Source organism: uncultured Allobosea sp., from assembly GCF_945956895.1.
In the GTDB taxonomy this organism is placed as follows: domain Bacteria; phylum Pseudomonadota; class Alphaproteobacteria; order Rhizobiales; family Beijerinckiaceae; genus Allobosea.
Genome location: NZ_CAMFJF010000011.1, coordinates 1 through 56693 on the forward strand (window position 1 = coordinate 1; position 56693 = coordinate 56693).

The 56693-nt window shown below is 65.9% G+C and carries 48 protein-coding genes and 1 pseudogene (1 of these 49 running past the window's edge); 17 read left to right on the plus strand and 32 right to left on the minus strand.

All coding sequences use genetic code 11. From position 1 onward, the window contains the following. Nucleotides 1–420 precede the first annotated feature (420 nt). Nucleotides 421–1056, plus strand: a complete 636-nt coding sequence (locus Q0Q02_RS08955; protein WP_293808791.1) for a TetR/AcrR family transcriptional regulator — start codon at nucleotides 421–423, stop codon at nucleotides 1054–1056. A gap of 235 nt (nucleotides 1057–1291) precedes the next feature. On the opposite strand, the pseudogene Q0Q02_RS08960 reads toward Q0Q02_RS08955, so the two are convergent. Continuing rightward, nucleotides 1292–2182 (minus strand): annotated as a pseudogene (locus tag Q0Q02_RS08960) (poly-beta-hydroxybutyrate polymerase N-terminal domain-containing protein); the annotation flags it as partial. Between the two features lie 148 nt (nucleotides 2183–2330). Between Q0Q02_RS08960 and Q0Q02_RS08965 the strand changes: the two are divergent. Beyond that, nucleotides 2331–3314, plus strand: a complete 984-nt coding sequence (locus Q0Q02_RS08965; protein WP_293808624.1) for a zinc-dependent alcohol dehydrogenase family protein — start codon at nucleotides 2331–2333, stop codon at nucleotides 3312–3314. A gap of 56 nt (nucleotides 3315–3370) precedes the next feature. Next, nucleotides 3371–4315: an ABC transporter ATP-binding protein gene (locus tag Q0Q02_RS08970; RefSeq protein WP_293808626.1), complete on the plus strand. Its 945-nt coding sequence runs from the start codon at nucleotides 3371–3373 to the stop codon at nucleotides 4313–4315. Between the two features lie 11 nt (nucleotides 4316–4326). Here the strand turns inward: Q0Q02_RS08970 and mgtA are convergent, their stop codons facing one another. Both mgtA and Q0Q02_RS08980 read right to left on the minus strand, forming a co-directional pair. Beyond that, nucleotides 4327–6924 carry a magnesium-translocating P-type ATPase gene (mgtA, locus tag Q0Q02_RS08975; RefSeq protein ID WP_293808628.1) on the minus strand — a complete coding sequence of 866 codons (2598 nt, stop codon included), beginning with the start codon at nucleotides 6922–6924 and terminating at the stop codon, nucleotides 4327–4329. Between the two features lie 91 nt (nucleotides 6925–7015). Continuing rightward, the gene (locus tag Q0Q02_RS08980; RefSeq protein WP_293808793.1) at nucleotides 7016–8080 is read right to left on the minus strand and encodes an NAD(P)-dependent alcohol dehydrogenase; all 1065 of its coding nucleotides are present in this window, start codon (nucleotides 8078–8080) and stop codon (nucleotides 7016–7018) included. Between the two features lie 244 nt (nucleotides 8081–8324). Here Q0Q02_RS08980 and Q0Q02_RS08985 point away from each other — a divergent pair, with 244 nt between their 5' ends. Then, nucleotides 8325–9215 carry a universal stress protein gene (locus tag Q0Q02_RS08985; protein WP_293808630.1) on the plus strand — a complete coding sequence of 297 codons (891 nt, stop codon included), beginning with the start codon at nucleotides 8325–8327 and terminating at the stop codon, nucleotides 9213–9215. 85 nt (nucleotides 9216–9300) lie between these two features. Next, a complete protein-coding gene (locus tag Q0Q02_RS08990; protein ID WP_293808631.1) occupies nucleotides 9301–10107 on the plus strand; it encodes an ABC transporter ATP-binding protein in 807 nt (268 codons plus the stop codon). Between the two features lie 159 nt (nucleotides 10108–10266). Here Q0Q02_RS08990 and Q0Q02_RS08995 read toward each other — a convergent pair whose 3' ends face one another. Beyond that, on the minus strand, nucleotides 10267–10782 hold the full coding sequence (locus Q0Q02_RS08995; RefSeq protein ID WP_293808633.1) for a GNAT family N-acetyltransferase: 516 nt from the start codon (nucleotides 10780–10782) through the stop codon (nucleotides 10267–10269). Between the two features lie 213 nt (nucleotides 10783–10995). Between Q0Q02_RS08995 and Q0Q02_RS09000 the strand changes: the two genes are divergently transcribed. The 4 genes from Q0Q02_RS09000 to Q0Q02_RS09015 all read left to right on the plus strand — a co-directional run bounded on the left by Q0Q02_RS09000 (nucleotide 10996) and on the right by Q0Q02_RS09015 (nucleotide 15214). Then, entirely contained in the window at nucleotides 10996–13386 is a 2391-nt protein-coding gene (locus tag Q0Q02_RS09000) for a phosphoketolase family protein (RefSeq protein WP_293808635.1), read from the plus strand. 104 nt (nucleotides 13387–13490) lie between these two features. Continuing rightward, complete coding sequence (gene mbfA, locus Q0Q02_RS09005) at nucleotides 13491–14480, plus strand: iron exporter MbfA (RefSeq protein WP_293808637.1); 990 nt, start codon at nucleotides 13491–13493, stop codon at nucleotides 14478–14480. A 15-nt stretch (nucleotides 14481–14495) separates the two neighbouring features. Next, complete coding sequence (locus Q0Q02_RS09010) at nucleotides 14496–15032, plus strand: cytochrome b/b6 domain-containing protein (RefSeq protein WP_293808639.1); 537 nt, start codon at nucleotides 14496–14498, stop codon at nucleotides 15030–15032. A 5-nt stretch (nucleotides 15033–15037) separates the two neighbouring features. Beyond that, on the plus strand, nucleotides 15038–15214 hold the full coding sequence (locus Q0Q02_RS09015; protein ID WP_293808640.1) for a hypothetical protein: 177 nt from the start codon (nucleotides 15038–15040) through the stop codon (nucleotides 15212–15214). A 39-nt stretch (nucleotides 15215–15253) separates the two neighbouring features. Here Q0Q02_RS09015 and Q0Q02_RS09020 read toward each other — a convergent pair whose 3' ends face one another. Beyond that, a complete protein-coding gene (locus Q0Q02_RS09020) occupies nucleotides 15254–16861 on the minus strand; it encodes an MBL fold metallo-hydrolase (RefSeq protein ID WP_293808642.1) in 1608 nt (535 codons plus the stop codon). A gap of 185 nt (nucleotides 16862–17046) precedes the next feature. On the opposite strand from Q0Q02_RS09020, the gene Q0Q02_RS09025 reads away from it, so the two are divergent. Further along, entirely contained in the window at nucleotides 17047–17493 is a 447-nt protein-coding gene (locus Q0Q02_RS09025) for a host attachment family protein (RefSeq protein ID WP_293808643.1), read from the plus strand. Between the two features lie 258 nt (nucleotides 17494–17751). Here Q0Q02_RS09025 and Q0Q02_RS09030 read toward each other — a convergent pair whose 3' ends face one another. From Q0Q02_RS09030 to Q0Q02_RS09070, 9 genes are all read right to left on the minus strand, one after another. Then, nucleotides 17752–19332 (minus strand): sulfite reductase subunit alpha, encoded by a 1581-nt coding sequence (locus Q0Q02_RS09030; RefSeq protein WP_293808644.1) that lies wholly within the window; start codon nucleotides 19330–19332, stop codon nucleotides 17752–17754. Between the two features lie 124 nt (nucleotides 19333–19456). Then, on the minus strand, nucleotides 19457–21253 hold the full coding sequence (locus Q0Q02_RS09035) for a NirA family protein (protein ID WP_293808645.1): 1797 nt from the start codon (nucleotides 21251–21253) through the stop codon (nucleotides 19457–19459). Between the two features lie 163 nt (nucleotides 21254–21416). Continuing rightward, nucleotides 21417–22208: an ABC transporter ATP-binding protein gene (locus Q0Q02_RS09040; protein WP_293808647.1), complete on the minus strand. Its 792-nt coding sequence runs from the start codon at nucleotides 22206–22208 to the stop codon at nucleotides 21417–21419. An 11-nt stretch (nucleotides 22209–22219) separates the two neighbouring features. Beyond that, a complete protein-coding gene (ntrB, locus tag Q0Q02_RS09045; protein ID WP_293808648.1) occupies nucleotides 22220–23128 on the minus strand; it encodes a nitrate ABC transporter permease in 909 nt (302 codons plus the stop codon). 40 nt (nucleotides 23129–23168) lie between these two features. Beyond that, entirely contained in the window at nucleotides 23169–25958 is a 2790-nt protein-coding gene (locus Q0Q02_RS09050) for a nitrate reductase (RefSeq protein WP_293808649.1), read from the minus strand. Further along, entirely contained in the window at nucleotides 25958–27172 is a 1215-nt protein-coding gene (locus tag Q0Q02_RS09055) for an FAD-dependent oxidoreductase (protein ID WP_293808650.1), read from the minus strand. The genes Q0Q02_RS09050 and Q0Q02_RS09055 overlap by 1 nt, the downstream gene beginning before the upstream one ends. 4 nt (nucleotides 27173–27176) lie before the next feature. Next, entirely contained in the window at nucleotides 27177–28505 is a 1329-nt protein-coding gene (locus Q0Q02_RS09060) for a CmpA/NrtA family ABC transporter substrate-binding protein (protein ID WP_293808651.1), read from the minus strand. A gap of 287 nt (nucleotides 28506–28792) precedes the next feature. Continuing rightward, a complete protein-coding gene (locus Q0Q02_RS09065; protein ID WP_293808652.1) occupies nucleotides 28793–29866 on the minus strand; it encodes a CmpA/NrtA family ABC transporter substrate-binding protein in 1074 nt (357 codons plus the stop codon). Continuing rightward, nucleotides 29863–30447, minus strand: coding sequence for an ANTAR domain-containing protein (locus Q0Q02_RS09070; protein WP_293808653.1), 585 nt, complete (start codon nucleotides 30445–30447; stop codon nucleotides 29863–29865). The genes Q0Q02_RS09065 and Q0Q02_RS09070 overlap by 4 nt, the downstream gene beginning before the upstream one ends. A gap of 575 nt (nucleotides 30448–31022) precedes the next feature. Between Q0Q02_RS09070 and Q0Q02_RS09075 the strand changes: the two genes are divergently transcribed. Next, the gene (locus Q0Q02_RS09075; RefSeq protein ID WP_293808654.1) at nucleotides 31023–33389 is read left to right on the plus strand and encodes a GNAT family N-acetyltransferase; all 2367 of its coding nucleotides are present in this window, start codon (nucleotides 31023–31025) and stop codon (nucleotides 33387–33389) included. 48 nt (nucleotides 33390–33437) lie between these two features. On the opposite strand, the gene Q0Q02_RS09080 is transcribed toward Q0Q02_RS09075, so the two are convergent. The 5 genes from Q0Q02_RS09080 to Q0Q02_RS09100 all read right to left on the minus strand — a co-directional run bounded on the left by Q0Q02_RS09080 (nucleotide 33438) and on the right by Q0Q02_RS09100 (nucleotide 39411). Further along, nucleotides 33438–35081 carry an MFS transporter gene (locus tag Q0Q02_RS09080; protein ID WP_293808655.1) on the minus strand — a complete coding sequence of 548 codons (1644 nt, stop codon included), beginning with the start codon at nucleotides 35079–35081 and terminating at the stop codon, nucleotides 33438–33440. 182 nt (nucleotides 35082–35263) lie between these two features. Further along, nucleotides 35264–36016, minus strand: coding sequence for an SDR family oxidoreductase (locus Q0Q02_RS09085; protein WP_293808656.1), 753 nt, complete (start codon nucleotides 36014–36016; stop codon nucleotides 35264–35266). Continuing rightward, nucleotides 36016–37305: an extracellular solute-binding protein gene (locus Q0Q02_RS09090; protein ID WP_293808657.1), complete on the minus strand. Its 1290-nt coding sequence runs from the start codon at nucleotides 37303–37305 to the stop codon at nucleotides 36016–36018. The genes Q0Q02_RS09085 and Q0Q02_RS09090 overlap by 1 nt, the downstream gene beginning before the upstream one ends. Before the next feature lie 47 nt (nucleotides 37306–37352). Beyond that, nucleotides 37353–38648, minus strand: coding sequence for an extracellular solute-binding protein (locus Q0Q02_RS09095; protein WP_293808658.1), 1296 nt, complete (start codon nucleotides 38646–38648; stop codon nucleotides 37353–37355). Continuing rightward, on the minus strand, nucleotides 38620–39411 hold the full coding sequence (locus tag Q0Q02_RS09100; protein ID WP_293808659.1) for a FadR/GntR family transcriptional regulator: 792 nt from the start codon (nucleotides 39409–39411) through the stop codon (nucleotides 38620–38622). The genes Q0Q02_RS09095 and Q0Q02_RS09100 overlap by 29 nt, the downstream gene beginning before the upstream one ends. Nucleotides 39412–39521: 110 nt before the next feature. Here Q0Q02_RS09100 and Q0Q02_RS09105 point away from each other — a divergent pair, with 110 nt between their 5' ends. The 5 genes from Q0Q02_RS09105 to Q0Q02_RS09125 all read left to right on the plus strand — a co-directional run bounded on the left by Q0Q02_RS09105 (nucleotide 39522) and on the right by Q0Q02_RS09125 (nucleotide 43765). After that, a complete protein-coding gene (locus tag Q0Q02_RS09105; RefSeq protein ID WP_293808660.1) occupies nucleotides 39522–40646 on the plus strand; it encodes a mandelate racemase/muconate lactonizing enzyme family protein in 1125 nt (374 codons plus the stop codon). Nucleotides 40647–40844: 198 nt separating this feature from the next. Continuing rightward, on the plus strand, nucleotides 40845–41720 hold the full coding sequence (locus Q0Q02_RS09110; protein ID WP_293808661.1) for a sugar ABC transporter permease: 876 nt from the start codon (nucleotides 40845–40847) through the stop codon (nucleotides 41718–41720). Next, on the plus strand, nucleotides 41713–42540 hold the full coding sequence (locus tag Q0Q02_RS09115) for a carbohydrate ABC transporter permease (RefSeq protein ID WP_293808662.1): 828 nt from the start codon (nucleotides 41713–41715) through the stop codon (nucleotides 42538–42540). The genes Q0Q02_RS09110 and Q0Q02_RS09115 overlap by 8 nt, the downstream gene beginning before the upstream one ends. A 5-nt stretch (nucleotides 42541–42545) precedes the next feature. After that, on the plus strand, nucleotides 42546–43430 hold the full coding sequence (locus Q0Q02_RS09120; RefSeq protein ID WP_293808663.1) for a DUF6772 family protein: 885 nt from the start codon (nucleotides 42546–42548) through the stop codon (nucleotides 43428–43430). Beyond that, complete coding sequence (locus Q0Q02_RS09125; RefSeq protein WP_293808664.1) at nucleotides 43430–43765, plus strand: hypothetical protein; 336 nt, start codon at nucleotides 43430–43432, stop codon at nucleotides 43763–43765. The genes Q0Q02_RS09120 and Q0Q02_RS09125 overlap by 1 nt, the downstream gene beginning before the upstream one ends. 35 nt (nucleotides 43766–43800) lie before the next feature. Here Q0Q02_RS09125 and Q0Q02_RS09130 read toward each other — a convergent pair whose 3' ends face one another. From Q0Q02_RS09130 to Q0Q02_RS09170, 9 genes are read right to left on the minus strand one after another with little or no spacing between them, the layout of a single operon-like run. Beyond that, the gene (locus Q0Q02_RS09130) at nucleotides 43801–44217 is read right to left on the minus strand and encodes a Rieske (2Fe-2S) protein (RefSeq protein WP_293808665.1); all 417 of its coding nucleotides are present in this window, start codon (nucleotides 44215–44217) and stop codon (nucleotides 43801–43803) included. Between the two features lies 1 nt (nucleotide 44218). Continuing rightward, on the minus strand, nucleotides 44219–45325 hold the full coding sequence (locus Q0Q02_RS09135; RefSeq protein WP_293808666.1) for an amidohydrolase family protein: 1107 nt from the start codon (nucleotides 45323–45325) through the stop codon (nucleotides 44219–44221). After that, nucleotides 45322–46392, minus strand: a complete 1071-nt coding sequence (locus Q0Q02_RS09140) for an amidohydrolase family protein (protein WP_293808667.1) — start codon at nucleotides 46390–46392, stop codon at nucleotides 45322–45324. Before Q0Q02_RS09140 ends, Q0Q02_RS09135 begins: the two co-directional genes overlap by 4 nt. Next, a complete protein-coding gene (locus Q0Q02_RS09145; protein WP_293808668.1) occupies nucleotides 46389–47645 on the minus strand; it encodes a trehalase family glycosidase in 1257 nt (418 codons plus the stop codon). The genes Q0Q02_RS09140 and Q0Q02_RS09145 overlap by 4 nt, the downstream gene beginning before the upstream one ends. After that, nucleotides 47642–48709 carry an ABC transporter ATP-binding protein gene (locus Q0Q02_RS09150; protein ID WP_293808670.1) on the minus strand — a complete coding sequence of 356 codons (1068 nt, stop codon included), beginning with the start codon at nucleotides 48707–48709 and terminating at the stop codon, nucleotides 47642–47644. The genes Q0Q02_RS09145 and Q0Q02_RS09150 overlap by 4 nt, the downstream gene beginning before the upstream one ends. Before the next feature lie 6 nt (nucleotides 48710–48715). Then, entirely contained in the window at nucleotides 48716–49531 is an 816-nt protein-coding gene (locus tag Q0Q02_RS09155) for a carbohydrate ABC transporter permease (RefSeq protein WP_293808671.1), read from the minus strand. Then, nucleotides 49528–50376 (minus strand): sugar ABC transporter permease, encoded by an 849-nt coding sequence (locus tag Q0Q02_RS09160; protein WP_293808672.1) that lies wholly within the window; start codon nucleotides 50374–50376, stop codon nucleotides 49528–49530. Before Q0Q02_RS09160 ends, Q0Q02_RS09155 begins: the two co-directional genes overlap by 4 nt. Before the next feature lie 13 nt (nucleotides 50377–50389). After that, on the minus strand, nucleotides 50390–51682 hold the full coding sequence (locus Q0Q02_RS09165; protein WP_293808673.1) for an ABC transporter substrate-binding protein: 1293 nt from the start codon (nucleotides 51680–51682) through the stop codon (nucleotides 50390–50392). Continuing rightward, the gene (locus tag Q0Q02_RS09170; RefSeq protein ID WP_293808674.1) at nucleotides 51654–52733 is read right to left on the minus strand and encodes a substrate-binding domain-containing protein; all 1080 of its coding nucleotides are present in this window, start codon (nucleotides 52731–52733) and stop codon (nucleotides 51654–51656) included. Before Q0Q02_RS09170 ends, Q0Q02_RS09165 begins: the two co-directional genes overlap by 29 nt. A gap of 103 nt (nucleotides 52734–52836) precedes the next feature. On the opposite strand from Q0Q02_RS09170, the gene Q0Q02_RS09175 reads away from it, so the two are divergent. After that, nucleotides 52837–53178 (plus strand): hypothetical protein, encoded by a 342-nt coding sequence (locus tag Q0Q02_RS09175; RefSeq protein WP_293808676.1) that lies wholly within the window; start codon nucleotides 52837–52839, stop codon nucleotides 53176–53178. Between the two features lie 104 nt (nucleotides 53179–53282). On the opposite strand, the gene Q0Q02_RS09180 is transcribed toward Q0Q02_RS09175, so the two are convergent. From Q0Q02_RS09180 to Q0Q02_RS09195, 4 genes are all read right to left on the minus strand, one after another. Then, a complete protein-coding gene (locus Q0Q02_RS09180; protein ID WP_293808677.1) occupies nucleotides 53283–53834 on the minus strand; it encodes a peptidylprolyl isomerase in 552 nt (183 codons plus the stop codon). A 133-nt stretch (nucleotides 53835–53967) separates the two neighbouring features. Beyond that, on the minus strand, nucleotides 53968–55137 hold the full coding sequence (locus Q0Q02_RS09185) for an acyl-CoA dehydrogenase family protein (protein WP_293808679.1): 1170 nt from the start codon (nucleotides 55135–55137) through the stop codon (nucleotides 53968–53970). Between the two features lie 194 nt (nucleotides 55138–55331). Then, nucleotides 55332–56123, minus strand: a complete 792-nt coding sequence (locus tag Q0Q02_RS09190; RefSeq protein WP_293808681.1) for an amino acid ABC transporter ATP-binding protein — start codon at nucleotides 56121–56123, stop codon at nucleotides 55332–55334. Continuing rightward, nucleotides 56120–56693: the 3' portion of an amino acid ABC transporter permease gene (locus Q0Q02_RS09195; RefSeq protein WP_293808683.1), read on the minus strand. It continues 344 nt past the right edge of the window; 574 of the gene's 918 nt are visible here — the last part of the coding sequence; its start codon lies beyond the right edge, outside the window; it ends in the stop codon at nucleotides 56120–56122. Before Q0Q02_RS09195 ends, Q0Q02_RS09190 begins: the two co-directional genes overlap by 4 nt.

The following is a 56693-nucleotide window of genomic DNA, read 5'->3' on the forward strand; positions in this document are numbered from 1 at the left end:
AGGCTCGGGCTTTCAAGGCTCCGAACTCCGTTGTGCGTTTCCAGGCCAGATTTGTGACCATCTGGTCTCAAAATGAATGCACGCACCCCGGAATACGTCAAGAAGAAATGACCAATTGGTCACAAATTTCCCTTGCGCGGCCAATACGTTATATTCTATTGGATATAACGACGGAGGCTTCCCCAGGAGGCCCGGCGCGGATCGGGCAGAGCTAAGCTTCGGGCAAGACTAGCAAAGTACCCAGCCCGGCAGAGACGGGCTTCAACGAACCTCCGTTGCGGGGATATCTGGAATCGCGCTGGCCAAAATGACCAGATGGTCGCAAATTCGGGCGACCGAGTCGGCACGGTCTGAAACTGGAGCGCGGTAGCACGCATGACCACACCCGGAGCTGGCGAGACCCGGCCGCGGCGGCGCAACATGCGTGCGACGGACAGGGAGCAGGCGATCCTGAGCGAGGCGATCCGCTTCTTCGCCGAGCATGGTTTCGAGGGCCAGACGCGCGAGCTCGCCAAGCGCATGGGCATTACCCATTCGGCGATCTATCGGCATTTCCCAAGCAAGGAGGCGCTGATCGAGCGCGTCTACGAGCAGGTCTATCTCAGCCGCTGGCAGCCCGGCTGGGCGTCGCTGATCAAGGACCGCTCACAGTTGCTCGAAGCGCGGCTCGACCAGTTCTACCGCGAGTATGTCGCAAAGGTCTTCGACCATGACTGGGTCCGGATCTTCGTCTTCTCGGGCCTGCGCTCCTTCGACATCACCGGCCGCTATCTCGACATCGTCAGGCGCGAAGTGATCGAGCCCGCCTGCGCCGAACTGCGTCACGAACTCGGCCTGCCGGATGTGGCCCAGCTGCCCCTGGCCGAGCGCGAGACAGAGATGTTCTGGGGCCTGCACGGGCGCATCTTCTACATTGCGATCCGACGCTTCGTGTACCAGACCGCGACCCCGCCCGATCTCGGCGACATCGTCGGCGACGCGGTACGGGGCTTCTTCATCGGGGCCCGCCAGATTTCGAAAGAGCTCGTCATTCAGGGCAACAACCCGCCTGCCTGAAAAGGCGTTTCGAGCCTCCAGATCGACGCGGTTTGGTTCCAGGAGCATTCGCACCGTCTGCAAATGGCGCCCCCGGCACGGACAAGAGTTCAGCGATATCGCGAGAACCAATCGCACCGCTCCAGCCAATTTGGTCGAGAAGAGCGCGCATGGCACCTCCGATCGTCGGCCGCCTTTCAGCTTTCAATCGTAGGACCGAAGAGCCGGGTCGCAACCGGGGCAGCCTCAGAATCTCGCCGTCACGCGCCATCGCCGCCGCTGCGATGGCCAGAAGCGTCCCGCCCAAGCAGTATCCGGCCGCATGAACCTTGCGATCGGGCAGGATCGCAGCGATGGCATCGAGCGCTGCCATCACACTGGTCGAGGATGTAATATTTCATGATCCAGGCAGGCACGATCAGGATCGGCTCGGCATGGACGGTCGGCGTCGACGGCGCATGCTGGATCAGCTCGATCAGGTGATTGCGAAAGATGACCTTGCCGGGCGTCACCGCCACGTCCCGACCGACGACGAAGCCCTCGGCACCGACCGGGGGCCGTTCGGCAAGCTGCCTTTGCATGTCCTCGGTCCAGTTCTTCCAAACCTCGATGAAGTTGGCGCCTCCCGTCTCGCGAGCGCGCTGGATCACCTCCGGATTGGTCAACGGATTGTTCGAGGGAGACAAGACGTCCAGAAGCTGGCGCGTGATGAAGGAGACGCCCCCCTCGTGATGGCGCTCGACGCCCGGCACCTCGTGCGTGACGTTGTGCCACCATTGCTGATTGAGCAGGAAGGCTTGCGCCATGAAGCTGAAGGGCTGCGTGCGCCATTCCGGGGCCGAGAAGCGGTAATCGCCAGGCAATGGCCGGATGCTGGGATCGGCATCCGTCTCGAGAAGCCCCGAACGGCCTGCCCTCCCAGGCGAGCGGCCTTGCGCACCGCCTTGCTCGCCAGTTCGAACTGCTTGCCTGGCGCGGCGGCCAGATGGATGGCCCAGTCGAAATAGGCCAGCGCCAAGGCCATGGGCGAGAGCCCGCCGGTGAATTTCGCCGTGGCGGCTTTGCGCCTGCGATCGATCGCTGAGAACGCCTCCTCGCCGAGCGTCTCCTCCCTGCAAGGCTGCTGCCGCCGGGGCTCCCGGGCCAAGCCGGTTCGGGACGAGGACTACATGGCTTTCTTCCTTCGAAACTCTCGCCAGGATGCGCGCCGAAAGCCGCGCGTTCCTTGAGCTTGGTCAAAGCCGATGCCACCTCACCCGGGGTAGGTTCTTCAGCGTGCAGAGCGGGAGAATCCCATGAAGGCGATGGTTCTGAACGCCCCGGGCCGTCCGCTCGTCAAGGAGGCACGCCCCGATCCCGCACCTGCCCCGGGAGAATTACGGATCAGGGTTGAGGCTTGTGCGATCTGCCGCACGGATCTGCATGTCGTCGATGGCGAACTGCCCGATCTGCAATGCCCGCGCGTTCCAGGCCACGAAGTCGTCGGCCGGGTTGATCTGGTCGGAGCGGATGTCGCGCCCGAACTGATCGGCCGGCGCGTCGGCCTCGGCTGGCTGGGCCATACATGCGGGCATTGCCCCTATTGTCGCGCCTTGCGGGAGAACCTGTGCGATACCCCGGAATTCACCGGCTACACCCGCGACGGCGGCTTCGCCAGCCATGTCGTTGCCGACGCGGCCTATGTCTTCCCTCTGGATGAATTCCCCGACCCGGTCACTGCCGCACCTTTGATGTGCGCAGGGTTGATCGGATGGCGAAGCCTGCGCAGCGCCGGCGCAGCCCGACGGATCGGCCTCTACGGCTTCGGCGCGGCCGCTCACATTCTCACGCAAATCTGTCGCTGGCAGGGGCGCGAAGTCTATGCCTTCACCCGTCCGGGCGACGAAGCCGCGCAGGCCCATGCCCTTTCGCTCGGTGCTTGCTGGGCGGGTCGTTCCGAGGAAAAGCCGCCGGTGCCGCTCGACGCCGCGCTGATCTTCGCGCCCGTCGGGGCGCTGGTCCCGCTGGCGTTGAGCGCCGTCGTGAAGGGCGGACGCGTCGTCTGCGGCGGCATCCATATGAGCGACATTCCCAGCTTCGGCTACGATCTGCTCTGGCACGAACGCGAGCTTGTTTCGGTCGCCAATCTCACCCGAGCAGACGGCCGGGAATTCCTGTCAGTTGCCCGGCAGGCCGACATCAAGACGAAAACCACGGTCTATCCCTTGGAGCGGGCGAACGAGGCTCTCTCGGATCTGCGCGCCGGCCGATTGCAGGGCGCGGCGGTGCTGGTGCCATGAGGCTCTCAGGGCTTGTCAACGCGATCTCCAAGCCTCGTCGCCCATATGAGCAGGCCTTGCCCCTGCCGCCCTCGCTTCTCCGCTTCGTGATCCTCTCCGGCGGCTGGCACCAGGCGGCAGTCTGCGCCCTGTCCATCGCCGTCTTCCTGCTCAATACCGCTCCGATCGAAACACAGCGGCGCATCATCGACACTGCCGTCCATGTCGGCAGCGTCCGTGCCATCCTGACCTTGGTCGCCCTGCAAATCGGGCTCGTCCTGGCTTATGGCCTGGCGAAGCTGGCAATGAACGTCTACCGCGCCTGGATCGGCGAATGCGCGACCCGCGACCTGCGGCTCGTGGTGACGCAGCGGCTTGAACGCGCGGACGAGCAGGGTTCAGATCTGGCCAACGGCACCGGCCTCGCCATGATCCTCGCGGAAGCGGACGAAATCGGCGGGTTCGTCGGCTCGAGCCTCAGCCTGCCGATCGTCGAGGTCGGCTTTCTGGCGAGCATCTTCATCTATCTCGCCTTCCTCGACCTCGGAATGATGGCCGCCAGCCTTCTGATCCTCGCGCCGCAATTCGTGTTCGTGCCGCTGATGCAGCGGGCGATCAATCGGCGGGTGGCGGAACGAACGCGTCTCCTCCGACGCTTCGGCGACGAGATCCTGTCGCCCGTGAAGACGGGATCGAGCGCTCCCCGACTGGACGAGGTCTTCGCGGTCGATATCGGCGTCTTCGAAATCAAGTTCTCCCTTAATTTTCTGATGAACCTGACCTATTCCCTGGGCAGTCTGCTCGTGCTCGGCATCGGCTGCGTGCTGGCGGTTAGCGGACAGACCGAGATCGCCACCGTCGTCACCTTCCTGTCCGCCACAACCAAGATCGTCGATCCCTGGAACGATGTCGTCGACTGGGCGCGCGGCTTTGCGATGACGACCGTGAAATACGATCTCGTCATCCGGGCGCTTGAGACGGCGCCTGACGGCACGGCCTCCGCGACCGCGACGGCTCGCTGAGGTCGTGACGCTCAGAAGGCGCGGAAACGGCGCACCACCGGATTGCGGGTGCGACCTCTTCTTCGTTTCCCATCCGCGCGCATCGCCAGCGGCTTCAATATCTCGGCAAGCCCGAGGTAGAAGGCGGCGATGACCAGGGTGGCGAGCAGGACCGGAACCGGCAGTGCGACGAAGCCGAACGGATGGCCGAGCGGCGTCAAGGCCAGGATCAGTGCGGCGGCGAGAGCCCCGAGCGAGGTCATGACGAGAAAGCGATGCGGCCGGCTGCGCCAGCAGGGCGCCGCCGTGCGGATGACGAAGATCACCAGGATCTGCGTCAGGATCGACTCGACGAACCAGGCCGTCCTGAACGTCTCGATCCCTGCGCCGAAAACACCGAGCAGAACGGTGAAAGTCGCCGCATCGAATACGGATGAGAGCGGCCCCATGACGAGCGTGAAGCGGAGCACGGCGTGCATGTCCCAGTGCTGCGGTTTCGCAAGGTCGGCAGGGTCCGCCTCATCGAAAGGAATGCCGACCTCGGACAGGTCGTAGAGCATGTTGTTGATCAGGATCTGCAACGGATTGAGTGGCAGGAACGGCAGCACAATCGACGCCAGCGCCATCGAAAGCATGTTGCCGAAATTCGAGCTCGTGCCCATGCGGACATATTTCATGATGTTGGCATAGGTGCGCCGCCCCTCGGCGATACCCTGCGCAAGCACGCCGAGATCGGGCGCGAGCAGGACGATCGCGGCCGCCTCGCGCGCGACCTCGGTTCCGCCCTCGACGGACAAGCCGACATCCGCGGCATGGATTGCCGGCGCATCGTTGATGCCGTCGCCGATAAAGCCCACCGTATGTCCTGCCCTGCGCAGAGCCAGGACGAGGCGCGCCTTCTGTTCGGGCGCGATCCGGGCGAACAGGTCGACGTTTCGAACGCGAGCGGCCAGAGCGGCATCTCCCAATGCCGCGATCTCCTCGCCCGTCATCAGCCCTCGCGCCGGAAGCGCCAGGGTTTCGGCGAGGTGACGAACGACGGGAGCGGCATCTCCCGAAATCACCTTGACGCGCACGCCCGCGGCCGCGAGCTGACAGGCCGCCACACCCGCCGAAGCCTTGGGCGGATCGACGAAGGCAGCGCAGCCCGCGAAGACGAGACCGGCTTCGTCATCGCGAGACAGGTCATCGGTTCCCGGCGACATCGGACGGTGAGCGATGCCGAGCAGCCGCAAGCCCTGCGCTCCTTTGCCTTCGAAGAAGGCCAGGAGCTTGCGTCGCTCGGCATCGTCGAGCTTTTCAATCCTGCCCCCCGCCCGCTCGAACCTATCGCACAAGTCGAGCAACGCTTCGGGAGCACCTTTGACGATCATGTCCCGCTCGTCGCCCTTCGCCACGAGGACGGAGGAACGCCGACGCTGAAAATCGAAAGGTAGATCCGCGAGAGGCCGCCAGGAGCCATCGTCCTTTGCCGAGGAGGCGAGCAGGGCGGTGTCGAGACTGTTGCGCAACCCGCTGCAAAAGCGGCTGTTGAGGCAAGCGAGTTCGGTGACGCGTGAGCTTTCGAAGCCGTCGCAGTCGAAGCTCCCGACATGAGCGATCCGTGCTTCCGTCAGCGTCCCGGTCTTGTCGGTGCAGAGGACGTCCATCGCCCCGAGATCGTGGATCGCGGACAGCCGCTTCACCACCACCTGGCGCTGTGCCATGCGCATCGCGCCGCGTGCGAGCGTCACCGTCATCACCACCGGCAGCAGCTCCGGCGTCAGGCCCACGGCCAGCGCGGCGGCGAACAGGAAGCTCTCGATCGACAGCCCGTGGCGCACGAGCTGTGTCAGCAGCACGAACAGGACCAGGAAGCCGGTGAGGCGCAGGATCAGCATGCCGAGGCCGTGAACGCCGCGCTCGAAGGCGGTGGGCGGCTCGCTCGCCTGCATGGAGCGGGAGATCGCGCCCAGCCGTGTCTCGGCGCCCGTCGCCGTGACGAGCATCCGGACCTCTCCGGCGACGAGGCTTGTTCCCCCGAAAAGGGCGCTATCGGTTCCGTCAGCGGCGGAATCCTCGGGAGCGGCCAGCTTCTCCACCGGAAAGGGTTCGCCGGTGAGCGCCGCTTCATCAGCCATTGCATCGTGGCTCTCGATGATCAGGCCATCCGCCGGGATGAGATCACCGGCGTGAAGCGCGACGACGTCGCCAGGAACCGCCTCCCGGACCGGGACTTCAACGAGCCGTCCGCTGCGAAGAACCGTAACCTGCACCGCCACGGTGCGCCGCAGCGCATCGACCGCATTCTCGGCCTGGGTCTCCTGGAACACGTCGAGGGCGATCGAAGCCAGCACGATGAGCACGATGATGATCAGGCTTTGCCAATCGCCCGTCGCCCCGGAGATCAGCGCGGCGATCAGCAAGATCGCGATGAGAGGCTCCACGAGCCGCTTGACGATCTTGAAGAACAGCCCGCGCCGCAGGCTGGTCACGGCGAGATTGGGCCCGAAGCGATGCAGCCGTTGAGCCGCCTCGACGTCGCTCAAGCCATCAGGCGTCGCCCCGAGACGCTGCAACAATGCGTTCCGGCCTTCCCGCCAGAACTCCCCCTCGCCTGTCGCAGCTGCGTTCGCGGTTTCCGTCGTCATGCCGGCTTCCCGCGATGCACCCGTCGACCACAATGATGATCCGGTCGCAGCGACGGGCGCGAGGTGACACGCTGATCCATGGTTCTACCGATCAAGGCGTAATTGCAACCTTGAGGACGCCATCGCGCTGGTGCGAGAACAGCTCGTAGGCATCCTTGATGCGTTCCAGCGAAAAACGATGCGTAACCAGCGGCCCCAGATCGACCCGGCCGGAGGCGACGACGTCGATCAGGCGCCGCATTCGCTCCTTTCCGCCAGGGCAGAGCGTGGTGACGATGCGGTGGTCGCCAAGCCCTGCGGCAAAGGCACCGAGCGGGATCGTCAGGTCGCTCGAATAGACACCGAGCGACGATAGCGTTCCACCGGGACGCAGCACCCGCAATGCGGCGGAGAAGGTCTCCTGGCGGCCAAGGGCCTCGATCGCCACGTCGACGCCCCTGCCATCGGTCAGCCGCATGATTTCGTCGACCGGATCACCCTTGGAGAAGTCGACGACCTCGTCGGCGCCAAGCCTGCGTGCCATGTCCTGTCGTTCGGGAACGCTCTCCACGGCAATGATGCGCGTCGCGCCCATCAGCCGGGCGCCGGCAGTGGCGCATAGTCCGATAGGGCCTTGCGCGAAGATGGCGACGCAGTCGCCGATCCTGACCCCACCGCTCTCGGCGCCGGAAAACCCGGTCGACATGATGTCCGGGCACATCAGAACCTGCTCGTCCGTCAGTCCGGAAGGAACGTGTGCGAGATTGACCATGGCGTCCGGCACCAGCAGATACTCCGCCTGGGCACCATCGATCGTGTTGCCGAAGCGCCAGCCGCCCATGGCCTTGAAGCCGTGGCGCGTGTCGGCGCCATCCTGCGAGGCGCAGCCGCAAAGGCAGGCAGCGCTGTGCCCCGAAGGCGTGATGGCGCCTGCGATCACGCGCTGACCTTCCCGGAATCCCCTCACCTCGGAACCGAGCTTCTCGATCACGCCCACCGGTTCATGGCCGATGGTGAGGCCGCGCGCGACCGGGTATTCGCCCTTGAGGATATGGATATCCGTGCCGCAGATCGTCGTGGTGGTGATGCGCAGCAGCGCGTCGAGCGGCCCGATCTTCGGGATCGGCTTGTCCTCGAGCTCGATGCGGCCCGGCTCCACGAACACGGCCGCGCACATCATCTTGGAGCGGGCCGTTCGCGTGTTTCCCGACGAAGGCCGCGCAACGGATTGAGGGACAGGCGCCATGATCACTCTCCGAAACCGATGAGATGAAATCAGCCTGCCGCGAACTGGTCCCGTTGGATTTGACTCAACGCAAAACCGCGAGAGAACATGCTCGCGTTTGACGAAAATCAATGTGATCGACCTGCTTTCGTCGCTCGATAGCGCACCAGGATCAGCTATCGACGCGGAGGTTGCCATGAACGACATCACACCCTCTTCGAGCAACGTGGCGAAGGCACAGGCCGTTCGCGGCACAGCCTATCGCGACATCGCGGTTCATCTCGATGGTTCTCCGGAGGACGAAACGCGCCTTGCGCACGCCGAAGCCCTGGCCACGAGCTTTGCGGCTCGGATCACCGGCATCTTCACGAACCTCCTGCCCGATCCCGCTCTCTTCGCCGGAGACTTCGGCGTCACCGCGATCGGTCAATTGGTCGATGCAGTGACGGAGGAAGGAGACGTCAGCGAGAAGAGACTTCGGCAACGCCTGGCGCGCCTCGGCCCCACGCATGAGCTGCGCCGGCTGGACGCATTCCCTGGAATTCTCGAACAGGCCGTCGCCAGCGAAGCTCGCTGGAACGACCTCTTCATCGCGACCTGTCCGTGCGATGACGGCCACAGCCGCTGGCGCCCCATGATCGAGAGCGTCATGTTCGACGGAGGCAGGGGGCTTTTGCTGCTGCCGCCGGCAGCCGCGTTGCGCTCTCCCATCAAAACCGTCCTGATCGGATGGACCGACACGCGACAGAGCGCCCGAGCGGTGGCGGAGGCCCTGCCCCTGATCGCTCACGCGACGCAGGTCCATATCGTCACGGTCAGGGAAGAGGCCCATGGCAGGATGGGAGGCGCCGAAGTCCTCGCGGACATCAGCGCCCATCTTGCCAGGCACGGCGTCGAGGCGACGGCAACCGTCCTCAACCCGGAGGCGTCTCCGACCGACACCCTCCTCGCCGAAGTGCGGAGAATTTCGGCAGACCTGATCGTCGTCGGAGCCTACGGCCATTCGCGCTTCCGCGAATGGGTGCTGGGCGGCGTGACTGCGGATCTGATCGACCGCGCTCCCGTGCCGCTCTTGCTCGCGCACTAGGATAACCGGGGCGGTTGGCCCTTGCGGTCTTACCGACGGGCCAACCGCCTCGCTCAGCGAGCGACGTGCAGCCGGAGAGCCGTTCATGGCAACGACCGAGCGAGAACCCGGGCCGGAAATGAATGAGGTCGCCGTTCGTGTCCGGGGCCTCGAAGTCGTCTTCGGCGACAAGGCGGTGCTGGATCACCTCGACCTCGACGTCATGCGGGGTGAAATTCTCGGCGTTATCGGAGCGTCCGGCTCGGGCAAGTCCGTCCTGGCGCGAACCATCCTTGGGCTTTTGCCCAAGCGGAGCGGCGTCATCGAGATCTTCGGCAGAAATCTCGATGACCTCCGACAGGATGAGCGCCGAGCTCTCGAACAGCGCTGCGGCGTCATGTTCCAGCAAGGTGCCTTGTTCTCGTCATTGACGATCGCCGAGAATATCCAGCTCCCGATGCGCGAGCTTCTGCATCTGTCGCCGAATCTGTTGACCGAGCTGGCGATGCTGAAGATCGAGATGGTCGGATTGCCGCTCGATGCGGCGGGAAAGTATCCTGCGGAGCTCTCGGGCGGCATGACCAAGCGAGCCGCCCTTGCCCGGGCATTGGCTCTCGACCCGGAGATCCTGTTTCTCGACGAGCCAACCTCGGGACTGGACCCCATCGCAGCCGATGCCTTCGACCAGCTTCTGTTGTCTCTCAAGGCGAGCCTGAACCTGACGGTGATGATGATCACCCACGACCTGAGCAGTCTTCACACGACCTGCGACAGGATCGCGGCCATCGCGCGGGGCCAGGTCATCGCTCTCGGAACTTTACAGGACCTGCTGACGCACAAGGATCCTTGGCTGAGACAGTATTTCACCGGCGAGCGGGGGCGGACCATCTTCGCGGATCAAATCACCGCTTGAATCTCTTTCGACCACAGCGGTGGTGACTCGCGGATCCAAGCTTTACGTGGCAGACGCCTCGCTTGGATCGAACGGCTGAAACCGCGACCACGCTTGACGTCCTGGCACGAACGCGCCGTCTGTCCGCGGGCCTGATGGCCGCTGTGGGGCGTTCGAAATTTACCTGAATGTCTTTCTGAGCACGACGAGACGAACGTCGTCGGGGCATTCCGCAACCTCGAAGCCCTGTTCGATCTCGATCTCGATTGCTTCGTGATTTTGTCGGTCCTCAAGAGATTCAACGGCTTTCACGCCCTTGCTCTCGGCGAACTTGCAAATATGCCTTAGGAGCTCCCAGCCTACGCCTCTGTGCTTGTACTCGCGTCGTATCGAGATCGCGATTTCCCCTTTCTCCAAAGCGGCGTCGCAAGCGAGCATGCCCGCGGCGATGATCGTCTTCCCGTCATCGGTGAAGGCGATGAAATTTTCGGTCTGCCGATCCTCGATCTTCGTCATGGCGACCAGTCGATCATGCCCGACCTCCCTCACCGTGGTCAGAAAGCGGAAGCGCAGATCCTCCGGCGTAACGTGCGTGAAGAATTCGGCCAATCCCACTTCGTCGTCGGGCCGGGCGGGCCTCACCAGGAACCTGAAGCCGGCTCGTGTATTGAGATAGCGGCTCAAATCGTCGGTCATGATGAGATTTCCCTCCAATGGCTGCGCATCGGGCACCGCGCGACACTGCCGGCGGACCACGGCAGATCGACGCCCCGATGACGGTCGATCATCCTTGCGCGGACCGGCTCGGTCGTACTCTCTGCGCCACGGATGCGCTTTGCTCAAAATCAAAGCGCATAGCGATGGCGCGGTCGTATGGATTTCTCCTCTGAAGCCCCTTGGAGCACGGACATGAGCGCTCGGGACATCGATACCGTGACACCGACGGCTCTGAATTCGCAGGAGGTCGCGTTGATGCAGGCCTGGTGGCGGGCCGCCAACTACCTCTCGGTGGCGCAGATCTATCTGCTCGACAATCCGCTGCTACGCGAGCCTTTGCGGATCGAGCACGTAAAGCCGCGACTGCTCGGTCATTGGGGCACGACACCTGGCCTGAATTTCATTTATCTGCACCTCAATCGCATCATCGGCGACCAGGACCTGAACATCCTGTTCATCGCCGGGCCAGGCCATGGCGCGCCTGGTGTGGTGGCAAGCACCTATCTTGAAGGGACCTATAGCGAGCTCTATCCAGACGTCTCGCAGGACGAGGAAGGTCTGCGGCGTTTCGTCAGGCAGTTCTCGTTCCCGGGCGGCATTCCCAGTCACGCCGCGCCCGATACGCCCGGCTCCATCCACGAAGGCGGCGAGCTCGGGTATAGTCTCGTGCACGCCTTCGGCGCCGTGCTCGACAATCCCGGCCTGATCGCCGCCTGCGTCATCGGCGACGGCGAGGCCGAGACTGGTCCACTGGCCGCCTCCTGGCACTCGAACAAATTCCTCAATCCGGCGGCGGATGGTGCCGTCCTGCCGATCCTGCACCTGAACGGCTACAAGATCGCCAATCCCACCGTGCTGGCGCGCATCCCGCATGCTGAACTGGAGGCATTGCTGCGCGGCTACGGCTACGATCCGCTCTTCGTCGAGGGCGAGGAGCCCGAGGCGATGCACCAAGCGATGGCGGCCGCGCTCGATAGCGCATTTTCCGGAATTGCAGCAATTCAGAACGAGGCCCGTGAGGGGACTGCAAGCAATCGTCCGCGCTGGCCGATGATCGTGCTGCGCAGCCCCAAGGGCTGGACCGGTCCCAAGATCGTCGACGGCCTGAAGACCGAGGGCTTCTGGCGCTCCCATCAGGTGCCGTTCAGCGACATGTCGAAGCCCGGCCATCTGCAACTGCTCGAAGACTGGCTGCGCAGCTATCACCCGGAGGAGCTGTTCGATGCGGCCGGTCGGCTGAAGGTCGAGATCGCGGCGCTGGCGCCTTCAGGTGAAAAGCGAATGAGCGCCAACCCGCATGCCAATGGCGGAGCGCTGCGCCGGCCCCTCAGGATGCCGGACTATACCCGGCATGCCGTGAAGGTAGAGCGCCCGGGCGGCGGCAAGGCCGAGGCGACCCGGATCATGGGCGCTTTCCTGCGCGATGTGATGAAGGCCAATGAACCCAGTCGGAATTTCCGGGTTTTCGGCCCCGACGAGACCGCCTCGAACCGCTTGCAGGCCCTCTTCGAGGTGACGGACCGGGCCTGGCAGGAAGAAATCCTCCCCGAAGACGAGAATCTCACGCGCGACGGTCGTGTCACTGAAATCCTGAGCGAGCATCTCTGCCAGGGTTGGCTGGAAGGCTATCTTCTGACCGGTCGCCATGGCCTGTTTTCCTGCTACGAGGCTTTCATCCACATCGTCGACTCGATGTTCAACCAGCATGCGAAGTGGCTGAAGACGGCCAAGGAAGTGCCCTGGCGTCGGCCGATCGCCTCGCTGAACTACCTCCTCACCTCCCATGTCTGGCAGCAGGACCACAACGGCTTCAGCCACCAGGACCCCGGCTTCATCGACCATGTCGTGAACAAGAAGGCCGACATCGTGCGGGTCTATCTTCCGCCGGACGCCAACACGCTGCTTCATGTCACCGACCATTGCCTGCGAAGCTGGAACCGGATCAACGTCATCGTCGCTGGCAAGGCGCCCTCCCCGCAATGGCTCGACATGGACGCCGCGATCAAGCATTGCGCGCAGGGCATCGGCATCTGGGATTGGGCCAGCAACGATCGCGGCGGAGAGCCCGACGTCGTGATGGCTTGCGCCGGCGACGTGCCGACGCTCGAAACGCTCGCGGCGGTCATGCTACTGCGCCAACATCTGCCCGAGCTGAAGGTTCGCGTCGTCAATGTCGTCGATCTGATGACCTTGCAGCCGAAGTCTCAGCATCCGCATGGCCTGACCGATGCCGATTTCGATGCCCTGTTCACGGCCGACAAACCGGTGATCTTCGCCTATCACGGCTATCCTTGGCTCATTCATCGGCTCGCCTACAAGCGGACGAACCACCCCAACTTGCATGTGCGCGGTTACGAGGAGGAAGGCTCGACGACGACGACCTTCGACATGGTCGTGCGCAACCGGCTCGACCGCTTCCATCTCATCGGCGATGTCATCGATCGGGTGCCGAAACTCGGTGCGCGAGCCGCCTACGCCAAGCAGACGATCCGCGACAAGCTGACGGAGCACCGGCGCTTCATTCGCGACCACGGCATCGACATGCCGGAGGTGCGCAACTGGCAGTGGTCCGCAACGACGTAAGTGCAGCACCAGGCCTGGACCGCCCCAGAGGAGCGTCATCGAGTCGCTCGACTCTTGATTAGAACATTTCTAAACTAAGCCTCCTCTCGCAATTGGACGACGTCATGCCCGCTCTGTTCTCCATTTTTCGGCCGGCCCGACGGCGGTTCGACGACTTGAGTGCGCAGGAGGTGCTGTCGCTTGCGATCCTCGCGGAGGAAGAGGACGGACGAATCTACGCGGCCTATGCAGCCAACCTGGCCAAGGATTACCCTGCATCCGCCGCGATGTTCGATGCCATGGCCGCCGAGGAAAACGAACATCGCAGTGCCTTGCTGGATCTTTATGTTCGGCGGTTCGGCCCCACGATCATCCCCATTCGCCGGGAGCACGTCGAGGGCTTCTATGCGCGCAAGCCGCTGTGGTTGGTGAAGTCACTCCCCCTGGAGCGCGCGCGGGCGGATGCTGCCGACATGGAACGGCAGGCCGAAACCTTCTACCGGTTGGCCGCCTCGCGCAGTACCGATGCGGAAACGCGCAAGCTGCTCGGAGATCTCGCCGCCGCGGAAGCGAAGCACGAGCGCACGGCTCTATCTCTCGAGGGTGAACTGACGAGCGGCGACGAAGGCAAGGCCGAACAGGATCAAGCCAGGCGCCAGTTCGTGCTGACCTGGGTCCAGCCCGGCCTGGCAGGGCTGATGGACGGCTCGGTCTCGACCCTGGCGCCGATCTTCGCGACGGCATTCGCCACGCAGAACCCATGGACGACCTTTCTGATCGGGTTGTCCGCCTCGGTCGGTGCCGGCATCTCGATGGGTTTCACCGAAGCGGCCCATGACGACGGCAAGCTGTCGGGACGCGGCGCGCCCTGGAAACGCGGGCTGGCCTCCGGTGTCATGACGACGATCGGCGGTTTGGGACACGCACTCCCGTACCTGATCCCGCATTTCTGGACTGCGACCGCCATCGCGCTCTGCGTGGTCTTCGTCGAGCTCTGGGTGATCGTCTGGATCCAAAACCGCTTCATGGAGACCCCCATCGGTCGGGCGATGTTCCAGATCATCCTGGGGGGCCTGCTCGTCCTGGCCACAGGCATCCTCATCGGCGGCGCGTGAACGAGCGAGGCTCTTATGCAGCGCAATCCTGGCAGAATCCGATATGACGGGGCCAGCATCGCCTTCCATTGGCTGACTGCAGCGCTCGTCCTGCTGCTCTGGCTCATGGCTCAAAGCGAATTCCTGCTGCCCCGCGAGTGGCGCCATGGCATGTGGTCGTTCCACATCACGACCGGAGCGGTCCTGATCCTCATCTATGGCGCGCGCCTGCTCTGGCTGACGTCGTCCGCGACACGCCCTGCCTCGGTCAACACCGGCATGCTTCGATTGGCAGAACACGTCACGCACGGGCTACTATATGCCCTCCTCGCGACCGCGCTCGTTCTCGGCATCGTCAATGTGGCTGCGCGAGGGTGGGACCTGTTCGGGATTGTGCAGATACCGGGATTTGCACCCGAAGATCGGCCCCTGCGACGTTCCATCAACGGCTGGCATGAGCTTGCCGCCAACGCGCTGCTCTGTCTCGCCGCAATTCATGCCGCTGCCGCGCTGTATCATCAGCTCGTGCGGGGCGATGGTCTGCTCAAGCGCATGTGGTTTGCGCGGCGGTAGATGTCTTGAGTGATGAAAGCCAGGCCATCGCGCTCCCGAAAATGGTCTCGGATCAGGCATTGACTTGGCGCAACGGCCAACCTCCGGAGATCGTCGCCGAACTCGATCAGAAGCCCGCCTTGGCGTTCCTGCTACATCTGCGGGCTTTCATCAGCCTCATTCGCGAAATCCTGTCCCGCTGAGGCAATCCGCCTTCGGCTCCCGTTGGCCCGGCAAAAGTCTCACTCGGACGATAGAGCCCTCCGCAGGCGCCTGATAATCTGTTTGCGGCCTCGCTCGTCCGCGGCGAGCGACATCTGCTCGTCGATATCGAGGATCAGGCTGGACAGTTCATTATGCCAGTCGAGCCGACCCGTGTTTTCTGCCGCGCTGCGGACCGGACCGCTGATCTGACGAGGCGCTCCGCCCGGGAGCGCGAACATGCTGTCGAGCGACGGCTCGATGACGAGCAGCGCGGGATCCAGCTTCCTCAACCTCTCCGCCAAGCCCTGCATGGCTTGCTCCTCGCCATGTGTCAGAAAGACGGAGCCGGAGATCGGTCGCCGCTCCGCGATCCAGGCCGTGAGCTGAGGCCCGTCGGCATGGCCGGAGTAGACATCCATCGAGCGAATGCGGGCCTTCACCTGGACGTCTTCGCCCATCAACCGCACATGGCGGGCGCCATCGAGCAGGATTCGCCCGAGCGTCCCCTGCGCCTGAAAGCCGACAAAGAGGATCGTCGCCGCACCGCGCCACAGCCATTCCTTCAGATGATGCCGAATGCGCCCCGCATCGCACATGCCGCTGGCCGCGATCACGATATGAAAGCCGCGGATGCGGTCGATGGCCTTGCTTTGCTCGACGGATTCCGTGAACCGGACGTGCGGATCCCGCAAGGCCTCCAGCAAGGCCTCGCCATTGGCCATCTCGCCCGCATGTTCCTCGAAGATTGCGCTGGCCTTGGTCGCAAGCGGTGAATCGACAAAGATCGGCGCCGCCGGGATGCCACCTGTCTTCATCAGCCGTATGAGATCGACGAGCAGTTCCTGGGTTCGTTCGACGGCGAAGGAGGGAATGAGGAGCGGCCCGGAGAGCTGGGCCGCAGCCCTCACTTCCGCTTGCAGCATTTGTAGACGCTGCTCCAGGGTGACATCTTCCCGATCAGTGTCGCCATAAGTCGTTTCGCAGACGACATAATCGATCCCCTGTGGGCCGGTCGGATCTGCGTGGAACGGTTGGAGGCTCGAGCCGATATCACCCGAGAAAAGTATCCGAAGAGGAGCCCCGCCAGGCCTGTCGATCTCCACCTCGATGGAGGCCGAGCCCAGCAGATGCCCTGCGTCCCAGTATCGTGCCCGGATCCCTTTGGCGATCGCGATCAGCTTGCCAAAAGGGACGGCACGGAACTGCGTCAGCGTCGTGATGGCCTGCTCGGCGCCGTAGATCGCCTCTACCGCCGAACGGCCTCGACGCGCGTTTCGTCGGTTGAGCTGCTCGACCTCCATTTCCTGGATATGCCCGGAATCGGGGAGCATCACGGAGCAGAGATCGACCGTCGCGGCAGTTGCGAATATAGGCCCTTGGAATCCGTCCTTCGCCAGCTTCGGCAACAATCCGCTGTGATCGATATGGGCATGCGTCAGGAGCACGGCGTCAATTGAAGCCGGGTCGAACGGAAACGCCCGGTAGTTCAATTCCTTTTCGGACTTTGACCCCTGGAACATGCCACAATCGATGAGGATGTGGGCATCGTCCGTCCGAAGCGCGAAGCAGGAGCCGGTGACGGCGTGGGCCGCTCCGTGAAAGCAAAGACGGATTCCGGTGTCCTGCCGAACACTCGCCTCTGACATTGTCGATCTCCGAAAAGAGCCGCAGGCCTGAAATCCACCAAGGCCTTTGGAACACGGTCCGTCGAGCCACGCCTTGAGAACGATCAAATTCGCGGGTGCGGCGTTCCTTTTGCGCTGGATCAAGGCGGACGCGAGTTCAGTCGCGATCCTCGTCAAGGGCCAGACCCGACTGAGGGAACAATGCCATGAACCTAAGGATTCCACACGCTGCCTGGGTGGTCGTCTGCGACGCCCGCAAGGCGATGTTCCTCCGAAACGAAGGAACTCCGATACAGCCCAGGTTCGAAGTCGAGGAGGTGAAGGAAGCTTCCGCGAATCCGCCGAACGCTCGACAAGGAAGGGATCGGCCCGGCCGTATTCAAAACGCGGTCGCGCCGACGAGCGCGACCGAAGAAACGGATTGGCACGAGCTGGCCGAGGCGAAATTTGCGCGCGACACCGCTGCGGCCCTCAAGCGCCCCAATCGATCCGGTCTCCCCCGGGACATCGTGCTGGTGGCGCCGCCACGTATCCTCGCGGCGCTGCGCCAACACCTCGATAGCGAAGCGCGCTCTCGTATCCTCGCGGAAGTCGACAAGGACCTGACCAAGCATCCCATCCACGAAATAGAGCGGCTGCTGTCGAGCGCTTAGAAAGAACGCCTCGCTTGGCCTCTCCCATACCGGGCAGCTCGCCCAGGATGCTCAGGACCCCGCCTTCAAGGGCGTCCCTGCCGTCAAATTCTGAGTGGCTTGCCCATCACCTGAGGCGGCCTTTGCCACACCATCGATGGTTCAGGGACGTGGCCTCTAGCGTATCGGATTGAATATCGTCTTCAGTCCGATACGCTAGCTCTTTGATTTTGCATCGGCTTTGACCGAAAGCCGCGCCCCACTTTTCGGGCCGGTGCTTCAATAGACATCCGCCTGATAGCGCCCCGCCTTTCGCAGAGCCGCGACATAGGCGACGGCCTCGTCGACAGAGCGCCCCCCATGCTCCGCGACCACATCGACCAGCGCGCGCTCGACATCCCTGGCCATCCGCTTGGCGTCGCCGCAGACGTAGAAATGCGCGCCCTTCTCCAGCCATGACCAGAGTTCGCCGCCGCGCTCCCGCATGCGGTCCTGGACATAGACCTTCTCGCCGTCGCGCGACCAGGCCAGCGTCAGGTTGGTCAGGAAGCCTTGATCCTTCATCGCCTGCAGCTCTTCTTCATAGAAGAAATCGCAGGTCCGGCGCTGATGGCCGAAGAACAGCCAGTTGCGGCCCGACGCCTTCGTCGCCTGCCGGTCATGCAGGAAGGCGCGGAAGGGCGCGACACCGGTGCCCGGACCGCACATGATGATCGGCGTCGCCGGATCGGCAGGCAGGCCGAAACCATGGGCACGCTGGACATAGACCGGCACCGTGTCGCCGGGCTGGACGCGCTCGGCCAGGAAGGTCGAAGCGACACCCCAGCGCGGGCGCGAACCGATCCTGTAGCGCACCGCATCGACCGTCAGCGTGATCCGGCCGGGCGTGGCGTGGTACGACGAAGAGATCGAATAGAGCCGCGGCTGGAGCGGATCGAGCGCCTCGACGAAAGCCTCCGCCGAGAGGCGGGCCTGCGAGAACTTGTGCAGCGTGCCGAGCACGTCGAGGCGATCGAGATCGCCGTCCGGATCCTCGCCGGCGGCAAGACGCCTCGCCCTGGCGCGGGCCTCGCCCCCGGTAACGTAGGAGATGAGCTGGAACAAGGCGTCGGGTGCCGGGCCGAGCGCGCAATCGGCCATAAGCTTGTCACGCAAAGACTTGCCGTTGATGTCGGCATCCGGCTGCGCGCCCAGGAGGGCGATCACCGCGTCGACAAGGCGGGTATCGTTCTGCGCGACGACGCCGAAGGCGTCGCCGACGACATAGTCGAGACCGCATTCGGAAAGGTCGAACTCGACATGCCAGGTCTCCTTCTCGGAGCCTTCGCCATTGAGCTTGCGGCGCGAGAGGAAGGTCGCGAGCGCCGGGTTCTCGCGGCAGCGTCCGTGCGCTCCCAGCTCTGATGCAGGAGCGGCCTCGGCGGGAGCGGCCGGGGCGGAAGAGCCGGTCTCCTCCACCAGCGCCTTGACTTGACGAAGCGTTTCCTTGCCGCCGGGCGCGCAGAGATTGAGCCGCCCCTCGGTTCCTGAGGCGATGGCAGCGGAATAGGTCTCGCAGACATAGCCGCATTGCCCGCAATCCTGCTGGGCCATGGCGGCGTAGAGCCTGCGCGGCAGAGGCTTGCCCTCGGCCAGCTTCATGCGCTCGGCGATCTCCAGCGACGGATCGTGCCAGGGTGCCCCGTCCTCGGCCTCGGCCATGACGGCGGCGTTCTCGACCGGCGAGAGCGCGGTCACGCCGGCATTGTCGAGCGAGAGCAAACCGGCGAAGAAGCCGTTCAGCCAGAAGCGCTGCTCCTCGCTGAAGGGCGCGGTTTCGGGCAGAACCTGGACGATGGGGGACGGGGTTTGGACCGTCATGCACGGATGCTCCCCGTCATGCTCGCCCTTGTGGCGAACATCCACGTCTTGAACACGCCTTTCAACCAGCGAAGACGTGGATGGTCGGGACAAGCCCGACCATGATGGCGGTGCATGTCGTTGCTCATGCCGCGTCTCCGATCTGCTCGACCATGATCTGCAATGCTGCGATCTCGTGGCGGCGGGCGAAGGCGACGAAACTCTCGTCCGGCGCGGCGCGATGCGTCTGCCAGCTGCGCAGGATCGCCTCGACGAGAGCCGGCGCGTCCTCTGCCTTCACATTGGACTGGAATTCGCGGCCCATCCCGCCCTCGACGCCGAAGCCGCCGCCGACGAAGACATGGTAGCCGGGCACGGTGTCGCCCTCGTCATTGACCGAGACCTTGGCGCCGATCAGGCCAAGATCGCCGATATAGTGCTGGGCGCAGGAATTGTGGCAGCCCGTCAGGTGGATGTTGACCGGCGTGTCTAGCGTGATCCGCGGCTCGCAATGGGCGGCGATGGCGAGCGCATCTTCCTTGGTATGGGCACCGGCGAACTTGCAGCCGGTCGCGCCGGTGCAGGCGATCAACCCGGCGCGCAGCACCGAGGTTTCGGCGGAGAGGCCGACAGCCTGCAGATGGGCGAGCACGTCCTCGACCTTCGCGTCAGGCACGCCGGAGATCAGCAGGTTCTGCCAGACGGTGAGGCGGATATCGCCGTCGCCGCATTGATTGGCGATCGAAGCGATGACTCGCATCTGCTGCACCGTAAGCTTGCCGACAGGCAGCGCCACGCCGATCCAGCTGAGGCCGGCCTGGGCCTGCGGGTGGACGCCGATATGGGCGAGCCGGTCATAGACCGGGCGCGGTTTGACGAAGGCGCTATCGAGCCGGATCAGCCGGCGGCCGAGCTTCTCCTCGACGGCGGCGAGGAACGTGTCGAAGCCCCAGGCATCGAGAACGTATTTGAGGCGCGACTTGTTGCGGTCGGTGCGATTTCCGTTGGCGGTGAAGACGCGCACGATCGCATCCGCGACGGCGATCGCATCGGAAGGAGCGACGATCACGCCGGTGTCGCGCGCGAGGTCCTTGTGGCCGGTGATGCCGCCGAGCGCAAGGCGATACCAGATGCCGGGCGCGACCGATTGCCCGTCGAAAGAGGCGCCCTCCCCGACCTCGATGGCCTGAAAGCCGATATCGTTCGTGTCTTCCAGCGTCGCGATCGAGCCGGCGCCGTCGAAAGCGACGTTGAACTTGCGCGGCAGGCCATAGAGCGAGCGGTCGTTCAGGATGTGATGGTGCCAGGCGCGGGCATGCGGGCGCGTGTCGAGCAGCTCCAGCGGGTCGATGCCGGCCGTCGCCGAGCCCGTGACATTGCGGATGTTGTCGGCGCCGGAGCCCTTGGCGGTGAGGCCGAGATCGGCGAGCCCCTCCAGCAGCAGCGGCGCGCTCTCGGCGGCGATCTCGCGAATCTGGAGATTGGCGCGAGTCGTGACGTGGCTGTAGCCGCCGCCATAGCTCTCCGCGAGATCGGCGACGCCGGCGAACTGCCAGCTCTTCAAGATGCCGTTGGGAATCCGCAGCCGGCACATATAGCTGTTCTGCGCCGGAGCCACGTAGAACAGCCCGTGATAACGCCAGCGGAAATTGTCCTCCGGCTTGGGGTAGATGCCGGCGCCCGCCTGCTCCTTGAAGCGGGCATAGGCGTCGAAGGGGTGTTCGGCGGCCTTCCATTTCTCCTGATCGACGAGCTTGCCGCCGGCCGCGATCGTTTTCGCCTGGGCCTCGGCATGCTCCTTGTCGGGGCCATCAGGCTTCACCGGGGCGCTGCCCGGTGCTCCGCCAAGCGGACCCAGGCCGCGGGCCGTGCGGGCCGACTGCATGCCGCTGACGAAGCCTTCGAGATAACGCTTCTGGTCGGGGGTGAAATCGTCGCTCATGACCAAATGCTTTTCAAGACCAATGGGTGAGACCGTCACCTGATCCTCGACCGTCATCCCGGGCTTGCCCCGGGATCCATCGTAGGGTTCGACAGGGTCCTATGATGGATCCCGGATCTCCGCTTCGCTGCGTCCGGGATGACGTGAAGGACGGCACGAAGGACTACGCCGCCTCGACGAAGCGATGGCGCTCGTAGAGGAATTTCAGCACGGCCTCGCGCGCCGCGATGTAGGTGCGGTCGGAGACCAGCTCGAGCCGCTTGCGCGGGCGGGCGAGGCGCACGTCCAGAACCTCGCCGATGCGGGCGGAGGGGCCGTTGGTCATCATCACGATCCGGTCCGAGAGCAGCACGGCCTCGTCGACGTCATGGGTGATCATGATCATCGTGTTGCCGAGCGCGGCGTGGATCTGCATCACCGAGTCCTGCAGATGCGCGCGGGTCAAAGCGTCGAGCGCGCCGAAGGGCTCGTCGAGCAGCAGGATCTTCGGTTCCATGGCGAGGCCCCGCGCGATGCCGACGCGCTGCTTCATGCCGCCCGAGATTTCGCCGGGCCGCCTGTCCCTGGCGTGGGCCATCTGGACGAGGTCGAGATTGTGCATGATCCAGTCATGCCGCTCGGCCCGGCTCTTCTTAGCCCCGAAGACCTTGTTCACGGCGAGCGCGACATTGTCGTAGACGGTGAGCCAGGGCAGCAGCGAATGGTTCTGGAAGACCACGGCCCGGTCGGGGCCCGGCGCATTGACCTCCTTGCCTTCGAGCAGGATCGCGCCCGCGCTGACGGGCGTCAGCCCGGCGACGATGTTGAGCAGGGTCGACTTGCCGCAGCCGGAATGGCCGATGATCGAGACGAACTCGCCCTTGTCGATGACGAGGTTGATGTCCTTGAGGACTTCCGTTGTCGCGGCGCCACGCTGGAAGCGTTTGTCGACATGGTCGATCTTCAGATAGCTCATCGCTTCGCTCCTCAATTCGTCGCGGTGCCGCGGGTGACGACATGGCCGACGAGAGCGACGAGGCGGTCGAGCAGGAAGCCGACCACGCCGATATAGACCAGCGCCACGATGATGTCGGACAGGCGGGACGAATTCCACGCGTCCCAGATGAAGAAGCCGATGCCGACGCCGCCGGTCAGCATCTCGGCCGCGACGATGGCGAGCCAGGACAGGCCGACGCCGATGCGAAGCCCCGTGAAGATGTAGGGCGCGGCCGAGGGCACCATGATCTTGTAGAAGAACTCGATCTGGTTCAGCCGCAGCACCTCGGCGACATTGCGGTAATCCTGCGGGATGTTGCGGATGCCGACGGCGGTATTGATGATCACCGGCCAGATCGCGGTGATGAAGATCACGAAGATCGCCGAGGGCTGGCTGTCGCGGAAAGCGGCGAGCGAGAGCGGCAGCCAGGCGAGCGGCGGCACCGTGCGCAGCACCTGGAAGACCGGGTCGAGCCCGCGCATCATCCAGACGGACTGGCCGACAAGCGCCCCGAGCAGCACGCCGACCACGGCGGCGAGGCTGAAGCCGATCGCGACGCGCTGCAGCGAGACGAGGATACGCCAGCCCAGCCCGATATCCTGCGAGCCCGCCCAGTAGAACGGCTCGACGATCAGATCCTTCGCCTCTCCCCAGATCTTCGTCGGGGGCGGCAGCGAGGATTGCGGGCCGGACGCCGCGAGCTGCCAGAACAGCAGGATCAGCGCGACCGTGACCAGCGGTGGCAGCAGGTTGACGAGAACGCTCTTTGCCAAGGGCGCGAGCTTCGCCGCGAAGGGCTTCGACGGCCCTGCCGGCAAGGGCACGACCTCCGGTGGCTTGCCCGAGAGCGTGACGACCGTCGCGCTCGCAGTCGCGCCTTTCAAGACAGGCTGCCCCATGTTCCAGTCTCTCCTCTGACCGAGCTCATCGTCGCGTTCGTCATGCCGCCTCGCTGGAGCCCTTCCGCGCTTCTCCGAAACGCAGAAGGGCTCCATCCTTTTCTTCGGTCGCATTTTCTTCACGCGAACCGGCATCCACTTCGCTCGAAAATGCTTTCGCGCGCGCCTGCGCGCCGATGCGGCGGATTTCGGGGAGGCAGGAGCCGCAATTGGTCCCCGCCTTGAGTCGCAGGCCGATCTCCTCGGCCGTCGCGGCACCAGCTTCGAAGGCGGCGCAGATGGCATTGAGGCCGACGCCGAAGCAGGCGCAGACGGTCGGGCCGGGTTCGACCCCGCCAGGTTTTTGCCCCGAGAGCAGGGCGAGCCTGTTCTCCACGGTGGCCGTTTGATCGGCGAAGACGGCCTTGACCGTGTCCCAGAGCGGCGCGCGACCGGCCGGCGCGAAGAAGAGAGCGGCCTGGAGCCGGCCATCCCGGAGCACGGCACAGCGATAGCTGCCGCCATCGCGGTCGATCAGCTCGGTCAGCCCATCCGCGCCGAAACGGTCCCGCATCAGGGCGGCCATGGCCTCGACAGGCGCATCCGTGCTGAAAAGCCGGCCCTCGCCTCCCTGCACGGCAAGCCGCGCCCACCAGCTCCCCGCCGGCAGTGCAAAGGACTCGCGAGAGAGAACGAAGCCCTCGAAGCGATAGGCGACCGGCGCGATCGAAACCGGCGTCGCCTTCATCTCGGGCTGACCGGAGAGGGGATCGCAGAGCGGCTGCGTCAGGGCGCCGATCCTGGCGTCGGACGCCATCTCGTCCGACCAGTGGATCGGCGCAAAGAGCACACCCTCGCCGACACCCGCATCGGCCACGACCTTGAGCACCGCGCCGCCATGGGCGCTGGCAAGACGGGCGAAGCCGCCCTCGACCAGTCCGAAGCGCGTGATATCGCCCCGATGCACATACACCGCAGGCTCGGCGATATGCGCGCTGAGACGCGGGCTGAGGCCTGTTCGCGTCATCGTATGCCAGTGGTCGCGGACGCGGCCGGTGTTGAGCAGCAGCGGAAAAGCCTCGCTCGTTGCCGTGGCCAGCTTCGGCGCGGCGAGCGGGCGCATCTGCGCGCGGTGCTCGGGGCCGAAGAAGTTGCCGTCACCGAAGAGCCGTGCGGTGCCTTGGAGGTGGCGCGCTGGGGCGGGCCATTGCACCGGCCTGAGCCCGTCATAGGCCGCCTTGTCGAGGCCGGCATGGGCGCCGATGTCGAAATCGCGCGTGCCGTCGTTCTCGAAAGCGGAGAGCGCCGCATGCTCGGCATAGATTGCGTGTTGGCCAGCATACGTGAACGCCGCGCCGAAGCCGAGGCGCTTGGCGACCTCGCAGACGATCCACCAGTCCGGCTTCACCTCGCCGGGCAGCGGCAGGAAGGCGCGCTGACGCGAGATTCTGCGCTCGGAATTGGTGACGGTGCCGTCCTTCTCGCCCCAAGCGGCTGCCGGCAGGATGTAATGCGGTCCAGCCGCGAGCGTGTCGTTCGAAAGCACGTTTTCGGAAACAATGAAGAGATCGAGGCCGGCGAGCGCAGCGCGGACCTTGTCCGCATCCGGGAGGGAGACGGCGGGGTTCGTCGCCATCACCCACAGGGCGCGGATACGGCGCTCCGCGACCGCTTCCAGCATCTGGACGGCCTTCAGACCTTCGCGGCGGGCCATGTTCGGCGCCTGCCAAAAGCGGCGGACGCGATCGATCTCTTCCGCGCCGTAGCCCATATGGGCGGCGAGCGTGTTGGCGAGGCCGCCGACCTCGCGTCCGCCCATGGCGTTGGGCTGGCCGGTCAGCGAGAACGGGCCGCAGCCGGGACGCCCGATCCTGCCGGTTGCGAGATGGCAATTCAGGATCGCGGCGACCTTGTCGGTGCCTTGTGCCGACTGGTTGACGCCCTGGCTCCAGGCCGTGACGACATGAGGCGTGCTGGCCCAGAGTTCGTAAAAGGCTGTGATCTGCGTCTCCGCCAGGCCGGTCAGGGCGGAAACGGCAGCAATGTCGGGGCCGATCTCGCGCGCATTGGCGAGCGCCTCGTCGAAGCCGAAGACATGGCGCGTGATATAGGTGCGGTCGACGAGGCCGCGGCCGGCGAGATGGACGAGGAGGCCGGCGAAGAGTGCGGCGTCGGAGCCGGGCTTCAACGCCAGCACCATGTCGGCGTCTTCCGCCGTCGCGGTGATGCGCGGATCGAGCACGACGAGGCGCGCGCCGCGCTCCCGCCGATTATCCTGCATGCGCCGGAACAGGATCGGATGGCACCACGCCGTATTCGAGCCGACGAGCACGATCAGATCGGCGCTGTCGAAATCCTCATAGGCACCGGGCACAGTGTCCGAGCCGAAGACACGGCGCTGCGCCGCGACCGTCGAGGACATGCACAGCCGCGAATTGGTGTCGACATGGGGCGTTCCGACGAAGCCCTTGGCCAGCTTGTTGGCGACGTAGTAGTCCTCGGTCAGGAGCTGGCCTGAGAGATAGAAGGCGATCGCCTCGGGGCCGTGCTCGGCGGCGATGGTCCGCACCCCGACGGCGATGGCGTCGAGCGCCTCGTCCCAACTGACCCTGTCATAGCTGCCGGCGGCGTTGCGCTTCAGCGGGTGCAGCACCCGGCTGCCAAGCTCTAGCGTCTCGCCGAGCGCAGAGCCCTTGGAGCAGAGCCGCCCGCGATTGGCCGGGTGATCCGCATCGCCCGCGATGGCCGCGCCGCCCAGACCGTCCGGCGTGGCCAGAACGCCGCAGCCGACGCCGCAATAGGGGCAGGTGGTGCGTGTTGCGGCTGGAGCAAGGGGAGCATCGTGGCGCATCAGGCGGCCTCGCTCACGCAATAGCTCTCGCCGAAGGGCAGGTCGGCGCGGATCGCGCTGATGTCCTGGCCCGAACGGATCAGCCCGAGATAGAACAGCGCGCCCTGCGTATCGCCGACCAGCACGCAGCCGGCGAGCCGGCCATCGCGCAGCACGAATTTGCGGTAGATGCCCGCGGCGGGGTCACGCAGCAGGACGGTCTCGGCACCCTCGCCCGCCTCGAACTCCCCGGCCGAGAAGACGCCGACGCCGGAGACCTTGAGATTGGTCGAGAGCAATGAGCCCTGATAGGCGCTTTCGCGACCGGCCAGCCTTGCGGCCAGCACCCGCGCCTGCTCATAGGCCGGCTCAACCAGCCCATAGGCGAGGCCGCGATGCTCGGCACATTCGCCGATGGCGAAGATCGCGGGATCGTCGGTGGCGAGGCCGTCATCGACCAGGATGCCGCGCCCGACAGCGAGGCCGGCTGCCCGCGCGAGCTCGACATTCGGACGCACGCCGATGGCGATCACCACGAGAGCGGCGGGGATTTCGGTCCCGTCCGTCAGTTCGACAGCCTCGACATGCCCTTCGCCCCGGAAGCCCTTGGTTTCGGCGCAGAGGCGCACATCGATGCCGCGCGCGGCCATCGCCGCCGCGAGCAGGCCGGCGCCCTCATGGTCGAGCTGGCGCTCCATCAGCCGGTCGACGAGATGCAGCAGCGTCACATCGGCACCGGCCCGCGCGAGCCCATAGGCAGCCTCGAGCCCGAGCAGCCCGCCGCCGATCACGACGATGCGGGCGCCGCGCCGGGCATAGGTCCGCATCGCGTCGACATCGGCGGTATCGCGGAAGGTGGCGACGCCAGCGAGATCCCCGCCCGGAAAGGGCGGGCGCAATGGCGTCGAGCCGGTTGCGAGCACGAGCTTGCCATAGGGAAGTGTCGGGCCGTCGCGGAGAGACACTGTCTGCGTTGCGCGGTCGATGGCCTCGACGGAACGGCCGTAGAAGGTCGAGATGCCGCGCTCGCGCCACCAGGCGGCCGGCTTGAGTTCGATCTCCCGCTCACCGATCTCGCCCGCCAGCAAGGGCGAGAGCAGGACCCGGTTATAGGCGAGCCGCGGCTCGTCTCCGATCACCGCCAGGGAATAGCGCCCGAGCGCGCGCTGGCTGAGTTCGTCAGCCAGCCGGGTCGCCGCCATGCCGTTGCCGACGATGATCAGGGGCTCGGCCATGGCGTCAGGCCACCCGCTTGATCTTCAGCGCCTTGAGGTAGTCCATCGGCGCCGTCGGATCGAACTTCGTGCCGTCGAAGAAGGTCTCGACGCCGCGGGAATCGGCGGTCGGCGCGCCAGCGACGCCCAGCGTCTTGGCTGCCTCGCGCCAGAGATCGGCGCGGTTGGTCTTGTCGACCAACGCCTTGATGTCGAGCGTCGGCTCGAACTTGCCCCAGCGGATGTTCTCGGTGACGAACCAGGTGTCCAGGCTCTTCCAGGGATAGGAGGTCGCTCCGCCCTCCCCCCAGAACTTCATGTAGAGATTGGTGCCCTTCGCCTCGCGGCCATTGCCGTAATTGATGTCGCCGAGCAGGCGCTTGTTGATGTCTCCGACCGGGACGTTGAACCACTGGCGCTTGCCGACGATCTCGGCGAGTTCCTGGCGGTTCTCCATCTTGTCCGCCCATTGCTGGGCTTCCATCACGGCCATCAGGATGGCCTGCGTCGCCCTGGGGTTCGCATCGACGAAATCGGCACGCATGCCCAAGATCTTCTCGGGGTGGCGGAACCAGAGCTCGCCCGTGGTCAGCGCGGTGTAGCCGATGTTCTGGTTGACGAGCTGCTCGTTCCAGGGCTCGCCGACGCAGAAGCAGTCCATGGTTCCGACCTTCATGTTCGCCACCATCTGCGGCGGCGGCACGACGATGACCTTGATGTCGGTGTCGGGGTCGATGCCGCCGGCGGCGAGCCAGTAGCGGATCCAGAGATCGTGGGTGCCGCCCGGAAAGGTCATGGCGGCAGTCAGTTCCTTACCGGCCGCCTTCTTGCGCTCGAAGGCCTGCTTCAACGGCGAGGCGTCCCTCTGGACGTTCAGATCCTTGTATTCGTTCGAGACCGAGATCGCCTGCCCGTCCTCGTTGAGGTTGAGCAGCGTGTACATCGGCAACGGCTGGCCGTTCTGCATCACCTTGCCGGTCGAATAGAGATGCGTCTTCGGCCGCAGGATGTGGCCGCCATCGATGCCGTTGTTCTTGAAGCCGAGCGCCATGTTGTCGCGCGTCGCCCCCCAGGAGGCCTGCTTGGCGATGTCCATGTCGGGCAGGCCGTATTTGGCGTAGAGGCCCTTTTCCTTGGCGATGATCAGCGGCGCGGCGTCGGTGAGCGCGATGTAGCCGAGGCGCGTGCCCTTGACCTCGGGACCGGCTCCTTGCGCGAAGGCGCCGGAGGGCAAGGTGGCCTTCGCCGCCGCGAGCAGCGCGGCCGCGCCGGAGAGTTGCAGGAAACGGCGGCGGCTGGCGTTGCCTTGCATGGATGCGGCCGCCGTGATCCCGGTCTTGGAGCTATGCGTCATCGATCGCCTCTCGGATTGCTGGAAAGCCGTTCGTTTGAGCCAACCCCGAACGCGAAAAACGCCGCGCGAAAGTCGCCGTGGCAGGCGCATTCGACAGCGACGTTGCTGTATCGTCCGGATCGGGGATGGCGCGGGCAGCGTTGGCCGCGTCACGAGTTATCCTACAAGGATCGTGCCAACCGCTCCGCCGGCGGCCCAGCCTTGAATTGCAACAAATTGCGCCCGCCCCACTGCGTCGCTGTCCGGAAGCATTGCCTTGTTGCAGCGCACAAAATCGACGCAGACGCCTATTTCTTGAGCGCATCCTGATTGGCGACAAAAATGCCGTCAAAGTAGGCAGGCAGGAAAACGCCACGCGCGATATCGTGCATCTGCGATGTCGCGACGATCTGGCCGGCGCGCGCCATGCCGGCGAGTACCCAGTCGGCATCGTCAGGCTCGGGGCGCAAGGCCTCCCGGTCGAACCGGATGAACCGGTCGATCGGCCGGGGTGGCCGGTCGGCGCCCTGGATCAGCTCGCCAAGCAGGATGCGCTCGATGAGCGGGGCCGGCAGCGCGAGCCGGTCCGGTGCGGAAAGATGCTGCGCCATGCGCGCGAAATTCTCGGGGCGGCAGGCCCAGGCACTGGCGTTCAGGATCGCGGCGCCGAGCTTCGCGACGGCGGCCGGGCGCTTCTGCACATCGTCGGCGCGCCAGGCCAGGACCTTGTCATGACAGTTGCGGCGCAGGTCGACGCTGGCATGCACCATCGCACCGACGCCTGCCGCCACGGCGGCCGAATTCCACGGCGCGCCGGCGCAGAAGCCGTCGATCCGCCCGCTCGCAAGCGCCTCGACGGTCTGGGGCGGCGGGACGACCTCGAAGCGGATGTCCTCGCCGAGCTTAAGCCCGGCTTTCTCCAGCCATTCGCCGAGCAGATAGATATGCATCGAGAAGCCGAAGACCGCGGCGAAGGTCAGCGGCGGCAGTCCCGCCGCCTTGCGGCGCGCAACCAGGGCGGCGAGCGCGTGGGCGGAGATGGCGGTGTCAGCCGGATCGCCCTCGGCCAGCCGCGACAATTCCTCGAAACGCCGCAGCGAGAGGGTGATCGCGGCGCCGTCCCGGTTGAGCGCCAGCGGCGCCGCCATCGGAGCTTTCACGCCGCCGATGCCCAGCGTCGCGGCGATGGCCGCGGGGCCGAGCATATGGGCGGCGTCGAACAGGCGGACATTCAGCTTGTCGCGCAGATTCGACCAGGAGATCTCGCGGATCAGTTCCAGGTTGAGGCCTTCCGCTTCGGCGAAGCCTTCGTCTTTCGCCAGCACGACCAGCGCGCAATCGACCAGCGGCATGAAGCCGACCCGCAGGTGCAGCGTCGTCATTTCAGCATCTCCGCTGCGGTGATGAGGGAGCGGGCGATGTCGATCAGCTTGCGCTTCTCGTTCATCGCGGTGCGACGCATCAGCGCGTAGGCCTCGTCTTCTGAAAGGCCCTTGAGCCGCATGACGATGGCCTTGGCGCGATCGATCGTCTTGCGGTCCTCGAGCTGCGAGCGGGCCTCGTCGAGCTCCTCGCGCAGCTTGCGGAAGGCGTTGAAGCGGCTGATGCAGGTCTGCAGGATCGGCTGCATTCGCTCCTTCTTCAGCCCGTCGACGATATAGGCGGAAACGCCGGCCTCGACCGCGGCCTCGATCGAGGCGGAATCCGACTGGTCGACGAACATGGTGATCGGCCGGCGGATATGCCGGCTGACGAGGAACATGTCGGCGAGCGCGTCGCGGCTGGGGTCCTCGAGGTCGATCACCACGACATCGGGATCATGGGTTTCGATCGCGGCGACGAGGCCGGTCGTCGCCGTCATGCGGATGAGCTGATCGTAGCCCGCTTCCCGCAGGCCTTCTTCGATGATCGCCGCCCTGACCTGGTTGGCGTCAACGATGAGGATCCGCAGATGTGACGCCATGCCTTCCAGTCGTTCCCTCGGATGATCAGGGCAGAGCCCTTTCAGGAAACGTGCCAGCGCGGTTCTCTGGACGGCGAGGATTGGGTAAAATCGATCAGGCGGCTGATCAGGGCTCCCTGCATCGCTGATAAAACGGCCGCATATCGCATTCAGGTTCCGGCGAGCCGCGCGAGCGAGTACGCATCGTGTTGGTCAGCCTTGCTCATGCTGATGGCCGGGATCGCGGCCTTCGCATGCCGGATCTCGATGCAGATCGCGGATGCCTGTAAGGGACGACTGGCCTGACTGACGGGAATCGCGTCTGCTGGTAGCCTCGAAGACGGAAACCGCGATCGATGACGCTCGCCCTGATCAGACGTGCGCTTGAGCCAAGAACGATCACGGTGATCGCCGGCTCTCCTGAAACAGATGTGCTGGCGGAGCAGATCCGCTCGGCCCCCTATCGCGGCGCTCTCACGGTGCTTCCGGGCGGGGGGACGATGCCAGCCTTGCGATCCTGCGATCTTCTGATCGCATCGGCAGCGGTTGCCGAACAGGCCTTGGCGGCAGGTGCAAGCGACTGCGCCGGGCTTCTCGTGCCTGACGGGTCCGCCTCCGATGCCGAGGGGCTGCGGAGCGCGGCCCGGGCCGCCGGCATCCGATTGATCGGGCCATCGTCGCTCGGGCTTGCGGCGCCACGCCTCGGCCTGAACGCGACCGCCGTCCCCGTGCATCTGGCTGCGGGCTCGCTCGCCCTCGTCGCGCAATCCAATTCCGTGGCGGCCGGCATCCTGGCCTGGGCCGCCGGGCGTGGGATCGGCTTTTCGGGCGCCGTCATCCTCGGCGAGGGTGCCGATGTCGATATCGCGGACGGCCTCGATCATTTCGGCGCCGATCCCTCGACGCGCACCATCCTGTTGGCGATCGACGAGGTCACCGACGCTGCGCGTTTTCTCTCATCGGCGCGCGCGGCCGCGAGGCTGAAGCCGGTGCTGGTGCTGCGGCCGCCGCGCCTCGAGCCGGCCTGGCCGGCCCTGACGCATTCGGCCCTGATCGTGACCAGCGACGCCGCGCATGATGCCGCTTTCCATCGGGCGGGCCTGTTGCAGGTGAGCGATCTCGACGAGCTGTTTGCCGCCGCCGAGACGCTGGCGCGCGCCCGCGCAGCCGATGCCGGCCGGCTGGCGATCGTCAGCAACGGCGAGGGGCTGGCGGCGCTGGCCGCAGCCCGACTGGGACAGGTCGGCGGCGTGGACCGGCAGCGCCAGAAGCCCGCGATCGTCCGGACAGCGCAGGATTACCGCGAAGCTGTGACCCGCCTGCTGGCCGACAAGGAGGTCGACGCCGTCCTGGCGCTCAACGCCCCGCTCGCACCGGACGACCCAGCGGATTGCGCGCGCGCGTTGGCCGAGACACGCTCCGCGTCCCAAGCCGGCAAGCCGGTGCTGGCGGTCTGGGTCGGCGGCAGCGAGGAGACGGCGGGGATTTTCGCGGCGGCCGGCATTCCCTCCTTCGCAACGGAGCGGGATGCCATCCTCGGCTTCCAGCACCTGACACGCCATGCGCGGCTGCTCAAGGAGCTGATGGCGACCCCGCCCGCGCTCGACGAAGGTGACCAGCCGGATATCGTTGCCGCCACCGCGCTGGTCGACCGGGCGATCGCGCAAGGCCGCAGCTGGCTCGAACCGGACGAGGTCTCCGAGCTCCTCGCCCTGTTCCGGATTCCGACGCTCGGCCTCATCATCGCCGCGGATGCCACGGCCGCCGCCGAAGCCGCCAGGGCGCAGTTTACGGCTGGCCGCACGGTCGCCCTCAAGATCGTCTCCCCCGATATCGCGCATAAATCGGATGTCGGCGGCGTCGAGCTCGACCTCGCGAACGAGCAGGCTGTGCGGGAAGCAGCCGGCCGTATGGCGGAACGCTTGCGCCAATTGCGCCCGGAAGCGCGCCTGTCGGGTTTCCTGGTGCAGCCGATGGCGCATCGCAGCAAGGCGCGCGAGCTGATCGCCGGCTTTTCCGTCGATCCCCGCTTCGGCCCGGTCGTCGTTTTCGGGCGCGGCGGTACGGCGGCCGAGCTCATCGCCGATACGCATGTCGCCTTGCCTCCGCTCGATCTCGCCTCGGCCGAGAGCCTGATCGCCAGGACGCGGGTGTCTCGCATTCTGGCTGCCTATCGCGACGTTCCTGCCGCCGACCGGCATGCGATCGCCACTGTCCTCGTGGCGCTCGGCACCATCGCCTCGGCGCTTCCGCAGATCCGAGCGATGGATCTCAATCCGATCCTGGCCGATGCGAACGGCGTCGTCGCGGTCGATGCCCGCATCGTGCTGGAACCCGACTCCGCACGCCGCCGCCGCCCGGCCATCCGCCCCTATCCCGGCAGCTGGACCGTGCAGCTTGCGCTCGGCCAGCGACACTTCTTCGTCCGCCCGATGAAACCGGAGGACGAACTCCTGATCGGCGCGATGCTTGGGCGGGTTACGGCGGAAGACCTGCGCTTGCGCTTCTTCGCGCCGCTGAAATCATTCAGCCACGCCTTCCTCGCCCGCCTGACCCAACTCGACTACGCACGGGAAATGGCCTTCATCGCCATCGAGGAAGGCAGCGGAGAAGCCGCAGGCGCCGTTCGCCTCCATGCCGATCCCGGCTATGTCGAGGCCGAATATGCCATCCTGCTGCGCTCCGACCTGAAGGGCATCGGACTCGGTCGGGCGCTCATGGAATTGATCATAGACTGGGCCAAGGCCGAGCAGTTGCAACGCGTCCATAGCCAGGTCCTGGCGGAGAATGCGCCGATGCTCGCGCTCTGCCGTGACCTGGGGTTCGAGATCGCGCTGGATCCCGACGACATTTCCGTCAGGCGCGTCGCGCTGGACCTGAGGAAAGCCGGGAGCAATGGCAAGGATGGGGCATCCGGGGCTCGCCGCGCCCCTCGACGCCGCTGGCCGCCCCGAAGCGACTGAAGCGGAACCTCTCCACTCCGGGACCGAGCCCCCCGGAAAGCCCGGCGCTCACGCCGAGCTATGGGGCGTGTCGGAGCGGAAAACCTCGGCCTTTCGCGGCGCAGCGGTGGGCCGCTCGATCGAGAGGATCACGGCCGGCGCCTCTCCTCCCATGTGCAGGTCGGCGAGGCTGGCATTCAACGCCCGGTCGGCGGCGGTCTGGCGGTAGTTGAAACGCAGATAGTCGTTCCAGGTGGGCGTGCGGAACGTCTCGGTCCACACCGCCGTATCGTGCAGGTTGCGCGTCAGGATCCATCGGCGCGCACCGTTGCGCCCCTGGGCGCGCCGGCGCTGCAGCATCAGGGCGAGGAAGGGCTCGACCTGATCGGCGGCGATCCGATACTCGATCTTGACCGCGATCGGCCCGCTCCGCGGCTTGAGGTCGAGGCTGATCGCAGGCGCCTCGAAGTGATCGGGCGTCGATACGTCGGATTCCTTGCGCTGGTGGATGGGCAGGAGCGCGCCGAGCAGGGCGACGCCGAGCGAAGCCGCGGTCGAGGCCTGCAAGGCGAAGCTGAGGGAATAGCTCTCAGTGACCATGCCCCAGAGCCAGCTCCCGACGGCGAGCCCGGCCGAGGTGAGCGAGTAGTAGAGCGAAATCGTCCGGCCGACGACCCAGCGCGGGCTCGCCCATTGCACGCTGATGCTCAGGCCCGACCATCCCAGGACCCATCCGGCACCGCCGAGCATGAGCGCAAGCGCGGCGACGGCCGCGGTTTGCGTCAGCGAAAGGCTGATCGTGCAGGTTGCGCAGGCGACGCAGGCGAGCTTGAGCAATTGCTCGTCCGACAATCTGCGCCGGAGCGCCGTCGAGGTCAGCCCGGCCAGCAGCGCCCCTGCGCCGAAGCCGGCCATCAGGACGCCATAGGCAACCGCCCCCTGTTTCAGCTGATCGCGAACCACCAGCGGAAGAAGCGCGAGGATGGCGATGCCCGCGAGACCGAACAGGAAGCCGCGCGCGAGCGCCGTCTTGATCTCGGAAGACAGCGACGTGAAGCGAATGCCGTCGGAGATCGCCGTCAGCATCGCTTCGGGCGGCAGCCGCGATACCGGCCCTTTCCATTTGGACCGCCAGACCACGATCAGCGGCGCAAAATGGCCGAGCGTGTACAGGCAAAAGGCCGTCAGGGGGCCGAATGTCGCGAGAATGATGCCGCCGAGCGCCGGCCCCACGCTGCGCACGGTGTTGAACCCGACCGATGTCAGCGTCACCGCGGCCGCAAGGTCCTTCCGGTCGACGATATCGCCCACCGATGCCTGCCAGGCCGGATCGTTGAAGGCGATGCAGCATCCCGCGAGAAAGCTGAAGAACAGAATGATCCAGGGATTGATCAGCCCGACCGCGACGAGGATCGTCAGCGTGGCAGCGGTCAGGGCCATCAGGGAGCGCGCGACCAGCATCACTCGGCGGCGGTTGAAATTGTCGACGATGGCCCCGGCGAAGATCGACAGGATGAAGGCCGGCAGGTTCGTCGCGGCCTGGACCAGCGCGACCATCACGCTGGACGGCGTGATCGTCGCCATCAGCCAGCTCATGGCGATGGTCTGGATCAGCCACCCCAAGCCGGAGATCAGCCCGGCGAGCCAGATCGCCCGGAACGTGACATTCTTGAGCGGCGCAAAGGGCCCCGTGCCGGCCGCTGGTTTTCGCACATCCATAACCGGCTAATTTCCGGCTTCCGTTCAGGGGCGCCGGCCTTGATTCGAGCGTGTTTGCCGACTCTTACGTCACGCTTGCGGCTTGGGAAGCTGCGATAGCGGCCCCTCGACCATGCGCAGGGAGGCGGAGACTCGGAACATCCGCACGGCAGTTTCACGGAAGGTCGAAACGGCTGTCACAGCCGCAATCCGCCATCCACCGCGATCTCGGCGCCGTTGATATAGCTGCCCTCGGCCGAGCAGAGCAGCAGGGTGACGCCCGCGCAATCCTCGGGCCTGCCGATCCGGCCCAGCGGAATCCGGGCGAGAACCTGTTCCTCCCGCCCTGGCTGGGCGAGGACGGCGCGGTTGCGGTCGGTCAGGATCGCGCCGGGCTTGACGATGTTGAAGGTCACGTCCGGCGCCTGCGTGGTACGGGCGAGATTCAGGATCATGTTGGTCTGCGCGGCCTTCGTCGCGGCGTAGTAGAAATGGGTCGGATTGGGCCGCGCTTCCTGCACGCTGCCGATCGCGATCACCCGGCCGAAGCCCCGCGCCAGCATCCCCGGCAGGAAGGCCTGCAATAGTCTGATCGTGGCATGGAGATTGATCTCAGTCTGAGCAGCCATCGCGGCTTCCGAGACGGCATCCCAGGTCTCCAACATCTCGACGGAGGCGCAGAGCACAAGGATGTCGGGCTCGGTTCCCTTCGCTTTGAGTTCCGCCGCCATCGTAGCAGCGGCCGTGGGCTCGGCGAGATCGGCGATCAGGGCGGTGGCCGCGAGACCTCGGGTGCGCAGATCGGACGCCGCCGCCCCGGCCGCACCCGCATCCCGGTCATGGATGATCGCATGTGCGCCGGCCTCGGCGAGGCGCGCTGCGATCGCAAGGCCGATGCCGCGCGCCGCGCCGGTGACCAGCGCAACGCGCCCTGAAAGCGAACCCGCCATCAGCCGAGCAGCGGCTTCACGCGGGCCGTCGCATCGTCCATGGCCTGCTGCGCCGGCTTGCGGCCGAGCACGGCGGCCTGCGTTTCCTCGATGAAGATGTCATGGGCGCGGGCCTGCTCGTCGAAGGCTGGCAGATGGATGCGCGAGGCTTTGAGCGCGGCGGCCTCGTCGGCGGCATAGGGCATCGCCGCCTTCAGCTTCTCGTCGGCATAGGTCGAGATGCGCACGGGGCCGTTGCCGTTCAGCGCCATGGCCGTCGTGCCGGCCTTGGAGGACAGCGTGCGAATGAACTCCCAACTCAATTGCTTCTGCTTGGCGCTTTTCGGGATCATCAGCGCCCAGAACTCGGTCGTCGGCGCGAAGACGACCTTGCCTGCGAGATCGGCCGCCATCGGCGGCAGCAGCGACTTGAAGCGCCCGCCATATTTGCCCTTCGACGGGTCGTTATAGGTCACGAGCCGGGCGAAGGGATTGATCGTCATCGCCGCCCTGCCCTGCTGCATCCAGGTGGTGATCTCCTCGTTGTTCACCGTCGCGAAATTCCGCGGCAGCACGCCGGCCTTGTAGAAGTCGGCGAGCAGGGTGAGCGTCTTCACCATCGGCGGCTCGGCCGCGACGATCTTGCCGTCGGTCGTCATGTAGTCGCCGCCGAGGCAGCGGGCGAGCGTCAGGAAGTTCGAGGCGAAGACGGCGGTGAAGGCGAGGCCATAGACCTGCGTGCCGTCCTCGCGCTTGAAGGTGAGCTTGCGGACAAGCTCGGCCAGCTCCTCGAAGCTCGTCGGCAGCTTGGTGACGCCGCGCTCTTCCAGCAGGGCCTCGTTGTAGATCAGGGCATTGGTCGCGTGGCGGACGGGGATGCCGTGCAAGGCATCCCCGAGCTTGAGCGGGGCGAGCAGGCCCGGCGCGAAATCGTCGAAGGCCTCGATCGGCGCCTGCTTCATCAAGGCGTCCAGCGGCTCGAAAAGCTGGAGATTGCGCGGCACGGCGCGGCCGTTGACGAGATAGGCGACGTCGATGGAGGTCTCCGACAGCGAAGCCTCGCGCAATAGCCGCTCATGCACGGCGTTGACGTCGCCGAAGGTCACCCAGTTCACATTGGCGTCGTTCGCCTTGCGGAAAGCTTCGGTCGCGTCGCCGCCGGGGCCGGTCGTTGCTGCATTCTGATGGACGCGATGGCCGAGCACGGTCAGCGTCTTGGCTTGGGCGAAGGCGCCGCGCGGGAGAAATGCCGAGCCGGCCGCGGCGCCGGCAAGCGCGCCGAACCGGCGGCGCGAGATGCGGGATGTCATCGATAGTCCTCCGGTAATCGTTCTTGTTGTGCTGTTTCCGCGAACGGTCAGGCCGGCAGCAACGGCTGCACGCGCTTGACCAGCGAGGCCATCGCCTCTTCCGGTGTCTTCATGCCGAGCACGGCGGCCTCAGCCTCTTCCTTGAACAGGTCGCCGGCGCGCGCGGCCTCGTCGAAGGCCGGCATCGGCACGCGCGCGACCTTCAGCACCTTCAATTCCTCGGCCGCGTAGGGGACGGTTCCAGCGAAGCTCCGGTCGGCATAGGTCGAGGCGCGGACCGGTCCATTGCCGTTGAGGGCGGCCTTCAGCGTGGCCTCCTTCGAGGCCATCGCCTTGATGAAGCTCCAAGCCAGGTCCTTGCGCTTGGCGTTCTTCGGAATGACCATGCCCCAGAACTCAACCTTGGCCGGAGCGGCGGCGTATTTGCCTTCGAGTGACTTCGAAGCCGGAACGGCGATCGTCTTGATCTTGCCCGGAAATTTCGACTTCTGCGGATCGTTGTAAATGCGGTTGCGGCCCATGCTCTGCAGGCTCATTGCGGCACGGCCCTGCTGCATCCAGACGTTCACATCCTCGGGCGAGAGCGTCGCGAAATTGCGCGGGAAGGCATTGGCCTGGAAGAGCTCGCGCAAGGTGCGGATCGCGTTCAGCATCGGCGGCTGGTCGGCGACGCATTTGAAATTGGGCGTGATGAACTCGCCGTCCCAGGCGCGGGCAAGGTCGATCACATTGGGATAGGTGACGCCCGGCGTGCAGAGGCCCACGACCTGCGTACCGTCGGCGCGGCGATAGCTGCAGGCCCTGGCGATCTCGACCATTTCCTCGATCGTCGCAGGCGGCTTGGAGAAACCCTTCTCGGCCAGGATCTCCTCATTATAGTGCAGGCCAGAGGAGGCGTGGCGGAACGGGATCGCGAGCTGCTTGCCGCCGACCTTCATGCCTTCCATCAGGCCGGGGAAGATGTCGGCGATCTCTTCGACCGGGTCCTTCTTAAGGTAGTCGTCGAGAGGCTCGAACAGTGTCGCGGCGCGGGGCACCACCTGCGTATTGACGACGAAGCCGATATCGACCGAGGTCTCGCCGAGGCTCGCCTCGCGGAACAGGCGCTCTTGCAACGGACCGGTGTCGAAGGTCGTCCACTGGACGGTAACGCCGTTCTTCTGCGCCCAATCCCTGGTGATGTCGCCGCCCTGCGCGCCGGTCGCGACCGTCTGCATGACGCGATGGGTGAAGACGTTGAACGGCCCGCTCTGCGCCCGCGCCGCGTGGCCCAGCCCGGCGAAGCTCAATCCCAGGATGCCGGCCCCGAACTGTCTACGGTCGAGCGTCGTCCTCTGGCTCATGGTGATCCTCCCTGTGGTTCGCGAGTTCCGCGATGGCGGCTTCAGCCGCTTCGAAATGCTTGTTCATGGCGGCGGAAGCCGCGATCGGATCACCCGCCTTGATCGCCTCGACGACGCGGACATGCCGGTCGAAGGTGCGCTGCCAGTCCTCCGGGCCCCGCGCCTCGCGCGAGTTGAATATCTCCATCACCTCGCGGATCACCGGGCGCAGGCCGCGGATCTGGAAATCGAGCAGGCGGTTGCCGGATGAGGCGGCGACGGCCTCGTGGAAGTCGAGATCGGCCTCGATCCAGCGCGGCACGTTCCCGAGAGAATCCTCCATGCGGGCGAGGATGAGGTCGAGCTTCTCGATATCCTCGGCCGAGCGCCGCTCGGCGCTATGGGCGGCGATCGGCGGCTCGAGGATGCGGCGCAGTTCCACCGCCTCGGTCAGGCCGTTGGCGCGTCCGCGCACGGCGAAACGATAGAAGCGGTCGAGCGGGGCGGCATCGAGCGCCTGCACCCGCGTCGGCTTGCCCTGCTGGATATGGACGACGCCCATTGCCGCGAGCTGGCGGATGGCCTCGCGGGCGATCGGCTTGCTGACGCCGAAGGAGGCGGCGATCCGCGATTCAGACGGCAGGGAATCGCCCGGCTTCAGGCGCCCCTCATGGATCGCCTGCGTGATGCGCTGGATCACGGCATCGCCGAGCCGCATCGGCACGACATCGCCGCCGGCGAACGGGTCACCTGCATCCAGCACGGAACGGGCTATATCGCTCATCAAGATCCTCCGGCCGCGATCATTGACAGATGCCATCTTCCTTGGCAACTGTTCAACCTATCAGATAAGCAGATGTCATTCAGTGACACGCCTCGGGAGGGTCATGCCGCATGTCGGCCAGCCGCATCGCCAAAGTTGAAGTCCATCCGCTACGGGCGACCTTGCCCAAGGTCCAGCGGACCTCGCAGGGCGACTATCCGGCGATCGAGATCGTCGTCGTCGAGGTCGAGGCCGAGGACGGAACGATCGGGTTCGGCGAGGGGCTGTGCCGGCGCGGTGCCGCGGGTTATGCCCGCTTCATCGAGGAGGCGTTGGTGCCGCGCCTGATCGGGCGCGACGCGGCCGACCGACGCGCGTTGTGGAAAGCGATGCGGGCCGCGCTTTCCGGCCGGCCGGGCGGACAGGTCGTCGAGGCAATCGCGGCGGTCGATATCGCGCTCTGGGACATCGCGGGGAAACAGGCGGGCGAGCCGATCCATCGCCTGCTCGGCGGCATGGGGCGCAAGGAGGTTGCGGCCTATGCCTCCTCGATCAACTGGCTCGATGATGCCACTGTCGAGACGGAAGTCGCGGCGGCGCTGAGGGCCGGTTTCCGCGAGATCAAGGTCAAGCTCGGCCATCCCCTGCGCGATGCGGTGGCTCGCGCGAAGCTGATCCGCCGGCTCGCCGGCGACGATATCGCGCTCTATGTCGATGCGAACTGGGCCTATGATGTCGACGATGCGATGATCGTCGGCCGCGCGCTCGCCGATCTCGGCTACGGCTTCTTCGAGGAGCCGATCGCCCCGCATGATCGCGAGGGCTATCGCCGTCTCGCCCAGCATCTGCCGATCCGGCTAGCGGCCGGCGAGAGTGACTTCGTTGCCGGCGAGGCGCTGACCATGTTGCAGGATCGCTCGCTCGGACTGATCCAGCCGGACGTCACGCGCTCCGGCGGCATTACCGAAACCTGGCGGATCGCCGAGCTCGCCGCGACCTTCAACACGGCTTACGCGCCGCATGTCGGTTGGTCCGGCGCGATCTGCGTCGCCGCCAGCCTGCAACTGGCGGCGGCGGCGGAGAGCTTCCGCACCTTCGAATGCATGGTCTACGAGAATCCGCTGCGCGACGCTTTTACCCAGCCGCTCGCCGGCGAGGGCTCGCAGCTCGTCGATGGCAAGCTCGCGATCCCGCAGGCGCCGGGGTTGGGTATCGAGATCGATCGCGAGGCGCTGAAGCGCTTCAGGATCGCGTGAGGCGACGATGGATTCGAGCGCCTTCCTTTGCTCCGACCTCCGCCGTCATCCCGGACAAGCCGCACAGCGGCACCGATCCGGGATCCATCGAAGGGCGTCGAGCTCTACGATGGATCCCGGGTCTACGCTTCGCTTGCCCGGGATGACGGCGCGGTTTGGACTACGGCTGTGGGTTGCGACTGAATCGCGAGTGCGTCCATGACCACCCGCGCGCCCCTCTCCGCCATAGCGCTGGTCACGCCGGTCCAGTTGATGATCGGCGGTATCATCTTCCTGCCAGCGCTCTATGTCTTCTGGCTGAGCCTCAACCAGTCCTCCTTCGGGCAGGCGGCGACATTCGTCGGCCTCGCCAATTACGCCAAGGTGCTGGCCGATCCCTATTTCTGGAAGGCGCTGCTCAACACCGTCATCGTCGTCGCCATCGTCGTGCATGTCGAATTGCTGATCGGGCTCGGCATGGCGCTGTTCTTCGCGTCCGGCGTGCCGTTCCGGCCCCTGCTGCTCGCCATCGTGCTCGCGCCCTATGCGGTCAGCGAAGTCTCCGCCGTGGTGATGTGGCGCTTCTTGTTCGAGCCGGATGTTGGCATGATGAGCCGGCTTCTCGCCACGATCGGCTTGCCGCCGATCGAATGGGCCGTGAACCCGAGCCATGGCCTTGCCATGGTCAGCCTGCTCTCGATCTGGCTGCACCTGCCCTTCTCGTTCATCATCCTCTACGCGGCGCGGCTCTCGATCCCCAGCGATCTCTACGAGGCCGCCTCGATCGACGGCGCCTCGGCCTGGACGTCGTTCCGCCGCGTGACGCTGCCGCTCTTGATGCCGGCGCTGCTGATCGCCGCGCTGTTCCGCTACATCTTCGCCTTCCGGCTGTTCTCCGAGGTCTGGCTGATGACCGGCGGCGGGCCGGCGCGTTCGACCGAGGTGATGGCGGTCTATCTCTATCTCGAGGCCTTCCGCTACAACGCCTTCGGCTCGGCCGCCGCCACCGGCTGGCTCCTGGTGCTCGCCTCGCTCCTGCTCGCGCTGTTCTATCTGCGCCGGCTCTACCGAGAGATGTTCAAGCGCGATGCCTAGGCTCCTGCGTCATCTCCTCAAGCTCATCGGTGTGCTCGCGGTCGTGGCCTGGTCACTCGTGCCGATCGGCCTGATCGCGCTATCTTCCTTCAAGGCCGACCGCGACATCTTCTCGCCGACGGGCGCCCTCTCCTTCGCGCCGACGCTGGCGAACTACCAGGCGCTGTGGAGCCGCTGGGGCGATTTCTTCTTCGGCCTGTGGAACAGTTTCCTCGTTACGGTCGGCGCGACGCTACTGGCCGTCGGCGTCTCGCTGCTCGCCGGCTTCGCCTATTCGCGCTTCGCCTCACGCGGCCTGCAGGCTTCGGCGTTCTTCCTGATCTTCATCCGCCTGATCCCGCCGATCGTGATCACGCTGCCGCTTTTCCCGGTGGTGAACTGGCTAGGGCTCAACGACACGCATTTCATCCTGATCCTGCTCTACGCCACCTTCTTCGTCTCGCTGGGCACGGTGGTGATGCGCACCTTCATCGACCAGATCCCGCGCGAGCTCGACGAGGCCGCGATGGTCGATGGCGCCTCGCAGATGCAGATCATCGCCCGCGTGATCCTGCCGATGGCGGCGCAGGGCATGCTCGCGGTCTCGGTCTTCGTCATCGTCTACGCCTGGAACGAGTTCCTCTTCGCCTTCATCTTCACGACGACCAAGGCCAAGACCGCGCCGCTGGTGATCTCCGAGATGATCGGCGCCGTCGAGGGCGTCGAATGGGGCGTGCTCTTCGCGGCATCCACCGTGCAGCTCGTGCCGGTGCTCGCCTTCGTCATATTCATGCAGAAGCATCTCGTGGCGGGGCTCACCGCCGGCGCGGTGAAGGGGTAATTGCCATGACCCAACTCGACGATTTCAGACGCGCGATCCGCGAGAGCGACCCGCAGCTCAGCCGCTTCGACCCGCTGCCGCGCATCATCTGCCTCGACGATTTCGACCGCGGCATGTGTGGCTGGACCCAGCTTGTCGGCAATTACGAGGACACGCTGGACGCGATGCTGCCGGGCTATGCCCAGCATAGCCACGCCATGCTCTCGACCCTGCCGAACTGGGATTTCGGCTCGCATGGCGGCGTCGACGGTTCCTACGCGCTGAAGATCGCGACGCGGCCGAAGAAGGGCGCGCAGAATGTCGCGATCAAGCGCCTGACCTTCCGCAAGGCCGGGCCGATCCGGCTGGAGGCCTATTTCACCTTCAAGCCGGAGGCGACCGAACTCGCGCTTTCGGAGACCGATATCCGCTCCTTCGGTTTCCTCTACGATCTCCAGATCGGCGATACCTCAGGACCGGGCGACCGGGTGATGCCGCACTTGCGCTTCCTCAACGCGCAGGACGGGCAGCATATCCAGAAATGGCAGTTCAAGCGCAGGACGACCCCGATCAAGCCGATCGGCACCGCCGGCAAGACGATCACCCATTACCATCTCGCTCCCGAGGACTGGGAGGATCTGCCGGGCGGCGAGCAGCGGCTCTGCTACAACGAGATCCCGACCAAGGTGAACTGGCATTATCTGCGCTTCGATTTCGACCTCGCCGCGATGCAGGCAACGCGGTTTCAGGTCAACGATCGAGTCTTCGCCATGGACGGCTTCGACTGCATCCGCATCCCCGCGATGAAGAACCTGTGGTGCATGCTGAACCTCGCCTTCTTCGCCGAGACGGATACCGACAAGCGCGCCTTCGCCTATCTCGACTCCGTCTGCCTGTCGGGGGATTTCTGATGCTGCCCGAGAACCTGACTGCCGTCGTCGCCCGCAATGAGAGCTGGACCGGCGCCAGCGCGACCGAGCCCTACGAGGCCGGCTGGGCCAAGGAAGCGATCGTCTTCGTCCGGGCGCTGAAGGAGCCGAAAGGCCCGCTGCCGAAGGCGCGAATCGAGATTTCCGCCGATGGCATGCACTGGTGCCATGAGGGCTCGGAATTCGACCTGCCGGCTACGAAGGATGCTGTCACCTTCCAGCGCCTCGCCCATTTCGGCAATTTCCTGCGCGTCGCCGCGACGCTGCCCGATGGCGCCGAAGTGACCGTGCTGGTCACGCTTCATCTCAAGGCTTGACCGGCGCGGGCCGCTCCCGAAACGGGATCGGCCCTTCATGCCTCGACGACGATATAATCCTCCTCGATGCTGACCGGAACAGTCTCGGCCTGATAGGGGCCGTCGAAGAGTTCGGAGCCCGGTTTGACATCGACATCATAGGTCTTGGCGCGGATGCGTCCGGGCTCGGCGCGCGACTTGCCCGTGCGGATGTCGAACTCCCAGCCATGCCAGGGGCAACGCAGGATTTCGCCGCGGCGGCTGTAATTGTACTGCCCGGGCTCGGCGCCGGCCTCGACCAGACCCGTGGTCCGGCCCAGGCAGAGGTCCCCGCCCTGATGCGGGCAGCGGTTGAACAGGCCGAAATACTCGCCGTCGAGATTGAAGATGACGACCTTGCGGCCGGCAACCTCGGCGACGAGCCGTTCGCCGGGTGGCAGGTCGGCGGCTGGCGCGATGACGTGCCTCACCATCTCAACCGCGCCCGTAGAGCGCCCGGGCATTGTCGAGGAAAAGCGCCTGCCGAGCCGCATCGTCGAGCTTGACCGGCAAGGCCCAGAGCGGGTCGTCGAAATCCCAGTGCGGGTAGTCGGTGGCGAAGAGCAACCGGTCGATGCCGATCCATTCGACGATGTCGTGGAAATGCTTGCGCTTCTCCGGCTCCTCCATCGGCTGCGTCGTCAGCCAGACATGGTCGCGGATGTATTCGCTGGGAGCGCGCCTGAGATGCGGGGTCTCATCGCGCAGGCGCGACCAATGCTTGTCGAGCCGCCAGCAGAGCGACGGCAGCCAGGCAAGACCGGCCTCGATCAGCACCATGCGCGTGCCGGGAAAGCGCTCGAACACGCCCTCGATCACCATCGAGGTCAGCAGGGCCTGGCAGCACTGCGAGTGCCCAACCATCTCTTCGATATAGTAGGACGGCCAGCCGCCAGCCGTGACGGGATAGCCGCCATAGCCGAAAGCATGCACGCCGATCGGCAGCCCTGCCCGCTGGGCTGCTTCATAGATCGGCCAGTAGCGGCGTTGGCCGAGCGGCTCGGCGGTGCGGCTGAGCAGCAGCACCTGGACGAAGGCATCGTGCCCGGCCCAGCGGTCTATCTCGGCGGCGGCGGCAGGCCCGTCCTCATAGGGAACGACGATCGAGGCCTTCAGCCGCGAATCCTTGCTCGTCCACTCGGCCACCTGCCATTCGTTCAATGCGCGGGCGAGCGCGGCGGAATAGTCGAGGTTCTGGGCCGCGCCGGCAGCGGGCGCGATCACCGTCATGATGCCGAGCTCGACCTTGTTGGCGTCGAGATGCTGCGCCTGCATGAAGGCGAGATCGGAGCCGGGGCGCCCGTCCGGCGGCCAGGAATCGAGGCGAGCGGCGTCCGGCTGGCCCTTCGGATAGGCCGGGCCGCTCTGGTAGCCGTGGCGCGGCAGCATGCCATAGGTCATCGCATGCTCCTGCCAGCGCTTCGGCAGATAGGGCAGGATGTCGGAGGGCTTGGCCAGGCAGGGATGGATGTCGCAATCGGCAATGACCGGCCTGACGATGCTCGATTCCGGCTTCGGGCGGGCGGGCAGCTCCACATTCATGCGAAATCCTCCTTGAGGCGGGGATAGGTCGCGAGCGGATTGTCGATCAGGATCCTGGTCTTGAGGCTATCGGGCAAAAGCGGCGGCAGAGCGTCCTGCCCGTCGAACTGCCAATGCGGATAGTCGGTCGAGAACAGCAGGAGCTCGTCCGATCCGGCCTGGTCGAGGATACGCAGGAGGGCATCGCCCTCCACGGGGGCGTCGACCGGCTGCAGGGTGAAGCGCACCTGCTCGCGGATAATCTCCGGCGGCGGACGGTCGACCCAGGGGATCTCCATGCGCAGGCCGCGCCAGTACTTGTGCAGGCGCCAGAGATAGGCCGGCAGCCAGGTGAAGCCGGATTCGATCAGCACGACCTTGAGCGTCGGGAATTTCGAGAACACGCCTTCGCAGACGAGGCTGGTCAACTGCGTCTGGAAGCCCTGCGCCTGATTGACATAGTCCTCGGTGAAATAGGAGGGCCAGCCCACCGGCGTGACGGGGTGGCGATAGGTCGAGCCGGCATGGATGCCGACAGGCAGGCCATGCCGCGCAGCAGCCGCGTAGATCGGCCAGAGGCTGCGCCGGCCGAGCGGCTGGTCGGCGAGACAGGGCAGCAAGACCTGGACGAAGCGCCGGTCGGCAGCGCGTCGCTCGATCTCGGCTGCGGCGAGCTCGGGGCTCTGGATCGGCACGACGATCGAGGCGCGCAGCCGCGCGTCCTTGTCCAGCCATTCCGCGGCGAGCCAATCGTTGAGCGCCCGCGCGAAAGCTGCCGCCATGTCCTCGCTGAACAGCGTCGTCACCGCATAAAGGCAGTTCAGGATGCCGGCGCGGCTGCCGAACCCGTCGAGCGCCTGCGCGCAAAGCTGTCCGCGGCTGGAACCCGCCTTGGCCCCGGCGATGCGCCAGTCGGGCCGCGATGTCAGCGGCGCGCGTAGGGGATAGCTCGTCGGCTCCAGATCGTGGACGCCGCGCTGCGCCACCGCATCGGCCCATTGCGGGTCGAGATAGGGGATGAGCGCGGCGATGCCCGGCACCGCCGGGTGCAGGTCGCAATCGATCCCGCCCTCCAGGCCCGCATTCATCGGCCTTCGCCCTCGCCGAGCAGCAGGTCGATCGCAGCGGTCCAGGAGAAGGTCTCGCCGCCGATGCCGGCGCGGTCCATCGGATTGAAGTATTCGCTGAAACCAGCCTCCCCGACCAGCCGGCGCGTGTCGGCGGAAACCGAAGCGGCGGTTGCCTCCTCGCCTGCCTCACGCAAGCCGCGCGCGATCATCCAGTTCACCACCGCCCAGACCGGACCGCGCCAGTAGCGCTGCGGCTCGAACGAGGCCGCGTCGGGGTCGGTCGAGGGCACGAGGGCGATGTTGCGGGCGCGCCATCCTTCGAGCCGCGCGGCGAGTTCCCGGGCGCGCTCATGCAGCCCGGCGAAGATCGGCAGGAAGCCCGCCGAGGTCCGCACGGGGATGAGATTGCCGCCGATCAGGTCGCGCGATAGGTAATGTCCGAGCGCGTCGTCCCACAGCCCTGCCAGCACGATCTCCTTGCGGGCGATCCGCTCCGAGATGGCCGCGCGCTCCGCCGTGCTTCCGAACTGTTCCGCCAATGCCAGCAGATCGCGCTCGGCCCGCAGCAGGATCGCGTTGGTGCCGACATCCGCGACCTTGAAGGGCGAGATGTCGAGCATGCGCCGGGCGTTCCACCCGGTCTCGCGGAAGAGGTCGACGAGATGGACGAAGCGCTGGTACTCGATGCCGCGCGGACGAAAGGCCGGATCGATATGGCCGGTGTCGCGACGCCGGATCTCCGTCCTGGTCTTGGTCGGCACGCGTTCCAGCGCGGCGTCCCAGGCGGGGCTGTTGTCCATGCCCGTCTCCCAGGGATGCAAGGTCGCGGCCAGGCCGGTCGCCTCCGGATCGCGCGCGCGTTGCCACCAGAGATGGTTGAGGACCAGCCTGGGATAGATCGCGCGGGCGCGCTCGACTCCCGCCGCGCCATGCCGCTCCAGGACGAAGCGCACCGCCGTGGCCAGAACCGGCGGCTGGGGGATGCCGGAGGTCGGCGGCTTGTGGGTGACACCCCAGATATCGGGCCCCGGAAAATAGTCGTCCGAGGGCGCATGGAAGACAATCTGCGGGACGAGCCCGTCCTGCCATTGCCCTTCCAGCAGCCGCTCGATCTCGCGCCAGGCGCGCTCGGCATCGAATGTCACCCAGCCCATCGCGACGAAGGCCGAATCCCAGTTCCACTGGAAGGGATAGAGCCGGTCCGTCGGCACGGTGTAGCCGCCGCGGTCATTGGCGGCGAGGATAGCACGGGCGGCCTCGATGCGGCTCATGAGCGGGTCTCCAGCGCCTGTCCGGCCTCATTCATCCAGCGCAACCGGGCCGGATCGGGCTTCAGCACGATGTCGCTGCCGGGTGTCAGGGAGGGCAGCGGCCCGGCGGCGGGCAGGACGATGCGCAAGGACTGGCCGCCCGCGGCCGTGCCGGTCAGCAGGATTTGCGGGCCGAGCAGCTCAGCCACCTTGAGGGTGAAGGCGAAGCCACCCTCCCCTGGACCCGCGAGTACGACGTCCTCGCCGCGCAACCCGAGGAGGAGCTTGCCGCCGGCGTCCGGCGGCGCAGACAGCGTCAGGCCGCCGAGATCGACCTTGCCGTCCCGCACGGGCAGTTCGAGGAAATTCATCGGCGGGCTGCCGACGAAGCCGCCGACGAAACGGGTCGCGGGCCGGTCGTAGATGTCGGAAGGCGTGCCGATCTGCTCGATCCGACCGGCATGCATCACGGCGATCCGGTCGGCAAGGCCCATCGCCTCGGTCTGGTCGTGGGTGACGTAGATCGTGGTCGTCCCCGCTCCGGCGAGCACGGCCTTGAGCTCGGCCCGCATCTCGAGCCGCAGCAGCGCGTCGAGATTGGAGAGCGGCTCGTCCATCAAGAGCACTGCGGGCTCGACCGCGAGCGCGCGCGCCACCGCGACGCGCTGGCGCTGGCCGCCCGAGAGCTGCGCCGGGTGGCGCTTCAGCAGCGCTTCGATATGCAGCAGCGTCGCCGCCTTCTCGACTTGGCGCTCGATGCGCGCCTTGTCGGCCTTGGCCATGCGCAGGCCGAAGGCGACATTCTCGTAGACGGTCAGATGCGGAAAGACCGCGTAGTTCTGGAAGACCATGGCGAGGCCGCGCTTGCGCGGCGGCAGCGCCGAAACGTCGCGCGCGCCGATCAGGACGCGCCCGCTCGTCTGCGATTCCAGCCCGGCGATGATGCGCAGCAAGGTGGTCTTGCCGCAGCCGGACGGGCCGAGCAGTGCCAAGAACTCGCCATCGGCGACCGTGAGATCGAGCTCGGCCAGCGCCCTGACCTCGCCAAATCGCTTCGCCACGCCTTCGATCGTGATGCTCGCCATAAGGCCTTACCGGTTGCCGATGCCCCACATCGCGAAGAGGCGACGCCGGACGAGGAAGATGAACAGGACCGAGGGCACGATCAGCACGAGGCCGCCGGCGAATTGCAGGTGCAGCGGCGATTCCGACAGGACCGAGAGCAGATAGGCGGTCAGCGTGCGTTGCCTCACCGTCAGCACCGAAGCGGCGAAGACCTCGTTCCAGGAGAGCACGAAGGCGAAGATCGAGGCCGCCGCGATCCCCGGCAGGGCGAGCGGCAGCACGACGCGCAGGAAGCCGGTGAAGCGCGAGCAGCCGAAGACCCAGGCGGCCTCCTCCAATTCCTTGGGGATGCCCATGAACAGGCTGGCGCAGACCAGAGTCGCGAAGGGCGTCGCCAGAACCGCATGGACGAGCGCCACGCCGAAGGGCGTGTCGTAGACGCCGAGCCGGATGAAGGAGACGGTGAGCGGCAGCGCCAGGATCGCGACGGGAAAGGCTCGCGTCATCAGGATCAGCACGCGGTAGGCGCCCGCGCCCCTGAAGCGGAAGCGGGCAAGCGCGTAGCCTGCCGGCATGCCGAGGGCCAGAGCCATCACCATGGTCATCGCGGCGGCCTTGATGCTGACCCAGGCCGCGCGCCAGACGCCCTCGATGGCCAGGAAGGTCCTCAGCGCCTCGAAGGTCGCACCGAACGGCGCCAAGGGCTTGGGCCATTGCGCGACGATTTCGCGGCCGCCGAGTGCTCCCAACGCGAGCAGGTAGATCGGCAGCAGCGTCCAGACGCAGAGCACGGCAACGCCGGTCCAGAGCAGCGCGCGGTTCGAGCGCGTGGCGCCGGTCATGAGCGCTGCTCCGCCGGCGTGCGCAGGGCGACGAGATAGAGCAGCGTCGCCGCGACCGAGATCGCCATGACCAGCACGGCATAGGCGGCAGCGACTCCATAGTCCTGGCTGAAATACTGCGCGTTGAAGGCCTCGCTCACGAGAACGGGGAAGTTTCGCCCGCCGAGCGCCAGCGCCATGGCGAACATCTCGAAGGCCAGCACGGTGCGCAGGATCAACGCCGTCTGGATCGAGGGCTTGAGCAGGGGCACCGTGACACGCGTGAAGCGCTGCCAGGGCGTGGCGCCGAAGACCTCGGCCGCCTCCTCGTATTCCTTGGGCAGGAGCTGGACGCCGGCGAGCAGGATCACGAAGACGATCGCCGTCGCCCGCCAGATCTCCGCGACGACGATGGCAGCCAGCAGCGCCGCCGGGGTTTCATAGGTCAGCCAGGCCTGGGGCTGCGAAATCAGCCCCAGCTGGAACAGGACCGAATTCAGCCAGCCCTGATCGGTCAGGATGGCCAACCAGACGAGGCCGGCCGCGAGGTCGGAAATCCCGAGCGGGATCGACCAGACCCAGACGAGCAGGTCGCGGCCGCGCCGGACCTTGCGCAGCATCATCGTCATGCCGAGCGCGAGCGCCAATTGCAGCGGCACGGCGAGCAGCACCACCTTGAAGGTATTCGCCAACGCATCCTGGAAATTGAGGTCGTCGGCCATGCGCCTGACATTGCCGAGCCCCCAGCCGCCATTCTCCTGGAAGGCGAGAACGGCGGTCTGCGCCAGCGGGATCAGGAACAATCCCACCAGGAAGATCACGGAGGGCGCGATCAGCAGATAAGGCAGGGCCCTGGACTCGCGCATCGGTCGCCTCGCCTCACTGGATCGGGCAAGGGCCGTCACTCGGCTTGTCAGGCAGCCAGCACGGCGCCTTGGTCTCGGCGATGATGCGCTTCAGCACCTCGCCCTGCCGGTCGAGCGCGGCCTTGGGGTCCTCGCCGCGCAGGACAATGCGCTGGAAGGTATCGAGATAGACCTTGTCGAACTCGCCGCCGCGCTGGTCGAGCCCGACCGGCAGCAGGCTGACGAGCGCGTTCTTGGCGCTCGTCATCTTCTGCACGGCATCGATCTCGAGCTTGAGCCCCGGATCGATATCGGCCGGCAGGTCGACCTTGGCGACCGGGAAGAAGGCGACGGCCTTGGCCGTCTTCACCTGCACGTCGGGCCGGGTGAGGTATTCGATCAATTGCTTGGCAGCTTCGGCCTGCGGCGCGCCCTTGGCGATGGCGAGGCCCGCGACCACCGGCATATAGCCCAGCCCCTTCGGCCCCGACGGAGCCGGGAAGGCCACGAAATCCTCCGGCTTGCGCGAGAGCGCGTCGATCAATCGCGCGACATGGTCGAAGGCGATCCAGACATCGCCGGAGATCAGCGGCTCCTGCATGAAGCCGTAATTGGTGGAGTTCGGGTTGACGGTCTTCCACAGCTCACGGAACTTCGTCCACATCGCCACCGCTTCCGGCGATTTGAAGGTCGTCACCACCCCTCCGGTATAGGACGGGTAGAGATAGCCCTCGAAGAAGCGGTGCATCAGCCCGGTCGGCCCCGCCGGAAAGCCCAGCATGCGCTTGCCGGTCTTGGCCTGGATATTCGCCCCCCATTGCGCCAGCTGGTCGTAGGTCAGCGCATTGATGTCCGCGCCCTCGGGCAGGAAGGGCAGCGCCTGCTTGTTGGCGACCATGATGTAGGTCGCCTGCATCCAGGGGATGAACATCTGCCTGGCCGTGCCGAGCTTGCCGGCCTCGACCATGCCGGGGTTCAACCCGCGATCCTTGAGCTTCTCCATGATGTCGTCGAGCGGCACGAGCGAATCCGCCGCCAGCGGCTGCAATTCGCCGTGGAGCGCGCCGATCAGGCTGGAGACCGGCTTGCCGGCCTGCTGCTCGGCCCGGATATGGACACCCAATTGCGGGGGCTGCTCGGTGACGAATTCGGCCCCGCCCGGGAAGTCCTTGAGAATGTCGGAGCGCAACTTCTGCGCCGACTCGATCGGGCGCAATTGCGTCGACAGGAATACGACTTGCGCCGCCGCGGGTGTCGCGAGCCAGGCGAGCGTCAGGGCGGCGACGGCGGCAGAGCGCCTAAGCCGTGTCGTGAGGCCTTTCGTCATCGGATCTTTCCTCCCTGGAGATGGCACGGCTCTTGATTTGGCCGTTTCGGTCTGGAGCAGGTCCGTCGGACCGGCGCGGAACGAGCGTGGCGCCGCGCAATTCGTTCATCGCGGCGCCGTCCTGGCCGGCAAGCTGGGCCAGCAGCATGTCGAGCATGCGCCCGGCTGCGCCTTCGATGTCGGGATCGTAGCTGGTCAGCGGCGTCGCCGCATAATTGGACACCGGCGAATTGTCGTAGCCGATCACGGAGACATCGTGGCCGGGGCGAAGGCCTGCATCGCCAAGCGCATGCAAGGTTCCGATCGCGAGGCGGTCGGTCGCGCAGAGCAGCGCCGTCGGCCGATCCGGCCCGGCCAGCAATTCGTGAGCCAGGCGATGGCCGTTTTCCTCGCTAGGCTCCGCGAAGCGCGCCGGGGCGCAGGGCAGGCCCGCCTCCGCAAGCGCCGACCGCCAGCCGGCCTCGCGAAAGAAGCCGAAGCCGTAATCGAGCGGCGCACCGATGAAGCCGATGCGGCGATGGCCGAAGGCGATGAGGCGCTGCGTCGCCTCGTGGAAGGCGCGCGTGCCGTCGATATCGACGCTGGCATGTCCACCGGCGCGCGTGCGGCCATGGGTGACGAAGGGCAGACGCGCATGCGTGAGGTAGGCGACGCGATCGTCTTCGAGACGGGTACGCGCCACGATCATCGCATCGACGCGCCGGTTCTCGACGAACTGCCGGTACAACGCCAGCTCTTCCGATCCGCTGCGAGCGCTGGAGACGATGAGATCGAGCCCGGCCTCCGCCAGACGCGGACCGATCGCGCCGATCAATCTGAGAAAGAAGGGTTCCCCGAACTGCCCCGGCCCGGTGGGAAGCACGATGCCGACGGCATCGCTGCGTCCGCCGCGCAGGCGCCGGGCGATCGGATTGGCCCGGTAGCCGATCCGCCGCGCTTCCGCTTCCACGCGCCGGCGCGTCTCCTCCGCGACGTCGCTATAGCCGCCCAGCGCGCGCGAGACGGTCGTGACGGACAAGCCGAGGCTGGTTGCGATCTTGGATAGAGACACGGGAAAGCCCTCGCCGAAACGCTATTCCGAAACGTTTCGGGAAGTCAAATTCATAGGATACTGCCGCGGACGAACGCCCTCACCGGCCCTGCTCGGCCCGGCCGTGCTGATCGCGCTGCTCTTCCGCAACATCTTCGCCTTCCGCCTGTGCTCGGAAGCCTGGCTCCTGACCAAGGGCGGCCCTGCCCGCTCGACCGAGGTCGTGGCGATCTACCTCTATCAGGAGGCCTTCAGCTTCAACGCTTTCGGCCCGGCTGCCGCGACCGCCTGGATCATGGCTCTGGCCTCGCTGCTGCTCGCAGTTGCGATCTTCGACCACGCGGTCAATGGCGAGTTCAGCGAGGTCGCTGCACTGGGCCTGCTCTGGTCGCTCTTGATGAGCAGCATCGCGACAGCGTTCTATCTCGTGATGAAGCGCCGCGGCGGCGCGATCTTCGGAATGTGAGAGTCAGGAAAACGGGGATGCAGCACACAGGCCCCGTGTCGGCGTCGATCCAGGCTCCGAGAAAGCGAGAGACCGGCGGCAGCGGGGCAGACCGCCAGAGTATTTCAGATCGCGAACTCGGAGCTTCGCTGAATCCCCAGAATGCCGATGGGCGCCTGCATGTATTCCGTTGCCTCGGCACGTCGGTGCAAGCGCTGGAGCGCATCCAGGCCTCGGACGACGCGGCCGAACGCGGCGAAGCCGGCGCCGTCGGGATTTCGTCTTCCGCCTTCGTCGAGTTCGGGCTGGTCGCCGATGCAGATGAAGAATCCGTGCCCGCCACTTCCCGGAGCACGCCGCGCCAGCGAGAGCGTACCGTCGCGGTGCCGCAATCCGCTTGATGAGGTGGGCTCATGGGGCACGGGAGGCAGCGGTGGCACACGCTCCTCGCCCGGCGCAGGCGAGCCGAACTGGATGACCTCGATCGGATGCTGCGTGCCGGCCGCCTGGTTGGCGAGCGTCACGATGCGGTAGATGGTTGCAGCCTGAAGATGGCCGCCATCGACATAGGCCAGAAAGTTTGCTGCCGTGAGAGGCGCACGCGCCTCATCGATGCCGAGCACCAGGCTGCCCTCTTCGGTATCGAGCGTGACCAGCGTCAAGCCATCAGCCTTCATCGTCATCTCCATCCAACCGCAATCACCGGCAGACTGCGGCGCCGCGGACGACATGACGTTACCCGGATATCGGCGGCTTGGGAGCCCCGTCGTTATCATCGAGGGTGGCAGCGGCGGACGAGCCGGCCGAGGCTCAATAGGATCGCGGCATGCCCAGCACATGCTCGGCGAGATAGGACAGGATCAGGTTCGTAGAGATCGGCGCGACCTGATAGAGCCGCGTCTCCCTGAACTTGCGCTCGACATCGTATTCCTCCGCGAAGCCGAAGCCGCCATGGGTCTGGATGGCGGCATTGGCCGCCTCGAACGAGGCGTCCGCCGCCAGCATCTTGGCCATATTGGCCTCAGCGCCCGGATTGGCGCCGGCCTCGTAGAGCCGGATCGCCTCGCGCACCATCAGTTCCGCGGCCCGCATGTTGGCGTAAGCCTTTGCGATCGGGAACTGGATGCCCTGGTTCTGGCCGATCGGCCGGCCGAAGACCTGGCGCTCCTTGGCGTAGGTCGAAGCCTTGTCGATGAACCACTTGGCATCGCCGACGCATTCAGCCGCGATCAGAATGCGCTCGGCATTCATGCCGGAGAGGATGTAGCGGAAGCCCTTGCCCTCCTCGCCGACGAGATTCTCGGCCGGCACCTTCACATTGTCGAAGAAGACCTCGGTTGTGGCGTGGTTCATCATCGTGCGGATTGGCCGGATGGTGAGCCCGTCCTTCAGCGCCTCGCGCATGTCGAGGATGAAGACGGAGAGCCCATCAGTGCGCTTCTGCACCTGGTCGCGCGGCGTGGTGCGGGCGAGCAGCAGCATCAGGTCCGACTGCGCGGCGCGGCTCGTCCAAATCTTCTGGCCGTTGACGATGTAGTGGTCGCCCTCACGGCGGGCGGTCGTCCTGAGCGCGGTCGTATCGGTGCCGCTGGTCGGCTCGGTGACGCCGAAGGCCTGAAGCCTGAGTTCGCCCGAGGCGATCTTCGGCAGATAGCGCTGCTTCTGGTCCTCGCTGCCGTGACGCAGCACCGTGCCCATCACGTACATCTGGGCGTGGCAGGCGGCGCCGTTGCAGCCCTGGCGCTGGATTTCCTCCATGATCACCGCCGCCGCCGAGAGCGTGAGACCCGCCCCGCCATATTCTTCGGGGATCAGCGCCGAGAGAAAGCCGCTCTCCGTCAGCGCCGTCACGAACTCTGTCGGATAGGCCATCTCGCGGTCGAGCTTGCGCCAGTACTCGCCTGGGAAATCCGCGCAGAGCTTCGCAACCGCGTCGCGGATATCGGCATGGGCGTCCGGGTGGTGGTGATCTGTCGTCATGGCCTCGGCCCGCTCTTGGCGCATGGCGACGGTCCGGCTTGAACCGTCGCTTGCACCGGATTCGAGGTGAAGATACCGGCGCCGCGATCGAGTGGCACCAACGAAGCGCGCGTGCAGGCTATGCCTGCTCGGCGTCTGTCTCGTCCGCCGGGTCCATGCGACAGGAGCGACGAAGCACTCCTGTTGGCGTTTAGTCAGACCTTCTCGATGAAGCGGCTCAGGAAAAGCCGCGTGCGCGGATGCTGCGGATTGCCGAGCACCGCTTGTGGCGGCCCCTGCTCCACCACCACGCCGCCATCCATGAAGACGACCCGGTCGGCCGCCTCGCGGGCAAAGCCGATCTCGTGGGTGACGACGATCATGGTCAGGCCCTGCCTGGCGAGATCGCGCATCACGCTCAGCACTTCGCCGACGAGTTCGGGGTCGAGCGCCGAGGTCGGCTCGTCGAACAGCATCAGCTTCGGCCGGATGGCGAGCGCCCGCGCGATGGCGACGCGCTGCTGCTGGCCGCCGGAGAGCTGCCGGGGATAGGCATTCGCCTTCTCGGCCAGCCCGACACGGGCAAGCAGCTCCATCGCATAGGCCTGTGCTTCGCCACGCGGCTGCCCATGCACGCCAATCGGCGCCTCGACGACGTTCTCCAGCGCCGTCATATGCGGGTAGAGGTTGAACTGCTGGAAGACCATGCCGATCTTGCGCCGCTGCACAGCGATGGCGTGATCCGACAAACGGTTGAGCCTGTTGCCGCGCAGGGCGTAGCCGATCTGCTCGCCATCGACCTCGATGAAGCCGCGCTGGATCGATTCCAGATGGTTGATGCAGCGCAGGAAGGTCGACTTGCCGGAGCCGGACGGCCCGAGCACGACGACGACCTCGCCCGGCGCGACATCGAGATCGATGCCCTTGAGAACCTCGTTCGGGCCGAAGGATTTGTGGACATTGCGGGCGCGCACCATCGGCGCGGCGCCCTCGGCGGCCTTGCTCATGCGGGCTCCTCCACCCGGACGGGCGCCTTGTCGGCACCACCCGTGCCGCGCTCGCCGCGAGCGTAATAGCGTTCGATGAAGCCCTGCACGACGTTCAGGATCGAGGTGATGATCAGGTACCAGATTACCGCGACCATCAGCATCGGAATGACCTCGAAGGTGCGGTTGTAGACGTTCTGGACCGAGTACAGCAGATCCGCCATGGCGATGACGCTGACCAGCGAGGTCGCCTTGATCATGCTGATGAGCTGGTTGCCGGTCGGCGGCACGATCGAGCGCATCGCCTGCGGGATGATCACGCGCCGCAGCGCCCGGGCGCGGGTCATGCCGAAGGCGTCGGTCGCCTCGACCTGCCCCTTGTCGACAGAGAGCAGGCCGCCGCGGATGATCTCCGCCATATAGGCGGCCTCGTTGAGCGAGAGGCCGGCGATGGCCGCCGTCATCGGCGTGATCAGGTCGTTGGTGTTCCAGCTCGCCAGCACGGGACCGAACGGGATTTTCAGCACGATCTCAGGGAATAGCGTCGAGAGATTGTACCAGAATATGAGCTGCACCAGCAGCGGCGTGCCG

Excerpts from the sequence above, each read along its gene's own strand:
- Q0Q02_RS08955 (WP_293808791.1), top strand. The coding sequence starts at position 421 with ATGCGTGCGACGGACAGGGAGCAGGCGATCCTGAGCGAGGCGATCCGC.
- Q0Q02_RS08965 (WP_293808624.1), top strand. The coding sequence starts at position 2,331 with ATGAAGGCGATGGTTCTGAACGCCCCGGGCCGTCCGCTCGTCAAGGAG.
- mgtA (WP_293808628.1), bottom strand. The coding sequence starts at position 6,924 with ATGACGACGGAAACCGCGAACGCAGCTGCGACAGGCGAGGGGGAGTTC.
- Q0Q02_RS08980 (WP_293808793.1), bottom strand. The coding sequence starts at position 8,080 with ATGTGCGCGGCCGTGTTCGTGGAGCCGGGCCGCATCGAGCTCGAGGAC.
- Q0Q02_RS08985 (WP_293808630.1), top strand. The coding sequence starts at position 8,325 with ATGAACGACATCACACCCTCTTCGAGCAACGTGGCGAAGGCACAGGCC.
- Q0Q02_RS08990 (WP_293808631.1), top strand. The coding sequence starts at position 9,301 with ATGGCAACGACCGAGCGAGAACCCGGGCCGGAAATGAATGAGGTCGCC.
- Q0Q02_RS08995 (WP_293808633.1), bottom strand. The coding sequence starts at position 10,782 with ATGACCGACGATTTGAGCCGCTATCTCAATACACGAGCCGGCTTCAGG.
- Q0Q02_RS09000 (WP_293808635.1), top strand. The coding sequence starts at position 10,996 with ATGAGCGCTCGGGACATCGATACCGTGACACCGACGGCTCTGAATTCG.
- mbfA (WP_293808637.1), top strand. The coding sequence starts at position 13,491 with ATGCCCGCTCTGTTCTCCATTTTTCGGCCGGCCCGACGGCGGTTCGAC.
- Q0Q02_RS09010 (WP_293808639.1), top strand. The coding sequence starts at position 14,496 with ATGCAGCGCAATCCTGGCAGAATCCGATATGACGGGGCCAGCATCGCC.
- Q0Q02_RS09020 (WP_293808642.1), bottom strand. The coding sequence starts at position 16,861 with ATGTCAGAGGCGAGTGTTCGGCAGGACACCGGAATCCGTCTTTGCTTT.
- Q0Q02_RS09025 (WP_293808643.1), top strand. The coding sequence starts at position 17,047 with ATGAACCTAAGGATTCCACACGCTGCCTGGGTGGTCGTCTGCGACGCC.
- Q0Q02_RS09030 (WP_293808644.1), bottom strand. The coding sequence starts at position 19,332 with ATGACGGTCCAAACCCCGTCCCCCATCGTCCAGGTTCTGCCCGAAACC.
- Q0Q02_RS09035 (WP_293808645.1), bottom strand. The coding sequence starts at position 21,253 with ATGAGCGACGATTTCACCCCCGACCAGAAGCGTTATCTCGAAGGCTTC.
- Q0Q02_RS09040 (WP_293808647.1), bottom strand. The coding sequence starts at position 22,208 with ATGAGCTATCTGAAGATCGACCATGTCGACAAACGCTTCCAGCGTGGC.
- ntrB (WP_293808648.1), bottom strand. The coding sequence starts at position 23,128 with ATGGGGCAGCCTGTCTTGAAAGGCGCGACTGCGAGCGCGACGGTCGTC.
- Q0Q02_RS09050 (WP_293808649.1), bottom strand. The coding sequence starts at position 25,958 with ATGCGCCACGATGCTCCCCTTGCTCCAGCCGCAACACGCACCACCTGC.
- Q0Q02_RS09055 (WP_293808650.1), bottom strand. The coding sequence starts at position 27,172 with ATGGCCGAGCCCCTGATCATCGTCGGCAACGGCATGGCGGCGACCCGG.
- Q0Q02_RS09060 (WP_293808651.1), bottom strand. The coding sequence starts at position 28,505 with ATGACGCATAGCTCCAAGACCGGGATCACGGCGGCCGCATCCATGCAA.
- Q0Q02_RS09065 (WP_293808652.1), bottom strand. The coding sequence starts at position 29,866 with ATGACGACGCTGCACCTGCGGGTCGGCTTCATGCCGCTGGTCGATTGC.
- Q0Q02_RS09070 (WP_293808653.1), bottom strand. The coding sequence starts at position 30,447 with ATGGCGTCACATCTGCGGATCCTCATCGTTGACGCCAACCAGGTCAGG.
- Q0Q02_RS09085 (WP_293808656.1), bottom strand. The coding sequence starts at position 36,016 with ATGGCGGGTTCGCTTTCAGGGCGCGTTGCGCTGGTCACCGGCGCGGCG.
- Q0Q02_RS09090 (WP_293808657.1), bottom strand. The coding sequence starts at position 37,305 with ATGACATCCCGCATCTCGCGCCGCCGGTTCGGCGCGCTTGCCGGCGCC.
- Q0Q02_RS09095 (WP_293808658.1), bottom strand. The coding sequence starts at position 38,648 with ATGAGCCAGAGGACGACGCTCGACCGTAGACAGTTCGGGGCCGGCATC.
- Q0Q02_RS09100 (WP_293808659.1), bottom strand. The coding sequence starts at position 39,411 with ATGAGCGATATAGCCCGTTCCGTGCTGGATGCAGGTGACCCGTTCGCC.
- Q0Q02_RS09105 (WP_293808660.1), top strand. The coding sequence starts at position 39,522 with ATGTCGGCCAGCCGCATCGCCAAAGTTGAAGTCCATCCGCTACGGGCG.
- Q0Q02_RS09110 (WP_293808661.1), top strand. The coding sequence starts at position 40,845 with ATGACCACCCGCGCGCCCCTCTCCGCCATAGCGCTGGTCACGCCGGTC.
- Q0Q02_RS09115 (WP_293808662.1), top strand. The coding sequence starts at position 41,713 with ATGCCTAGGCTCCTGCGTCATCTCCTCAAGCTCATCGGTGTGCTCGCG.
- Q0Q02_RS09120 (WP_293808663.1), top strand. The coding sequence starts at position 42,546 with ATGACCCAACTCGACGATTTCAGACGCGCGATCCGCGAGAGCGACCCG.
- Q0Q02_RS09125 (WP_293808664.1), top strand. The coding sequence starts at position 43,430 with ATGCTGCCCGAGAACCTGACTGCCGTCGTCGCCCGCAATGAGAGCTGG.
- Q0Q02_RS09130 (WP_293808665.1), bottom strand. The coding sequence starts at position 44,217 with ATGGTGAGGCACGTCATCGCGCCAGCCGCCGACCTGCCACCCGGCGAA.
- Q0Q02_RS09135 (WP_293808666.1), bottom strand. The coding sequence starts at position 45,325 with ATGAATGTGGAGCTGCCCGCCCGCCCGAAGCCGGAATCGAGCATCGTC.
- Q0Q02_RS09140 (WP_293808667.1), bottom strand. The coding sequence starts at position 46,392 with ATGAATGCGGGCCTGGAGGGCGGGATCGATTGCGACCTGCACCCGGCG.
- Q0Q02_RS09145 (WP_293808668.1), bottom strand. The coding sequence starts at position 47,645 with ATGAGCCGCATCGAGGCCGCCCGTGCTATCCTCGCCGCCAATGACCGC.
- Q0Q02_RS09150 (WP_293808670.1), bottom strand. The coding sequence starts at position 48,709 with ATGGCGAGCATCACGATCGAAGGCGTGGCGAAGCGATTTGGCGAGGTC.
- Q0Q02_RS09155 (WP_293808671.1), bottom strand. The coding sequence starts at position 49,531 with ATGACCGGCGCCACGCGCTCGAACCGCGCGCTGCTCTGGACCGGCGTT.
- Q0Q02_RS09160 (WP_293808672.1), bottom strand. The coding sequence starts at position 50,376 with ATGCGCGAGTCCAGGGCCCTGCCTTATCTGCTGATCGCGCCCTCCGTG.
- Q0Q02_RS09165 (WP_293808673.1), bottom strand. The coding sequence starts at position 51,682 with ATGACGAAAGGCCTCACGACACGGCTTAGGCGCTCTGCCGCCGTCGCC.
- Q0Q02_RS09180 (WP_293808677.1), bottom strand. The coding sequence starts at position 53,834 with ATGAAGGCTGATGGCTTGACGCTGGTCACGCTCGATACCGAAGAGGGC.
- Q0Q02_RS09185 (WP_293808679.1), bottom strand. The coding sequence starts at position 55,137 with ATGACGACAGATCACCACCACCCGGACGCCCATGCCGATATCCGCGAC.
- Q0Q02_RS09190 (WP_293808681.1), bottom strand. The coding sequence starts at position 56,123 with ATGAGCAAGGCCGCCGAGGGCGCCGCGCCGATGGTGCGCGCCCGCAAT.